This is a genomic window from Sphingomonas cavernae (assembly GCF_003590775.1).
Taxonomy (GTDB): Bacteria; Pseudomonadota; Alphaproteobacteria; order Sphingomonadales; family Sphingomonadaceae; genus Sphingobium_A; species Sphingobium_A cavernae.
On sequence record NZ_QYUM01000003.1, the window covers coordinates 1075580 to 1133250 of the forward strand.

Sequence of the window (57671 nt, forward strand, 5' to 3'; positions counted from 1 at the left end):
AGAAATACAATGGCAGTTTCCATTCGCCTTTCGCGCGGCGGTTCCAAGAAGCGCCCCTATTACCGCATCGTCGTTGCCGACGCGCGCAGCCCGCGCGATGGCAGCTTCATCGAGAAGATCGGCACCTATAACCCGCTTCTCGCCAAGGACGACGCCAACCGCGTGACGCTCAACGGCGAGCGTGCGAAGCACTGGCTTTCGGTTGGCGCGCAGCCCACCGATCGCGTTGCCCGCTTCCTCGACGTCGCCGGCCTCAGGGAGCGCGCTGCGCGCAACAACCCCAAGAAGGCCGAGCCCGGCGAGAAGGCCAAGGAGCGTCTTGAGGAGAAGGCCGAGAAGCTCGCTGCCGCTGAAGCCGCTGCTGCCGAAGCCGCCGCTGCGCCTGCGCCGGTCGAAGAGCCCGCCGTCGAGGAAGCTGCTGCTGAAGCAGAAACCGTCGAGGTAGTCGCCGAGGCCGTCGAGGCCGCGACCGAAGAGCCGACCCCCGAAGCCGAAGCAGTCGTCGAAGCGGCTGCTGAGGAAGTGCCTGCCGCCGAGGAAACTCCGGCTGCTGAAGAAGCGCCCGCCGAAGAGGCTGGCGAGGAAAAGGCCGAGGGCTGATCCTTGTCTGATCGTTCCGTCACGCTTGCCGTCATCATCGGCGCGCACGGCGTGACGGGCGAGGTGCGCCTGAAGCTGTTCACCGATGGCGTGGACAGCCTGAAGGCGCACAAGCGCTTCAACGATGGAGCGCTGACGCTGAAGAGCGTGCGCGATGGCCCCAATGGCGCCATCGCCCGCTTCGCAGAGATCGCCGATCGCACCGCCGCCGAGAGGGTGCGCGGCACCGAGCTTACGGTCCCGCGCGATGCGCTCCCGCCGCTGGCCGAGGGCGAATATTATCACGCAGACCTGATCGGTCTCCCTGCTGTCTCCACCGAGGGTGAGGCGCTCGGCAGCGTGGTCGCAGTCGAGAATTTCGGTGCGGGCGACGTGATCGAGATCGAACGCCCCACAGGCAAGCGCTTCATGGTGCCGATGTTCGCCGTCCCCGAATGGGGCGAACGTGTCGTGATTGACGCTGCATTCGTCGAATAGTATATACATTCCGTATATACGGAGTTCGCCATGAACCATCATCGTAGCGTCAAAGCCGCGCATCAGTTGATAGCGCGTACGTTCAAATCGGGCAATTCAATGGCGCTTCGCTTGCCCAAGGCGCTGGGGTTCAAGGTCGGCGAAGAGGTTATCATTACCGATAATGAGGATGGCACGTTCAGCATCCGACGCGCTGATGACGATCCATCGGCCTCGCTCGACGCGCTCTATGGTGCTTTCTCGAAGGATTTCATGGCAAAGGGCCGTGGCGACATCGAACAGGCGGAGCGTAACTGGAGCGAAGGTCGGAGCCGGGGCGGAGACGCCTGACCTTGTATCTCCTTGATACGAATGTCTGCATCGATTTCGCGCGCGGACGCAGTGAAGCCCTGCGCCAACGCATGCGCGCCGCCTTGTCCCATGGATTGGTCATGTCGGCGATCACCTACGGCGAACTGGCTGTCGGGAGCCGTGATTCCAGCGATCCCGAGTGTGATTGGCGGAAGCTGGAAAAGCTGGCCGAGATCGTTTCCGTAGTTCCATTCGATGAAACTGCGGGTGAGGCCTATGGACGATTGGGCCGTGCCGTCGGCGTCCGACGCAAAAGTTTCGACCGGCTGATTGCGGCGCATGCGCTTTCACTGGAATTGACGCTCGTCACCAATAACGAAGCCGACTTTGCCGATGTGCCCGGTCTGAATATCGAGAATTGGTCGGCGTGATGGATGCTGGTGGTCTTTTCGTCATAGCGCTTTTGGGCCTGCCTCCGATGATTGCGGGCGCTTTGGTCGGAGCATTTTCGTCAAGCTTCGCGTCGTGCTTTCGTCGTTCACTGTTAATAGCCCTCTCTTGGTCAATTTTTCCGATTACAGTGATGGGCCATCAAAACAATTCCGGAGAAAACTATTTGTCGAACTGGATTTTGATACTGTCGATATCAACGCTTTGCGCTTTTGTATCATCGCTATTCTTCTTGGCGTTAATGCGAGGTGTCGCAGCATTGTGGCGGACGTTGCGGGCAGGCGGAAGCTTATGACCTTCGCTGCCCAGATCCTCACACTCTACCCCGAGATGTTCCCCGGCCCCCTCGGCCAGTCGCTGGCCGGCCGCGCGCTTTCCGAGGGGCGCTGGTCGTGCGACACGGTCCAGATCCGCGATTTCGCGACCGACAAGCATCGCTCCGTCGACGACACGCCTGCAGGGGGCGGCGCGGGAATGGTGCTCAAGCCCGACGTCGTGGCAGCCGCGGTCGACCATGCACTGGCGCGCCAGCCCGATGCACCGATCCTTGCCATGACGCCGCGCGGTCGGCCGCTGACGCAGGAACGCGTCCGCGCACTCGCCGCGGGACCCGGTGTCACCATTCTCTGCGGCCGTTTCGAGGGATTTGATGAGCGTTTGTTCGAGGCGCGGCCGGTCGAGCCCGTCTCGATCGGCGATTATGTGCTGTCGGGCGGCGAGACCGCTGCGATCGTACTGTTAGATGCTTGCATTCGGCTGCTTCCCGGCGTAATGGGCGCGGCTTCGAGCGGAGACGAGGAAAGCTTCGAAAGCGGCCTCCTCGAATATCCGCATTATACCCGGCCCGTCGAATGGGAAGGGCGCACGATCCCCGAAGTGCTGCGATCGGGGGATCATGCGAAGATCGCCGCCTGGCGGAAACAAAGGGCGGAGGAAGATACACGGCTAAGGCGGCCGGACCTTTGGGAGCGCCACAGTGGCGCTCGGGACCAGTCGCCCTCTGGTGCGCAGCGCGAGAAGAAGAAGGACAGATGAGATGAACCTCATCCAGCAGATCGAAGCTGAACAGATCGCCAAGTTCAACGAGGCGAAGAAAATCCCCGAATTCCGTCCCGGCGACACGCTGAAGGTCGGCGTGAAGGTCGTCGAAGGCGAACGCACCCGCGTCCAGAACTATGAGGGCGTCTGCATCGCGCGCTCGAACAAGGGCATGGGCTCGTCGTTCACCGTCCGCAAGATTTCGTTCGGTGAAGGCGTCGAGCGCGTTTTCCCGCTCTATTCGCCCAACATCGAGTCGATTGACGTCGTTCGCAAGGGCGCCGTCCGTCGCGCGAAGCTCTATTATCTGCGCGGCCGCACCGGCAAGCGCGCGCGTATCGCGGAACGCCGCGAGGTTCGCGACACCGCTTCGGCTTGAGCCGCGGCGTAAGCACTTTCGAACGGGCGTCGGTAGCGATATGGCTGCCGGCGCCCGTTTCGTTTTGCGGGCATTTCGCGGGTAGGTTCCTCCAATCCGTTCGTCCTGAGTAGCCGTTGAGCTTGTCGAAGTGAACAAGTGAGGCTTGCCCCCGGCAATCCTCAGCCAAGCCGGGGGCTTGGCGGGCTTGTTCACCGTATCGAAGGATTGGCTGGGCACGTCCTTCGATACGAGCCCTCGCCAAGCTCGGTCTCTACTCAGGATGAACGGAACGGGGGGTAAAATGGTAAGGATTCAAGGATGCTGGGAAAATGGCTGCTGGCGGGCGTTGCGTTGATTTCGGTTCAGGTCTCTCCCGCCATGGCTGAAACCACCCAGCAGGAACTGACGCTAGAGCGCATCTTCGGCAGCCCTGACCTCAACGGCCCTCGGCCGCGCGCATTGAAGCTCTCGCCCGACGGTACGCTGGTGACGCTTCTGAAGAACCGCGCCGAGGATCGCGACCGCTACGATCTCTGGGCGATCGACACGAAGACCGCGCGCGCTTCGATGCTTGTCGATTCGGCGAAAATCGGCAGCGGCGCCGAGCTTTCCGAGGAAGAGAAGATGCAGCGCGAGCGCGCGCGCATCGGCGGCACGCGCGGGATCGTCGCCTATGACTGGGCGCCCGACAGCAAGAGCCTGCTCGTGCCGCTCGATGGCGATCTGTTCCTTGCGACGCGTGACGGCAAGGTCCGCCGCCTGACCGAGACAAAGGCGGGCGAACTTAACGCGACGATCAGCCCCAAGGGTGGCTTTGTCTCGTTCGTGCGCGACCAGAACCTGTTCGCGCTCGATCTTAAGAGCGGTCAGGAAAAGCAGCTTACCCGCGACGGCGGCGGCACGCTGAGCTGGGGCGTGTCCGAATTCGTCGCGCAGGAGGAAATGGACCGCACCAAAGGCTCGTGGTGGTCGCCCGACGATGCGCGCATCGCGGTCGCGCGCGTCGAGGAAAGCGGCGTAATGATCGTCAGCCGCGCGGCGATCGGCGCCGAAGGCACCAAAGTCTATGACCAGCGTTACCCGCGCGCGGGCACGCCCAATGCGAAGGTCGACCTCTACGTCATGCGGGCCGACGGGGCCGAGGCGGTGAAGGTCGATCTGGGCAATGACCCCGATTATTATCTCGCGCGGGTCGACTGGCTGCCCGATGGCAGCGCGCTCATCGTCCAGCGCGAGAACCGAGCGCAGACCGAGCTCGAGTTGCTCAAGGTCGATCCGGCGACGGGCAAGGCAACGCCGCTCCACACCGAAACGAGCAAGACCTGGATCAACCTATCCAACGATCTGCGCGCCCTCCGAGACGGCAGCCTGATCTGGACCTCGGAGCGGAGCGGCTTTTCGCATATCTATCACTGGAAAAACGGCCAGTGGACGCAGCTCACCAGCGGCGACTGGGCGGTCAGGGAAGTGGCGGGGGTCGATCAGGCCAAGGGGCGCGTCTATTTCCTCGGCAATCGCGAAACCCCCGTCGAGCAACATCTCTATTCGGTGGACATAGCGAAGCCCGGCGCGATCACGCGGCTGACCGAAGCGGGATGGTGGAATACCGCGGTGATGGACGCCGGCGCGACGCGTGCGATCATCACGCGATCGAACCCGAGCCAGCCCGAACAGGTCTATCTCGCCGACGCCAGCGGTAAGCGTCGCGCCTGGATCGAGGAAAATGCGCTCAAGGGTCAACATCCCTATGCGCCCTTCGCCGAGAGCCACGTTGCGCCGACCTTCGGCGCGATGAAAGCCGCCGATGGCAGCACGCTCCACTACAAGCTGCTCACCCCGAAGATCGAGCCGGGCAAGCGCTATCCCGTCTTCGTGCAGGTCTATGGCGGTCCGGGCGGCGGGCGTCAGGTGACGGCTGGCTGGGGAGGCGGGCTGCATCAATATCTTGTCGACCGGGACTGGGTAGTGTTCTCGGTCGACGGGCGCGGCACGCCCGATCGTGGCAAGGCGTTCGAGGATCAGATCCACAAGGCGATGGGCACTGTCGAGGTGCAGGATCAGTTGGCGGGTGTCGCATGGCTGAAGCAGCAGGCGTTCGTCGATCCGACGAAGATCGCGATCTATGGCTGGTCCTATGGCGGCTATATGACGCTAAAGCTGCTTGAGGCCGCACCGGGAGCCTATGCTGCCGGCATTTCGGGGGCACCGGTGACGCGCTGGGAGCTTTATGACACCCATTATACCGAGCGCTATATGGGCAATCCCGCAACCGAGCTCGCGCCCTACGCAAAATCAGGCGTGCTGGGCGACGCGACGAAGATCGCCGATCCGCTGCTCCTCATCCACGGCATGGCCGACGACAATGTCGTCTTCGAGAACTCGACCGCGCTGATGGCGACGCTCCAGCAGGCGGGCAAGCCGTTCGAGACGATGGTCTATCCGGGACAGACGCACCGCGTCGCTGGGGACGGCGTCAGCGTCCATCTCTGGCGCACGATCCAAAACTTCCTCGACCGCGAAGTGCTGGGGCAGAAAGACTGAACTATTTCCATGTCATTCCCGCGAAAGCGGGAATCCATGCAGTGCCCGGCAAGCGCGGGTGCGGCTGAAGCATCGTCTGCATCCCCGCTTTCGCGGGGATGACATTCAGTCCTCCATCCGCACAAACTGCACAAACCCGGCAACGAACTCGCGCAACCGCTCGCGCATCGCCTCGTCGATCAGATTGCCCTCGGCATCGAACGCCTGGCCCGCGCGCGAGACGAGCAGGCGCCCGCCGTACCAAGGCCGTGTGCCCAATGTGCGCAGGACGGGCAGCCAGTCATTCTGCGCCAGGATCGTCCCGAACCCGCCGGGCGAAGCGCCGAGCACGGCCACCGGCCTGCCGCCGAACACCTTGCCGATGTCAGCGGCGGGGCGTGACGCCCAGTCTATCGCGTTCTTGAACACGCCCGGAATGCCGTTGTTGTATTCGGGCGTCGCCAGCAACAGCCCGTCGGCGCCGATCATCGCCTGCTTGAGCGCCGTTACCGCCTGAGGAATACCGTCGGCCTCGACATCAGCATCGTAGAGCGGAACATCGGCGATCGAGGCAATCTCCAGCGTCGCGCCCTCGGGCATCAGCGCCTCGGCGGCGCGCAGCAGCCCGGCATTGTACGATGCCTTTCTCAGGCTTCCCGAAATCCCGACGATCCTGGTCATCCGCGCAATCTCCCTTCACCGGCAAACTGCCCCGCGTCTGCCGGAAAGGGAAGAGGTGCTCCAGGCTTTTAGCGTGAAGCTGCATCACAATCCGCTCATCCTGAGGAGCCGTTGAGCCTGTCGAAACGGCGTCTCGAAGGACGCACACAGCCGGTCCTTCGAGACGGGCCTTCGCCTGGCTCAGTCCCTCCTCAGGATGAGCGGATTGATGTCACCTATAATGCTCTAATGAATCGGCTGATTGGGCAACCCGCTGCGGTCCACGACGCGCGTGTAGAGATGCCACGTCGCATAGCCGAGGATCGGCAGGACGGCGGCGAGCCCGACGAACAGGGGGATCGCGCCGATCACCAGCAGCGCCGCCACCATCAGGCCCCAACGCATCATCACGCCGAAATTCTCGCGCACCGCACGGATCGAAGCGCGCATCGCTTCGCCGGCGTCGACATCCTTGTCGACAAGCAGCGGCAGCGCGATCACGCTGACTGCCATTGCGATCAGCGCGAAGCCGAGGCCGATCAGGTTGCCGATGATCATCATCGCCCACCCCTTGGGCGTAGTTAAGAGCTGGGTGAGGAAAGTCGTGATCGACGTCGAGGCCTCGGTTCCGAAGAACACGCCATAGATCAGCGCTGCGGTGAACACCCAGGCGATGAAGATGCCGATCAGGATCACGGCCACGCCCATGATACCGTCGAGCGCCTCGCTCTTGCGGACGTCGAAGAAATGCCGCCAACGCGATTCCAGTCCAGCCTCGCGCCGCCGCGCCAGCTCGTAGAAGCCAGTGCAGGTGAGCGGCCCCAGCAATGAAAGCCCGGCCGCGATCGGAAAGAGCAGCGGAAGCATGTCGTTGCCCAGTGCTCCGACCGCGGCCACGATTCCTACCAATGGATAGATGAGTCCCGCAAAGAAGAGGTCACCGCGCTTCGCCATGAAATCGGTATAGCCCTCGCGGAGCGAGGCCCGAAGGTCGTCCGTCCCGATCTTGCGGATGGGAATTTCGCGTGGCGTTGCTACTGGCTGTGTTACCGCGGGCGTGGCGACCATGTTCCATCTCCTTGGTTGTGCTTCGAAATCTTCCCTGATTTTGAGTCTTGTGCCGGCAACATAGCATAGCTTTTGGCGCGCGTTGATGTTCTTTCCTTGCGTACTCCCTATGCAGGGGTGGACAAATGCTGCCGGCGCGCTATTTCCGCCAACCTCACCGAATTGGAGTGTGTACGATGGGCTACCGGGTTGTGGTTGCCGGTGCGACCGGCAATGTCGGACGTGAAGTGCTGAATATTCTGGCGGAACGGCAGTTCCCGCTGGACGATATCGCGGTTCTGGCCTCCGCGCGGAGCCAGGGCGACGAGATCGATTTTGGCGAGACCGGACGAAAACTCAAGGTCCAGAACATCGACAACTTCGATCCCAAGGGCTGGGACATGGCGATCTTCGCCATTGGTTCGGACGCGACCAAGGTCCATGCGCCGCGCTTTGCCGCCGCCGGCTGCACGGTGATCGACAATTCGTCGCTCTACCGCATGGATCCCGACGTGCCGCTGATCGTGCCCGAGGTTAACCCCGAGGCGATCGACGGCTATCGTGCCAAGAACATCATCGCGAACCCCAACTGCTCAACGGCGCAGATGGTCGTGGCGCTCAAGCCCCTGCATGACGCCGCGAAGATCAAGCGCGTCGTCGTCGCGACCTATCAGTCGGTCTCGGGCGCGGGCAAGGCGGGGATGGACGAGCTGTTCGAACAGAGCCGCAACATCTTCGTCGGCGATTCCGCCGAAGCCAAGAAATTCACCAAGCAGATCGCGTTCAACGTGATCCCGCACATCGACAGCTTCCTCGACGATGGTTCGACCAAGGAAGAATGGAAGATGGTGGTCGAGACCAAGAAGATCCTCGATCCCAAGATCAAGGTCACCGCAACCTGCGTGCGCGTGCCCGTGTTCGTCGGCCATTCCGAAGCGATCAATATCGAGTTCGAGAACGAGATTTCGGCGAAGCAGGCGCAGTCGATCCTGCGCGAGGCGCCGGGCGTGATGCTCGTCGACAAGCGCGAGGACGGCGGATACGTCACCCCGGTCGAGTGCGTTGGTGACTATGCGACCTTCATCAGCCGCGTCCGCGAGGACTCGACGGTCGATAACGGCCTGTCGCTCTGGTGTGTTTCGGACAACCTCCGCAAGGGCGCAGCGCTCAACGCGGTCCAGATCGCCGAATTGCTCGGCCGGCGCCATCTAAAGAAAGCGGCCTGATATAGTTGCTCCCCGGTACGGGGAGGGGGACCATGCGAAGCATGGTGGAGGGGTTGGCTCGGACTTCAGAGCAGCCCCTCCATCAGCCCTTCGGGCTGAGTGCCGGGTCGATCGTCCCCCGGCATGATCTTGGATTGCTGGGGGCAATCCAACCCAGCGCTCTCCCCGTGCCTGGGAGGATTTTTCTATTCGGAATGCACGACCTCGAGCTTGCCCTTGGGCTTCCGCAGCAACAACACGAAGGGCATGATGGCCATCGTGATGATCGCCATCAGATAGAAGTCGTCGAGATAGGCGATCATCATCGCCTGCCGCGTGACTTCCGAATTTGCCATCGCCATCACCGTGTCGCCGAACGAACCGAACTGCCCCGCCGCGCCGAGGTTTAGCGAGGGAATGGTTGTGTCAGTGACGTGCTGCGCAATGTCCGCATGGGCGATCTGCGTGTTGCGCGCGAGCAGCGTCGTCACCATCGATATGCCCGCAGACTGGCCGATGCTGCGCGTGAGATTGAACAGGCTCGCGCCGTCGGTGCGATACTGATGGCTCAGCGTCGCAAATGCCAGCGCGTTGAGCGGCATGAAGACCAGCCCCATACCCAGTCCCTGGATGAATCCGCTGGTGATCACCGGCCAGAAGTCCATCTCCAGCGACCAGTGCGACATCCGCCACAGGGAGAAGCTGAAGATCGCGAAACCCGCCATGATGAGGATGCGCGTGTCGATCCTTCCGGTCAGTTGTCCGGCGATCACCATGGTGCAGAACACGCCAATGCCGCGCGGCGCCATCATCAGCCCGGTGTCGATCACGGGATAGCCGAAGAGTTGCTGGAGCAGGGGCGGTAACAGCGCCATCGGCGCCATGGTGGCCACGCCGACGACCATCATGAAGCCCATCCCCGTGACGAGATTGCGGTCGCGGAACAGATGCCGGTCGAACAGCGGCTTTTTGGCCGTCGCGTGATGCACGATCGCCATCCACAGCGCGGCGAGCGAGATGCACCCCTCGAGGATGATCTCCCAGCTATAAAACCAGTCTTCCTGCTGGCCGCGGTCGAGCATGAGCTGAAAGCTTGCAACGGCGATCGCGATCAGCGCAAAGCCCGTCACGTCGAATGCGCGCGCCTGCCTGGGGCGTGAGGGTAGGAGGAACCACAGGATAGCGAAGGTCAACGCGCCGACGGGCAGATTGACGTAGAACACCCAGCGCCAGTTGTAGCTTTCGGTCAGCCATCCGCCGATCACCGGGCCCATGATCGGGCCGATTACCACCCCCATGCCCCAGATCGACATCGCCTTGGCCTGCCGTTCGGGCGGGTTGATGTCGAGCATCGCGGTCTGCGAGAGCGGGTTTATAAAGGCTGCAGCGATGCCCTGGAGCACGCGGAAGATCACCATCTCTTCCAGGTTTACCGCGGTGCCGCAGAGCATCGACGCGACGATGAAACCGCCCACGGCGAACAGGAACAGGTTGCGCGATCCGAACCGGTCGGAAAGCCAGCCCGTCATCGGGATAGCGATCGCCGAGGCGACGATATAGCTCGTCAGCACCCAGGTGACGCTGTCGATCGTCGCACCAAGGCTCGTCTGCATGTGCGGCAGCGCGACATTGGCGATGGTTGTGTCCAGGATCTGGATCACCATTGCGCCCATCACGCCAACGGTCAGCAGCCCGCGATGCTTGACGGGCAGCAGTGCCTGCCCGGCCCTGGGTTCAGTCACGGCCTGCCCGGGTGTCGACGGCAACGTCGGCGCTCAGCCCGGCGATCATGGGACGGGACGGCGCGCCGTCGATCGCGATGCGCACGGGTACGCGCTGCGTCACCTTCACCCAGTTGCCATTGGCGTTCTGCGCCGGGAGCACCGAGAATTCGGAGCCCGTGCCCGCGCCGATGCTGGCGACATGGCCCCTGATCTTCACCTCGGGATAGGCGTCGAGCTCGATCTCGGCGGGCTGGCCGACCGCCATGTGGTCAAGGTCGGTTTCCTTGTAATTCGCCTCGACCCACGCCTGATGGCTGATGACGAGGCTCAGTGCGGGAACGCCGCTGGGCGAGATCGTGCCCACCTGCAGCCGGTTCGTCTGGCTGACGATGCCGTCGGCGGGCGCGCGCACCACCGTGCGGTCGAGATCGAGTGCAGCCTTGGCGCGCTGCGCCAGCGCAGCCTGGATCCCAGCGGGCGTGCCCGAAAGCGCCGATCCGCTGCCGATCTGGGCGCGCGCGCGGGCAGCGTCGGCCTGCGCAGTGCCGAGTTTGGCCTTCGCCGCGGCAACCTGCTGCTGCGCAGCGTCGAAGCTCGCACGCGTCGTGAAGCCGCGCTGCATCAATGCGGCCTGGCGGTCATAGCTGGCCTGGGCGAGCTGGATGTCGGCGCGCGCGCTTGCGATATCCGCGGCCGCGCCCCCCATGTCGGTCGACATTGTGCTCACCTGCACGCGGGCCGTCGCCAGCGCCGCCTCCGCCTGCTGGAGCGCGATGCGATAGGGCTCGGGGTCGATGCGAAACAGCACGTCGCCTGCCTTGACGCTCTGGTTCTCGCGGACGAGCACTTCGACGATGCGACCCGACACGTCGGGGCTGACCGACACCATGTCCTGCTGGACATAGGCGTTGTCGGTCGAGACGTAGCGGCCGCCGGTGATCCACATATAGCCTGCGCCCGCGGCGATCAGCAGCGGCACGGACAGCATGAGAACCGGGCGCAGCCAACGCCGCCGCGGCCTGCCGTCCTCAGGCGCGGCGACGGCGGCTGCGTTCTCGATCACAATAGGTTCGCCGGAATCAGCCATTGGCCCGGTCTCCGTCATTCTCGTTATTCTTGCGCGAAAGGTTGCTGCGGATGCGTTCGAGCATCGCGATGAACTGCGTCTTTTCGCCTTCCTCGAATCCTTCGAGCGCCTCGTCGATCAGTCCCGCCGCGCGCTCCTTCAACTGCACGAGCAGCGGATGCGCCTTGTCGGTCAGGAAGAGCTGCCATGCGCGGCGGTCATTGGGGTCGGCGCGCCGCTCGACAAGGCCCGCTTCCTGCAGCCGGTCCACCATGCGGCAGAGCGTGATCGGCTCGACCTCGAGAAAATCGGCGAGACCGCCCTGATTGATACCCGCATTGCGCGCAAGCGCAGTGAGCACGCGCCATTGCGGGCCGGTCACGCCGATCGAGCGCGCACGGACATCGAAATTGCGCCGCATGAGCCGCGACGCATCGGCGATCAGAAATCCCATAGAGTCGGTCATGTCGCGCACATAATAACGATGCTTATAATATGCAACACGATTGCCTTGATAATCGCCACGATGTGCGTGCATTTCGTGCAAGATGCTGTCTCGACTGGCGCATGTTGAGCACCGGTGCGCTTTGCGAGGTCCTCGAAGGCATGCTGACGCCGATGGCAGACCCCGCGATTGCGGACGATTATAACGGCCAGCAGGGCGATATGTGGGATGCGCAGAAGGACATGGCGCTCGCCTTTCTGGGCGCTATCCTCGCCGCATTGCTGACGCGGTTCAGCGAAAGGAGGCGCCATGCTTGAGGCCGATCTGTTCTGGTCGTTCCGCAGCCCCTACAGCTATCTGGCGACGCAGCGCTATGTCGCGCTGGTCCGGCGTTTCGATCTGACCGTCCGCTTTCGCCCGGTCTATCCACTCGCGATCCGCCAGCCCGATTTCTTCGAGCGCAACCATCCCAACTGGCTGCGCTATACGCTGACCGATGTACGCCGCCTCGCGGAACATCTGGGCATCCCGATCGCGCCGCCCGATCCCGATCCGATCGTGCAGGACATTGCGACGCGTCGCATCGCGCAGGAGCAGCCCTATATCTACCGGCTGACGCGGCTGGGGCAGGCGGCGGCGCGGCGGCACAAGGGGCTCGCCTTTGCCGACGCCGTCTCGCGGCTGATCTGGGGCGGTACGAAGAATTGGCACGAGGGCGATCACCTCGCCACCGCTGCCGAATGGGCGGGGCTCGACCTCGACGAACTCGAGGGCGAGGCGCTGGCCGAGCCCGATGCGCTCGACGCCGAGATCGGCGCCAATCAGGACGCGCTGGAGCGCGCGGGGCATTGGGGCGTTCCCGCGCTTGTCTTCAACGGAGAGCCCTTTTTCGGACAAGATCGCATCGAACTCGCCCTGTGGCGGATGAAGACGGCGGGATTGAGGGAGCGGGTGTGAGTGTGAGCCTGAGCCTGAGCCTGAGCCGCGGACTCGCAAGCGGCTATGTCCGCTTTGTCGTGGCTAGGCGACTGTCCGCTTTACGGCGGTGTAGCTGGTAAACCGGCCGTTGGGCTTTAAGTCAGTTCAACGGCGGGTCTATGGCCGTTATCCAAGCGACGAAATTTGGATTCTCCACCAGTTCGTCATCATCGGTAAGTTGATAACTTTCCGGACCGCTAGATTCGATGGCATCCAGAACGGGAGCCATGCTGTATATCTCGCCGTTAGTTTGAATGAGTTTTATACCAGCGGAAGCAGAAACGCTTTCCACAGTGCCGAATACCTGTTCTCGCTTTCGGAAATTTCCCTCATTGTCAACGAAGGTCAGGCCGACATACAGCGTGCAGCCGATAAGATCGCTTGCCAATTCGTGGTCCCATACTTCCTCTGGATCGAGCTTTTCGTATCGATTGTTTTCGTCATCGTCCGACCAGATATTCGCATTATCGTTCATCGCGTTGTTTCCCGAAGTACCACCGCAGTCGCATCTTTAGATGTACGGACGGCGGCTTTGAGGCAACTGGATTTGGCAACTGAGGGCCGAAAATGGGGCGAAACCCGCCGCACCTTCGTGAGTTCGGCCCCTTGATGCCAGTGACCGCGATCGGCGCGCGTCCATAGGCTGTCCTACAGTGCGCGCGCCTGCCATTGTCGCCGCGAACGCGACTCGCGCGCGAAAATCAGGGATCCGAATCAAGATGGCGTTTTGTGAGAAGTTTGCGAAGTTAAGCGAAGTTGGCGGCGATCGCGGTCGGCAGGTGCGCGCCCGTGACTGAACTGAAAACCCTGCATTTCAACAGTTTCGACGGCACCCAACTTGCTTGGCACGAAATGGGGCAAGGGCGGCCGATCGTTATGATTCACGGCTATTTCTCCAACGCGATGACCAACTGGGTGCGCTATGGCCATGCCGCGTTGATTGCTGCGGCTGGCTTTCGCGTGATCATGCCTGACCTGCGCGGGCACGGCGAAAGTGCCAAGCCCCACGATGCCTCGGCCTATCCCCCGGACGCTCTTGCACGCGACGGCTTTGCGCTGATCGCGCATCTCGGGCTCAGTGACTATGACCTGGCGGGCTATTCGCTCGGCGGGCGCACGAGTCTTCGCATGCTTGTTCAGGGCGCGACGCCGCGACGCGCGGTGCTCTGTGGCATGGGGCTTGACGGCATACTCGATACGCAGGGGCGCGGGCACTATTTCAAGCGCGTGCTGACCAATCTGGGCAGCTTTGAGCGCGGATCCTCCGAATGGATGACCGAGGCGTTTCTCAAGACGACCAAAGGCGATCCGCAAGCGCTGCTCCAGATCCTCGACACCTTTGTCGACACGACCCGCGCGGAACTCGCGGCGGTCGATCGGCCGGTGCACGTGGTGACGGGCGCCGAGGATGACGACAATGGATCGGGTGAGGCGCTGGCTGAAGCAATCCCCGGCGCCACCTTCCGCTCGATACCTGGAAACCATATGAGCGCGGTAACCCGACCCGAATTGGGGCAGGCGATTCTGGATTTCCTGAAGCCTTGACCATCCGAAATCCCCGGTTCAGTTTGCGCCACAGGGAAGTACGAAAGTCCAAAGGGATCACCACAACGATGAAATCGATGATTTCAGCGCTCGCGCTGGCCGCCATGCTCGCCAGTGCGACGCCTGCGCTTGCGCAGAAGAAGGATAGCAAGCCCGCCAGGGAATTGACCGCGGCCGATGCCGAGGCGTTCGTAAAGGCGGCCGAAATGGAGCTGTTCGACTATACGGTCGAGGCGAGCCGCATCCAGTGGATCAACAGCACCTATATCACCGAGGATACCGATGCGCTGGCCGCCCAGAGCGGCGCGGAGGGGACCGAGAAGGCGGTGCGCCTGGCGCTCGAGGCCGCAAGGTTCGAGAAGGTTGCGGGCCTTTCGCCCGACACGAAGCGTAAGCTCGACATCCTGCGCAGCGGGATCGTACTGCCCGCGCCGACGACGCCGGGAGCCGCGGCCGAACTCAGCCAGATCGCAACGCGCCTCAACTCGACCTATGGCAAGGGTCGCGGCACGCTCGACGGCAAGGAAATCAACGGGTCCGATATTGAAGCGGCCATGGGCGACGTACGCGACCCGGCCAAGCTCAAGGAGATGTGGGTAAGCTGGCACGACAATGTCGGCGCGCCCATGCGCCAGGACTATGCCCGCATGGTCACGATCGCCAACAAGGGCGCGGCCGAGCTCGGCTACAAGGATGTGGGTGCGATGTGGCGTTCGGCCTACGACATGCCCGCCGACGATTTCGCCAAGCTGACCGACAGGCTCTGGGGCCAGGTGAAGCCGCTTTACGACGAGCTTCATTGCTATACGCGCACCAAGCTCAACGAGAAATATGGTGACGCGGTCCAGTCCGAGACCGGACCGATCCGCGCCGATCTGCTCGGCAATATGTGGGCGCAGGAATGGGGCAATATCTACGATATCGTCGCACCCAAGGGCGTGGGCGACGTCGGCTACGACATTGGTGAATTGCTGAAGGCGCGCGGCGACGATCCCGTCAAGATGGTCAAGGTCGGGGAGGGATTCTACAGCTCGCTCGGCTTCTCGCCGCTGCCCGACACCTTCTGGAAACGCTCGCAGATCGTAAAGCCCGCTGACCGCGAGGTGGTCTGCCACGCTTCGGCGTGGGACGTCGACAACAAGGACGATCTGCGCATCAAGATGTGCACCAAGGTGAACTCGGACGACTTCGTGACGATCCATCACGAGCTCGGACACAATTACTACCAGCGCGCGTACAACAAGCAGTCCTTCCTGTACCTCAACGGCGCCAATGACGGGTTCCATGAGGCGATCGGTGATTTCGTCGCGCTCTCGATCACGCCCGATTATCTGGTGAATATCGGTCTGCTCGATCCGGCGAAGGTGCCTTCGGCCGACAAGGATCTCGGCCTGTTGTTGCGCCAGGCGATGGACAAGGTGGCGTTCCTGCCGTTCAGCCTGCTCGTCGACAAATGGCGCTGGGGCGTGTTCAACGGCACGATCCCCGCCAAATATTACAACAAGGCGTGGAGCGACCTGCGGCTTCAGTATCAGGGGATCACGCCTCCCGCAGAGCGCAGCGAGGCCAATTTCGATCCGGGCGCGAAATACCATATTCCCGGCAACACGCCTTACACGCGCTATTTTCTCGCGCGCATCCTGCAGTTCCAGTTTTACAAGGCTGCGTGCGAGCAGTCCGGCTGGACGGGGCCGCTGCACCGCTGTTCCTTCTATGGCAACAAGGAAGTCGGCGCGAAGCTGAACGCGATGCTTGAGATGGGAGCATCCAAGCCCTGGCCCGATGCGCTGCAAGCGTTCACGGGCAGCCGCGAGATCGACGGCTCCGCGATGCTGGCCTATTTCCAGCCGCTGATGGGCTGGCTTAAGGAACAGAACAAGGGCAAGCAATGCGGCTGGTAAATCGCTTCCGATGAAGGCGCCGGGGGGCAATCATCGGAATAGCGCGCCGGGAAGAATGTTGGCAATCGAGGGCAGGGGCCAATGAACCCGTTGCTGATCATCTTCTCGGTGCTGATTTTTTCGAGCATGGTTCTGTGCATCGCGATGACGCTGGCATGGATCCATTTCGGACGGCAGCGACATGCGTTGAGCTGGGCGCTCGCCTATGGCGGCGGCGTGCTGCAATGGACCGTCAACGCCGCCGGCCTGATGTTGTTTCCGGACCATCTGTGGCCGTTCGTCATCGCCAGCATGCTTGTGGTCGCAACGAGCTCGCTCGTGGCGATTGGATGCCGCCAGCGCGCGGGGCTTCCCGTTCATGTTCTGCGCTTCATTGCCGTGGGCGCCTTGGCGACGATCGCGATCGCCATCTGGTACACGCATATTCCCTTTGCCGGAATGCGAGGCGCGTTCACCGCCTTATATGCAGCCGCGATGATGCCGATAGCGATCGCCGCGGTTCGTCCGCGGAGGCGCAAGGCGCAGGCACCCGAGATCGCCTTCATCGTTATGCTCACGATCTTTGGCGTCTTCCAGTTGATCGTGGCTGGTGCGGGGCTTGCGGTCGGCCCGGAAGGCGATGTTGCCGCAATTGCGCGCTATCGCGAGATCGTCGGAATCGGCCTGCCCCCGGTCAATATCGGCCTGGGGATCGCCGCCCTTTTCCTGCTCGCGGGCGATCTTGCGGACAGTGTTCGCGCGCTGGTGACACGCGATCCGTTGACGGGCAATCTCAATCGTCGCGGGATCGAGCAGGCTGCGATTGGCGCGATCGCGAATGCGCGCCGCCATGGCCGACCGCTCGTCACGGTGATCGGCGATATCGACCGGTTCAAGACGATCAACGATCGCTACGGCCACGCTGCGGGAGATCAGGCGCTCATCGCCTTTGCCGACCATGTCCACGCTTCGGTCCGAGAGGAAGATCTGTTCGGGCGGATCGGTGGCGACGAATTCTGTCTGCTGCTGATCGACGCGGCGCCCGAGGATGCGGCCGAGGCGATCGAGCGCACGCGGCGGGAACTCGCGCAAATGGAGGTCGCCGGCATGCCAGGTTTTAGCATGAGTGCGAGCTTCGGCATGGCCGCGTTCGATCCGGACGATGTCTGCTTCGGCGATATGCTCCACCGCGCCGATCTCGCACTGCTGGAGGCAAAGCTGGCGGGGCGCGATCGGTTAGTCGTCGCGCCGCCGCCCAAACCTCGGGTCAGCGGAACGGCGGCTCGTTAAATGCCCTGAGCTTGCGGCTGTGAAGCTTGGCGCCTTCGCGGCGCAGTTCGTTGCATGCCTCGATACCGATCCGCATATGCTCGCTGATGGCGCGCTCGTAAAAGCGGTTGGCCTGTCCCGGCAGTTTCAGTTCGCCGTGCAGGGGTTTGTCGGACACGCACAGTAACGTGCCATAGGGGACGCGGAACCGGTAACCCTGACCCGCGATCGTCGCCGACTCCATGTCGATGCCCACCGCTCTGGACTGTGAGAAGCGCAGCGCGGATTTCGAATAGCGTAGCTCCCAGTTGCGGTCGTCGGTGGTCACGATCGTGCCCGTGCGCAGCCTGCGCTTGAGCGTGTCGGCGTCCTCGCCCGAGATCGTTTCGGCCGCGCGCGCCAGAGCCTGCTGGACCTCGGCGATGGGCGGGATCGGAATTTCCGGGGGCAGCATGTCGTCGAGCACATGATCGTCGCGCAGATAGGCGTGCGCGAGCACATAGTCGCCGATCCGCTGGCTCGGGCGAATCCCGCCGCAATGGCCGATCATCAGCCATGCTTCGGGTCGAACCACCGCGAGATGATCGGTGATCGTCTTGGCGTTGGAGGGGCCGACGCCGATGTTCACAACGCTGATCCCCATCCGGCCCGGCGCCATCAGGTGATAGGCGGGCATCTGGTGCTTGCGCCATGCGCTGTCCGCGACGACGCGCTCGGGATCGGCGGTCTCGGGCGTGACCATCACGCCGCCCGCGCCCGACAGCGCGGTATAGGGTGTGTCCGGGCCGAGTTGCGTGCACGCCCATTGTACGAATTCATCGACATATCGGTGATAGTTGGTGAACAGAATGAAGCGCTGAACGTGCTCTGCGGGCGTGCCCGTGTAGTGGCGCAGCCGGGCGAGCGAGAAGTCGGTCCTGAGCGCGTCAAACAGCGCGAGCGGGCGCGCCTCGTCGGGCACCCCGTTCCATACGCCATCTGCAATCTCGTCGCCGATATGGGCAAGCTCGGTTGCCGGGAACCAGCGTCCGAGGTCGATCGCGCTGATATCGTCGAGCGACAGGCCATGTCCCGCCTCGAGCACATAGGGGAAGGGGATTTCCTGACGGCCCGGAACCGCTTCGACTTCGACGTCATAATCCTCGATCAGCAGTTCGAGCTGCTCGACCAGATAGTCCGCGAAAAAAGCGGGACGCGTCACGCTGATCTTGTATTCGCCTGGCGTCACCAGTCGCCCGAACGAGCGCGACGGCACCGGACGGCCGGCCGCGCCGCGATAGCGCAGCCGAATTTCGGGATAGGCGAATGCGCCGTGGCTGCGCGTTCCCGGGTGCGGCCGCTCTCCCGAGCGGATAAATGCGGTAAGCGCGGTGCGAAGGCGTTCGACCGACGCGTTATAGAGCGCGTCGAGTTCGGCGACGATGGATTCTGCCTTGGTCATCCAAAGCAACTATCCGACGGTTTGTTACGCTGGCAAGCCCATTCGCCGATCCGACGTCAAAGCGCCGCTCATTCGAGCGGAAGCGCCTCCGGCAGAACATCGGGGTCGATCATCGCGTCCGACTCGACTTCGCCATTGCCACGACGCGCGGCGAGACGCGTTGCGCCATAGGCGGTCGCGGCCACGGTGGCGACAACGCCGGCGCCGATCGCTGCGGCAGCCCAGGGATGCTCCTGCGCGGCATGAATGGCGTTGTCGAGATAGGCGCGGCCCTTCTCGCGCGCCTGTTCGAGCGTCGGGCGCGATTGCGCGTCCTGCTCGAAGCTGACCACATGTTCGGGTGTGCTGATAACCATCATCCGTCTCCCGTTCCAAGGCTTCGATTGCCCAACGGGACAGCGCACTATTCGTTCCGGCAAGGTGCGGCGGGGTGGCCTGTGCGTACGCCGCCCCGCCAGAACCGTCAGAGCTGGCCCAGCATGTGCTCGGCCGAGCTGACCTTGTATTCGCCGGGCGCCTCGACGTTGAGTTCCTCGACGACCCCGTCGTTGACGATCATCGAAAAACGCTGGCCGCGCGTGCCCAGCCCGAATTTCGAGCCGTCCATTTCGAGTCCGACCGCCTTGGCGAAGCTGCCATTGCCGTCGGCAAGCATCGTCACCTTGCCGTCCGCGCCATTGGCCTTGCTCCAGGCGCCCATCACAAAGGCGTCGTTGACCGCGGTGCACGCGATCGCGTCCACACCCTTGGTCTTCAGTTCCTCGGCCTTGTCGACATAGCTCGGCAGGTGCTTGGCCGAGCAGGTCGGTGTGAAAGCACCCGGCACCGAGAAGAGCGCGATCTTGCGGCCCTTGAAGAAACTCGCGGTATCCGCCGATTCAAGTCCGTCAGGGCCAGGAACGGTGAAGGTCGCCTCGGGAAGCGTGTCGCCCTGCTTGATCGTCATGCATCATTCTCCTTGGGATAGATCGGTTGCGCCACGAAGCGCCGAACGCGCCGCATATAGGCGGACAGACCGCCGCCTGCCAGCGCTACAATGCCTCTAAGCGCTGTTTTATCGCGCGCACGACGCGCCTATATTGGAGGGCATGGACATGCCCGCTTATCTGACCGGCCAGCTTCTTCTGGCATTCCCCGGGATCGGGGATCCGCGCTTCGAGCATGCGGTGATCGCGATGTGCGCGCATGACGATGCAGGAGCGCTGGGCATCGGCGTCGGCGCAATCGCCGACGGTATCGGATTTCACGAACTGCTCCGCCAGTTCGACATCGATCCCGGTGTCGCGCCCGATTGCCCGATCCATCTGGGTGGCCCGGTCGAGCCGCAGCGCGGCTTCGTGCTTCACAGCCTCGACTGGGGCGGGCAGGACAGCATACAGGTCGCCGATCGCTGGGGGCTTTCGGGCACCATCGATGTCCTGCGTGCGATTGCGGAGGGCAAGGGGCCGTCGCAGTGGATCGCGGCGCTGGGCTATGCAGGCTGGGCGCCGGGCCAGCTAGAGGAAGAACTGACGCGGCACGGCTGGTTCGTGACGCCGGGCACGACGCGGCTGCTTTTCGACATTCCCCCCACGCGCCGCTGGGAACAGGCCTATGCCGATGCAGGGGTAGACAGCAGCCTGCTAGCACCGACGGCGGGCCAGGCCTGACCAAGTTTACCTTTCATTTACCACGTTGATTTACCTCATTGCAGGCGAGCCGTGACAGGCTTGTAATCCTGCCCGCGCTCGCAATGCCGCGACAATGCGCCGGGTCGCACGACGCATGGGGGACGGCATGGTTCGGAAAACCCTACGATCACTTTGTTTCGGATTAACGATGATTGTCTTTGCGGCACCCCTGCATGCGCAGGCGGCGGGGTGCTGGAGCGAGAGTTCGATCGCTGCGGCCAAGGTCCGTGATCTGGAAACCATGCTGATGGTCTCCGCGCTGCGCTGTCGTCTGAAAGGGCAGGATTTCCTGCCGCAATATAACGCGTTCGTTCGCGGCAGCCGGCCCGCGCTGATCGATGTGAATGATCGGCTGCGGGGGCATTTCGCGGGGGCGGTGGGTCAGTCAGGGGCGCTCAACGCCTATGACCGTTATGTGACCGCAATCGCCAACAGCTATGGCGCAGGCGTCGAAGGCCTCGACTGTACCGACATGGAATCGATCCTTGGGGCTGCGCAGGCTGCGGGGCATTCCATTGCGACCCTTGAAGCGCTGGCCGAGCGCGCCCAGTCCAATCCTGCGCTGCCCGGTGGGCGCTGCAACCTCGTTATCGCGCGGGCGCCCTGAACATATAAAGAGATCTTTATATTTGCTTTCGGGGGCGGCTGAGGGTATTTGCCCAGCAATCGGCCGCCTCCTTTCATGTCGTGCGGCCGCCATTGAATCAGCCGCCAGGAGACATTTTGTGGCCACCGCACCCGTTGCCGACACCAATGACTACGTCATTCGCGACATCACGCTCGCCGATTTCGGCCGCAAGGAAATCGACATCGCTGAAACCGAAATGCCCGGCCTGATGGCGCTGCGCAGCGAATATGGTGCGGCGCAGCCGCTCAAGGGTGCGCGCATCACCGGTTCGCTCCACATGACGATTCAGACCGCGGTGCTGATCGAGACGCTGACAGCGCTTGGCGCGGACGTCCGCTGGGCGACGTGCAACATTTTCTCGACGCAGGATCACGCCGCGGCCGCGATCGCGGCGTCGGGCGTTCCCGTGTTCGCGGTCAAGGGCGAGAGCCTCGCCGAATATTGGGATTATGTCGGCTCGATCTTCGATTGGGGCGATGAAACCTGCAACATGATCCTCGACGATGGCGGCGACGCGACGATGTTTGCGCTCTGGGGCGCCAAGCTCGAAGCCGGCCAGACGATGCCCGAGCCCGAGAACGACGAAGAAGTCGAGATGCAGCGCGCGCTGAAGGCGTTCATCGCCCGCAAGCCCGGCTACCTCACCGAGACCGTCAAGAACATCAAGGGCGTTTCGGAAGAAACCACGACCGGCGTTCACCGCCTTTACGCGATCGCCAAGAAGGGCGAGCTGCCTTTCCCCGCGATCAACGTGAATGACAGCGTGACCAAGTCGAAGTTCGACAATCTCTATGGCTGCAAGGAATCGCTGGTCGACGCGATCCGTCGCGGCACCGACGTCATGCTCGCGGGCAAGGTCGCCTGCGTCGCTGGCTTCGGCGATGTCGGCAAGGGCTCGGCGCAGTCGCTGCGCAATGGCGGTGCGCGCGTGCTCGTCACCGAGGTTGATCCGATCTGCGCGCTTCAGGCCGCGATGGAGGGCTTTGAAGTCGTGACGATGGAAGAGGCCGTCACGCGCGCCGACATCTTCTGCACCGCCACGGGCAATGCCGATGTCATCACCGCCGATCACATGAAGGCGATGAAGAACATGGCGATCGTCTGCAACATTGGCCATTTCGACAGCGAGATCCAGATTTCCGCGCTCTCGAACTACAAGTGGACCGAAGTGAAGCCGCAGGTCGACCTCGTCGAGTTTCCCGACGGCAAGCAGATCATCATCCTGTCCAAGGGCCGCCTCGTGAACCTCGGCAACGCGACGGGCCACCCGAGCTTCGTGATGTCGTCGAGCTTCACCAACCAGGTGCTCGCGCAGATCGAGCTGTGGGGCAATTCGGCAGCCTATCAGAACGATGTCTACGTCCTGCCCAAGCATCTCGACGAAAAGGTCGCGATGCTCCACCTCGAAAAGCTGGGCGTGAAGCTGACCACGCTGACGAAGAAGCAGGCCGACTATATCGGCGTGCCGGTCGAAGGTCCGTTCAAGCCCGATCATTACCGTTACTGATCGCGTTCACCGCGAAGCTGAAAAGGGCTCCCGGTATCCGGGGGCCCTTTTTTGTCGCCCCGGTCGCGGGTTGTAGGCGCCAGCCCAACAAAAAAAAGGGGGCCGGAGCAATGCTCCGACCCCAAAATGCGTTGGTGTTCCGCGTCAGAACTTGGCGGTGGCGCCAGCGTAGAAAAAGCGGCCGATATTGCTGTAAATCCCACTGCCGGCGCCGATCCCCGTCTGGCCGAGCGGGGGCAGGCGATTGGTGACGTTGTCGATGCCGAAGTAAAAGTTGAACTTGTCGGTGGCATCCAGCGCGACGCGAATGTCGTGATAGACCACCGTCGGATAGAACTTGCGGTCCGCCCAGTCGGCATTCTGCGGCGGACGGCCCTGCTTGGGGAAGAAGTCCTCATATTGCGCGGTGTTGAGGATCATCTTTCCGAGGTAGCGCATCTGGTAGCCGATCGACCACGGCCCCGTCTTCAGGTTGACGTTCCAGTTGAACGCATCCTTGGGATCGCCAAGTTCGAGCAGCAACTGGTTGGCGCGACCGGGATCGGTGGGGAACAGGAACTGGTCGTTCTGCAAGGCGCGCGTGTAGATGACGCGCGTGTTGAGATCGCCGATACCCTCGATATTGTGCTGATAGCTCGCCTGCACGTCGATGCCGCGCACCTTGAGGCTGGCGTAGTTCAGCAGCACCTGCTGCAGGCTTCCTTCGAGGATGCGGCCCGGAATTTCGCCACGCGGTCCGCCGCCGGCGCCTGCGCGCTGGAACAGGTCGCAGAACTGGTTGTTGAGATCAGCAGCATCATAACAGGCGTTGACGATCTGCTGCGCGGTCGGCGCGGTGATCACGTCCTTCACCTTGATATCGTAATAGTCGGCTGAGATGGCGAAGCCCGGCAGGAAGCGCGGCTGGAACACGCCACCGACTACGATCGAATCGGATGTCTCTTCCTTCAGATTTTCGTTGCCGCCGGAAACGAACTCGAGCGTCGCGGCATATTGATAGTTGAAGTTCGCGGGGACGCCGGCCGCTCGGCAGTTCGCCGCGCGGGTGGAAGAGCCGGTGCCGATCTGGTCGAGCGCACAGGGGTCCGCGAAAGCCCCGAAATTTTGCCCCAGAGGCGCATAGAGTTCGGTCAGGTTCGGTGCGCGCACCGATCGGGCATAGTTGGCGCGGAAGCGGATGTCGGGGATCGGGGCCCATTCGACGCCGCCATTGTAGGCGTAGACTGTCCCCGTGGAGCCCTTGTAGTCTGCAATGCGACCCGCTGCGTTGAAGGTCAGCTCGTGGAAGAAGGGAACGTCCTTCAGAACCGGAATTCTGAGTTCGCCATAGGCTTCCTTCACCTCGAAGGCGGGTGGGTCGAAGATTGGAAGCGCGTTGTAGAAGGTCAGCCCCGCCGCAACCAGCGGATCGACCGCTTGGTAGTTCGTTTCACGACGATACTCCAGGCCGGCCGCAAAGCCTACTGGCCCGCCCGGAAGCTCGAAGAGCTGGCTGAGATCGCCCGCGATCGAACCGCCCGCGACGAATTGGGTGATCTTGCCCTTCGAGACGGTGTCCTGAACCACATAGTTGCGGGCGGCATCGGTGACGTTGCCGCTACCGAACAGGTTAAGCGGCACGCACTGCGCTACGTCATTGGCCAGCGCGTTCCGGGCGTAGGCCGGGTCGGCGGCTTGCTCAAACGCGATCCTTGCTGCCGGATCGATTCTGGCGCGGCAAACGATGTTCCCCGAGGCCGGATCGCGCACCGCATCGATTGCGAGCAGGAAACGCTGGAGGTTCAGATTGCCCAGAACCTTGGTGTCTTCGTTGAATTCGCCGTAATTGATTGCGGCTTCGTACGACCAGTCGTCGTTGAAAGTGCCGCGAGCACCCGCGACGATGCGATAGGTCTCTCGCCTGGCCTCTTCCTGGCGGACGCCGAGATCGACCATGTTCTTGTTCAGGTAGAAGCCGGATTGATCGGCGTCGTTGATACCGTCCCCGGTAGCTTCGTCATCGTCGGTGCCGAGAACCCCGTCATCGCCAGGGAGGAAAGCGCCGAAGAAATCGCCATACGCATTCCGAATCACACCGCGCGCCTGATCGGTCAGAAAGGGATTGTCGGTGTAGAAGATCTCGCGGGGTGAGCCGTATGTGCCGCCGCGTGCCAGAAATGCCGGGCCGCTGGCGCTGCCAAGCGAATCGGTGCGGACATATTTGGCCTCAATGAATGGCTCGAACGCGTCGCTGACCGTGAAGTGTCCGAGCAGATTGACGCTGTAGCGATCAAGACGCGGATAGAGCCCCACTTCCTTGCCGCTGCGGAAGTTGTCGCCATTGCCGCCAACGAACGAACCATTGCCGGTGCCGATCCGCTGCCCAGTCTGGGCCACCAGCGTGCCGTTGGGCATGAAGAGATAAGGAGTCGGATAGCGTGGGGTGTAAAAATTCTCGATCGTACCGCCGTTCGAATAGACCGCATTTCGAATGTCGCGAACAAAGATGCGGTCGGGATTTCCATCGCTGCCATTCACTGCCCTGGCGGGATCGGTGTCGACGACGACGAACCCATCCACGTTCCGCAGATTGGGACGGCCCGGCGCATACCAGTCGTCATTGTGCGAATATTCGAAATTGACCGCGATGTTACCGCGGCCGTCGGCAAAATTGGTGCCGGCAACTGCGCTTAGAAATGAAGCCCCGGCATCGCCATATTTGCTGATTCCGCCCTGGCCGCGCAGTTGGACTCCCTCGAAGTCGCGCTTGAGCACGAAGTTGACCACGCCCGCGATCGCGTCCGAACCGTAGACCGCAGAGCTGCCGCCCGTGACGATATCGACGCGCTCGATCAGGTCGGTCGGGATCTGGTTGGTATCGACCGATGAGGCGTTGTTCAGGATGTCCGCGGAAACGTGGCGACGGCCATTCTGCAGCACCAGAGTGCGCTGCGTACCGAGACCGCGAAGGTCGAGCAGGTTGAGGCCTGCGGTGCCAAGATTTCGCGTCGAGTTCGACTGGCTGATAGTGGAGCGCAACTGGGGAAGCTCGTTGAGTACGTCGCCGATCGAGGTTTGGCCGGTCTGGAAGAACTCCTCGCCGCTGACCGTGGTCACGGGCACGGCTTCTTCCAGATCGGGCCTGCGGATGCGCGAGCCGGTGACGACGATGGCGTCGTCCGCCGCGCTTTCCGCCTCTGCCTCCGCTTCGGGCGCCAGCGGCGCATCTTGGGCATGCGACATCTGTGTGAGTGAAAGAACGGCGCCGAGAATTGCGGCAGAACGAATAGAAGTGGCGCCTAGAAAATGTGCCTTGCGCATGATCGCATCCCATCAACTGAACTTTGGATGAACGACCCTTGTGTGAATGATGACTTCAATCAACTTCTGTAGCTTCACAGTATCGTGTAAATACCATGTTTTGTTCAGTAATTGTTGCAACGGGGTCACAGTAAGGTACGCACCGGCCAGCGACAGTTTTCGACCAACGACGCTTTGCCTTCGGCGACTGTCGTCATAGAAGCTTCGCGCACGCGTCGCTGGGAGCGGTGACGCGACGGGAGGAGAAAAAAACCGTGAAGAACAATGCCATCATAACGCTGACGATGCTTCTTTCTGTGACGGGCATGGGGCATGCCAGCATCGCGATGGCCAATGTACCGGAGGCCGGAAAGACCGAGGACAAGGCGCCCAAATGGGATGTCAACGCGCCGCCGGGCGCCACCATCCGCCAGGTGCCGATCGACGTGACCGAGAGTACGTGGATGAACCTCGACATCAGCCCTGATGGCCGGACGATCGCGTTCGATCTGCTCGGCGACATCTACACCATGCCGATCGCGGGCGGGACGCCGACGCGGATCGCCGAGGGACTGGCCTATGAGGTGCACCCGCGCTTCTCGCCCGATGGCAGGCGCATCGCCTTCACCTCGGACCGCGGCGGCGGCGACAATATCTGGGTGATGAACGCTGATGGATCGGACAAGCGCCAGCTCACCAAGGAAGATTTTCGCCTCCTCAACCAGCCGAGCTGGAGCCCTGACGGCCGCTTCATCGTGGCCAAGAAGCATTTCACCACGGGGCGCTCGCTCGGGACGGGCGAGGTCTGGGTCTATCACGTCTCGGGCGGGAATGGCGTGGCGCTGGTCAAGAAGCCCAATGAACAACACCAAAAGGAACTGGGCGAGCCGATCTACGCGCCAGACGGCAAGCATATCTACTATGTTCGCAATACGACGCCCGGCGCGATCTTCGAATATGCGCAGGACTCCAACACCCAGCTTTTCGCGATCGAGCGCTATGATATGGAGACGGGTGAGATCGAGACGATCGCCGCCGGACCCGGTGGTGCAGTCCGCCCCGCGCCGTCACCCGACGGCAAGCTGCTCGCCTTCGTCCGCCGCGAGCGCGCCAAATCCAAGCTCTATGTGAAGGATCTCGTGACCGGCGAGGAGCGCAAGATTCATGACGCGCTCGATCAGGACGTACAGGAAACCTGGGCGGTGCACGGCGTCTATCCCAATATGGCGTGGACGCCCGATTCCAGGACGCTCGTCTTCTGGGCGGGCGGCAAGATCAATCGCATCGATCTGGCATCGGGCCAGACGCGCGAAATCCCGTTCCACGTCGCGGACAGCCGTGGCGTGATCGATCCGCCGCGTCCACCCGTCGAGATCGCGCCCGACAGCTTCCAGACGAAGATGCCGCGCCATGCCGCGGTCTCGCCCGATGGCCGGCAGGTGGTGTTCGAAACGCTCGGCAAGCTCTGGATCAAGGACATGGCGGGAGGAACGCCGCGCCGCCTGACGAAGAACGAGGCCGAGCGCGAGGTCTATCCCTCCTGGTCGCGTGACGGCAGGACGATCGCCTTTGTCGGCTGGACCGATACGGGGCTGGGTCAGATCCGCACGACAACGCCTTCGGGGGGCAGCGCGCGCACGGTGACGACGCGCCCCGGCCATTATGCCCGGCCACGCTTCTCGCCTGATGGCAGGACGATCGCCTTCGAGGTTCGCGATGGCGGCGGACTGGTTTCCCCGCTCTATGCGCTCGACGCGGGCGTGTACCGCGTCGCGGCGGCGGGCGGGGCGCCGGTGCGCGTCGCCAAGGGGCTTTCGGGGCCGCAGTTCGGCGCCGGGAATGACCGCCTGTTCATGACCGAGAGCGGCGACAACAAGCGCATGCTCGTCAGCAGCGATCTCAACGGCGAGGCGAAGCGCGTCCACGCGTCAGGCGAACTCGTGACCGGCTATGACGTCTCACCCGACGGTCAATATTTCGCCTTCCGCGAAAATTACGAGGCCTTCGTCACGCCGCTGCTTCCCGGCAAGCAGGAAGTAGGCACCGATGCCAAGGGAGGCGCGCTGCCGGTAGCCCGCGTGAGCGCTGAAGGCGCCGATTTTATTCACTGGAGCAACAATGGCGCGCAGCTCCACTGGAGCCTCGGTCCAACGCTCTATACGGCGCGGAGCGACGCGATGTTCGCGATTGCTCCGCCTGCGGGTGAAGCGAAATCGCCCAAATTCGAGCCGCCAAAGACCGGCGTTTCATTGTCGATGACGGTCGCCGCCGACAAGCCCAGGGGCAGTGTTGCCCTGACAGGCGCGCGCATTGTCACGATGCGCGACGCGGCCGGCGGGATCATCGACGATGGTGTGGTCGTGATCGAAGGTGACCGGATCGTCGCAGTCGGCCCGCGTGCCGAAGTCCGCATCCCTGCGGGCGCGAAGACGGTCGATGTCACCGGCAAGACGATCATTCCGGGGCTGGTCGACGCACACGCGCATGGTCCCTATGGCCTCGACGAATTCACGCCTGAGCAAAATTGGGCGACGACGGTCAATCTCGCGCTCGGTGTCACCACGACGCACGACCCGTCGAGCAGCGCGGCGACGGTGTTCCCCGCTTCGGAAATGCAACGCGCAGGCAAGTTGCTCGCACCGCGCACCTTCTCGACGGGCGAGATCGTCTATGGCGCCAAGGCGGCCGACGTCTATGCGCAGATCAACAGCCTCGAGGACGCGCGCGCGCACATCCGCCGGCTGAAGGCGCAGGGCGCGCACAGCGTCAAGAACTACAACCAGCCGCGCCGCGAGCAGCGTCAGCAGGTCGTGGCCGCGGCGCGCGAGGAGAACATGCGCTCGGTGGCCGAGGGCGGATCGCTGTTCGGCATGGACATGTCGATCATCGCCGACGGCAACACCACGCTCGAACACAATATTCCGCAAAATGTGCTCTACAAGGACGTGATCGATTTCTTCGCGGGCACGAAGGTTGGCTACACCCCCACGCTGGTCGTCACCTATGGCGGTCCCGCGGGCGATCCCTATTGGCGGCAGGCGACCGACGTCTGGAAGCATCCGCTGCTTCAGCGCCATGAGCCGCCCGAAGCGCTCGCTGCCGCCAATGCGCGCCGTACCAAGGCGCCCGAGGAGGATTATGTCGACGACGACAATGCGCGCGAGGCCAAGAAGCTCGCCGACCGCGGCGTTCCCGTCTCGATCGGCGCGCATGGGCAGGAACCGGGCATCGCAGCACATTGGGAGCTCTGGTCTTTCGTGCGCGGCGGGATGAGCCCGGTCGATGCTTTGCGCGCGGGCACGATCGTCTCCGCGCAGTCGCTCGGCTATGACCGCGATATCGGGTCGCTGGAGCCGGGCAAGCTCGCTGATCTGGTGGTACTCGACGCAGATCCGACGCGGGACATCCGCAATTCGGACAAGGTGGCGAAGGTCATGCTCGGCGGGCGTCTCTATGATGCGGCAACGCTGAATGAGGAGGTGACAGGCACTTTCCGGCGCAAGCCCTATTATTGGGAGTGATTTCCCAAGTGCCCCGGCGAAGGCCGGGGCACTTGGTGTTTCCAAATCGGCGAAACAAATTCCAGACCTTGATCGCTTCAGGTTGAATCAACCTGAAGCGTGAATCACGGTCTTAACCGTTAGAATAGAGCCTGATTTACGGTATCTGCGGAAGCACGAAGTGCTTCCACCTCAACCGATCAGGCTCTAATGACATCGATGATGTTTACGCCTGACCGGGACCGCCGCAATTGATCAACGATTCGCCGTTCGTTTCGATCGCGATCGGCGTCGCGCTTGCGCTGTGGCTGGGACTCTCCGCCTGGGCGCTCTACACGGGGCTCAGGATGCGTGGCCGCGCAGCGCGTGCAGAGCGAGAGGCCGGCCGTCTCGCCGAACTGCTCGAATCCGCGCCGGCCTTGCCGATGATCGTGCGTCCCGACGGACGGATTGAGGCTTCGGAGCGGCTGGGCGACTGGCTGGGGCTGGCGCGGGTTCCCAATTTCCTCGCCGATCTGACCGCCGAGGATGTGGGGCTGTCCGAAGAGGATTCGGCGGCGCTGGTGCGCGACGTCGCTGCGGCGCAGAAATCAGGCAAGAGCTTCACGCGCGCCGCGCGCGCAAAGGGCTCCGCGCGCACGCTGCTGATCCGGGGCGCGGTCGCGGGGCCGCGGCTCGCTGAACCGGGAAGCGTCATCCTCTGGGTTTTCGACGCGACCGAGAGCCAGACCGAAATCGGCCGGCTCGGCACCGAGGTGACCCGGCTCGCGCGCGCCTTCGAGGCGCTGGCCGGGCTTATCGAGGCATCGCCCTTTCCAATGTGGCATCGCGGGTCGGATCTGCGGCTGACGCTCGTCAACAGTGCCTATGTGAAGGCTGTCGAGGGGGCGGGCGCCACCGATGTCATAGAACGCGGGCTTGAGCTGGTCGAATCGAGCGGCGGGCGCTCGCCCTTCGCGATGGCCGCGGCCGCGCGCGAGGCCAATCAGGTGATGACGCGCACTGTCCCCGCCACCATCGGTGGTGAGCGCCGGATGATGCGCGTCGTCGACGTCCCCATCGGTGACGCGGGCGTCGCGGGCTTCGCGATCGATATCGAGGAAACCGAACAGGTCCGCAGCGCCTTTCGGCGCTTCGCAGCCGCACAGCGCAACATGCTCGACCGTCTGTCGGCGGGCGTTGCGCAGTTCGGGCCCGACCGCGCGCTCGCCTTCAGCAATCAGCCGTTCCAGCGCATCTTCGCGATGAAGCCCGAATGGCTCGCCGACCGGCCCGAATTCGATCGCGTGCTCGAACGCATGCGTGAAGCCGATCGTATCCCCGAAAGCCGTGATTTTCCGGGCTGGAAAGCGGAGCGCCGCGGCTGGTTCACATCGATCGAGGGCGCGGTCGAGGAAAGCTGGCTGCTACCCGGCGGAACGCATCTGCGCGTCGTGGCGCAGCCCTTGCCCGATGGCGGACTGTTGCTGATCTTCGAGGACCGGACCGAACAGGTTCAGCTCGAAAGCGCGCGCGATACGCTGCTGCGCGTGCGCACGGCCACCTTCAACAACCTGTTCGAAGCGATCGGCGTGTTCGCGGCCGACGGCCGCCTCAACATGTGGAACGATCGTTTCCGTGAGATCTGGGGCTTCGAGGAGGCGTTCCTCTCAACGCATCCGCGCGTCGACCTGCTGACGAGCGCGGCGGCTGAGCAGCTCGCAAATCCTGCGCGCGCCAAGCTGATCCGCGAGCTGGTCCGTGTCGCGACGGTCGACCGGCGTCAGCGCAATGGTCGCGTCGCGCTGAAGGATGGGCGGCATTTCGAGTTCGCCGCAGTGCCATTGCCCGACGGCAATGCGCTCTTCACCATGCTCGACATTTCCGACAGCCGCCGCATCGAGCAGGCGCTTCGCGATCGCAACGAAGCGCTCGAGGAAGCCGACCGCGTCAAGACCGCTTTTGTCGCCAACATGAGCTACGAGTTGCGCACCCCGCTTACTTCGATCGGCGGTTTCGCCGAGATGATGAAGGAAGGCTATGCTGGCGAGCTGGGCGATCAGGCCAGGGACTATGTCGGCGCTATCCTCGACTCGGTGGCGCGGCTCGGCGTGCTGATCGACGGCGTTCTCGATCTGACGCAGAGCGACGCGGGCGGTTTTCCGATGGACCTGGCCCCCGTCGATCTGCGCGCGCTCGCCGAAGCTGTCGCGGACGACCATCTCGGAGCAATGACGGCCGGGGCGCTCGATTTCGCGGTCGAGATCGATCCTTCGCTTGGCCAGATATCGGGCGATGCGAAGCGGCTGGGGCAGGCGATGGGCCATATGCTCAAGAACGCGATCGCGCTGACACCTGAGGGCGGCCGCGTCCTGCTCCATGGCAGCGGCGATGAAAAGGCCGCGCGGATCATCGTTTCCGATAACGGCCAGGGCATCGCCGAAAAGGAGCAGGCGCGCGTCTTCGATCGCTTCAGCCGCGCCGCCGAGCGGAGTCCCGATGGCGACGATGCCTTTGGCCTCGGCCTCCCGCTCGCACGCCAATATGCCCAGGCGCATGGCGGAACGCTCATGCTCTATTCCGAGCCGGGCGAGGGGACGGTGCTGACACTTGAGCTGCCGCGATGATCCGCCTCGACGACGAGGCTGCAACGCTGGCGCTGGGCGCCGCGATGGCAAAGCGCGTGCGTGCGGGTGACGTCATCGCGCTTTCGGGCGACCTCGGCACCGGCAAGACGACGCTGGCGCGTGGCCTGCTCGCCGCACTTGGCCTTGACGAAGAAGCGCCAAGCCCCAGCTTCGCGATCGTCCAGCCCTATGAACCGCCCGAAGTCAGCATACCGGTGGCGCATGTCGACCTCTATCGGCTCGACGATCCCGAGGATGCGCTCGAACTCGGACTCGACGACATGCGCGGCGACAGCGTGCTGCTGATCGAATGGCCCGAACGGCTGGGCGATGCGCTCTGGCCCGACGCGCTGCGACTCGCCTTTGAGCGGACCGCGGACGGCGCACGCGTCTTGACAGCGACGGTGCCGTCGTCATGGGAAGGGCGATGGCCACCGACATGATTCCGCCCGCCGCTGCCCCCGCATTCCTCGCCGCGCACGGCTGGGACGGCGCAGAGATCCTGCCGCTCGCGGGTGACGCATCCTTCCGCCGTTATTTCCGCGTGATCGAGCCCGGCCGACAGGCTGTGCTGATGGATGCGCCGCCGCCGCACGAGGATCCGCGTCCCTTCATCCATATCGCCGAGCATTTGATCGAGCTTGGCTTTGCTGCGCCGCGAATTCTGGCGACCGACCTTGATAATGGCCTCGTGCTTCTCGAGGATTTCGGCGATGCGCGCATGCGCGAGGTCGTCGACGCCGCGCCGGAGAGCGAGCAGCGCATCTATGCCGACGCGGTCACGCTGCTGGCGCTGCTTCATCGTCATGACGCCGCCAACATCGCCCCCTATGACCGCGCGCAATATTTGCGCGAGGCCAATCTGCTCGTCGAATGGTATTGCCCCGCCGTGGGCCTTGACGTTGATGCGGCGGGCTATGAGGCGGCGTGGGACGAGGCCATGGCCGAGCTTTACGATCCCGATGTGCGCAGCGTGACGGTGCTGCGCGACTATCACGCCGAAAACATCATGCTGATCGATGGCCGCGATGGCGTCGACGGGCTCGGCCTGCTCGATTTCCAGGATGCGCTGGCGGGGCATCCCGCCTATGACCTCGTCTCGTTGCTCCAGGACGCGCGTCGTGACGTTTCGCCCGAGCTCGAGGCGGAGATGATCGCGCATTATCATGCCGAAACCGGGAATAACGGCCAGTTCGATGCCGCCTATGCACTGCTCGGTGCGCAGCGAAACGCCAAGATCATCGGCATCTTCACGCGCTTGTGGAAGCGCGACGGCAAGGCGCGCTATCTCTCCTTCCTGCCGCGCGTCTGGGACTATCTGGAGCGCGACCTCGCGCATCCCGCGCTCGCGCCGGTTGCGCGCTGGTTCGACGCCAATATCCCCGCCGACAAGCGCGCGCCTGCCTGGAAGACGATGGCCGACGCATGACCAGCCCCCGCAAGCAGCTCTCCATTCGGCCTGATCCGGGCGGGCCGCCGCTCAAGACCGCGATGGTCATGGCGGCGGGCCTCGGCAAGCGCATGCGCCCGCTGACCGCGACGCGGCCCAAGCCACTTGTCGAGGTCGCGGGCAAGGCGCTGCTCGATCACACGCTCGATCGGCTGCGCGCCGCCGGTATCGAGCGCGCGGTGGTCAATGTTCATTATCTTGCCGACGCGCTCGAAGCGCATTTGAACAACAAGGTCAAAGATCTTGAAATTATTGTCTCTGATGAGCGCGACCTGCTGCTCGAAACTGGCGGCGGGCTGGTCAAGGCGCAGGCGCTGATCCCCGACGACCCCTTTCTCTGCGTCAACAGCGACAATCTCTGGATCGATGGCCCCAGCGACGCGATCCGGATGCTTGCCGCGCGCTGGGACGGCGCGCAGATGGATGCACTGCTGCTGCTCGTCCCGCAGGCGCGTGCCAATTGCCATAGTGGCGCCGGCGATTTTCACCTCGACGCCGTGGGCCGGGTCAGCCGTCGCAAGCCGGGCCGCGTGGCACCCTTCGTCTATACCGGCGTCCAGTTGCTGTCGCACCGTCTGCTGCGCGACGCGCCTTCGGGGCCCTTCTCGACAAACATCCTTTGGAACCGCGCGATCGAGGAAGGACGCTGCTTCGGTCTCGTCCATCACGGTCTCTGGTTCGACGTCGGCACGCCGCAGGCGGTGAAGAAGACCGAGGCGCTGCTCGCTTATGGGTGAGCGGGGCGCGCCCTCCGTCCACACAATTCCCCCCCACCGGGCCTTTGCCGATGCGCTCGCCGAAGGACTGATTGCCACATGGGGCAAGGATCCGATGGCGCTCGCGCGCGGGATCGTGCTCGTGCCGAACAACCGCGCAGCGGGCGCGATCACCAACGCATTTGTGCGACGGGCCGAAGGCGGACTGCTGTTGCCGAGGCTGATCCCGATCGGCGATCCCGAGCTCGACGAGCGGCTGGGCAGTGCGCTCGATCCGATCGGCAGCGGCGATCCAATCGCGCCCGCGATCGACCCGATCCGACGCCGCATGATGCTTGCGCGGTTGGTGCAGGAAGAACGCGCCCGGTCGGGCGAGCCCGTCGATGCCGCCGAAGCGGTGCGGCTGGCGGCAGAACTTGCACGCACGCTCGATCAGCTTCTCGTCGAATGCGTCGAGCCGCGCCGGCTCAGGACGCTTGAGGTCGCTGCCGAGCTTTCCGAACACTGGCAAAAATCGCTGAGACTGATGTCGATCATCCTCGATCGCTGGCCCGACGAGCTCGCGCGGATCGACCGGATCGACATGGCCGAGCGCCGCAACCGGCTGCTCGAACGCGTCGCGCGGCGCTGGCGCGAGGCGCCCCCCCCAGGTTTCGTCGTGGCGGCGGGCGTCACCACCAGCGCGCCCATGGTCGCGCGCGTGCTGCGGACGGTGTCGCGGATGGAACGGGGCATGGTCGTACTCCCCGCGCTCGACGACGAGATGCCGCAGGACGAATGGGATGCACTCGGCCCCTTCGACCGTGACCCGGTGACGGGTTTCCGCAAGGTTTCGATAGAATCGCACCCCCAGTTTCACCTGAAACTGCTGCTCGACCGGATGGACGTGGGTCGGGGCGAGGTGCGGCGCTGGCGCTGGGGCGGCGGGCATGACGCCAGTGCTGCGCGCAGCCGCGCGATCTCCAATGCTATGAAGCCCGCGGTTTTTACGGGACGTTGGAGCGACCCCGATCTGGAGACGCGGCTGACGGGCGTCAGGGCGCTGGAAGTCGCGACGCCCGCCGAGGAAGCGCAGGCGATCGCGATCGCCCTGCGCGAGGCGCTCGAAACGCCTGCGCGCACTGCGGCGCTCATAACCCCCGACCGCGCGCTCGCGACGCGCGTGTCGGCGCACCTGAAGCGTTGGGGCATCGAGGCCGATGACTCCGCGGGGCGACCGCTCTCGGGAGAACCGGCGGGCACCCTGCTGCTCGCGCTGGCCGAGGCCGCGGCGGAGGATTTCGCGCCGATCGCGCTTCTCGCGCTGCTCAAGCATCCGCTCGTCCAGGCCGGTGAAGGGCGGCTTGACTGGCTCGACAAGGTTCGCGTGCTCGATCTTGCGCTGAGGGGGCCGCGCCCACCCGCCGGGCTCGAAGGCATCACCCGGTTTCTGGCGGGAGGCAATGAACGCGAGCGCAGGGCGCGCAGCCGCGCGGAGGAAGGCTGGCGGACGATGCGGACGCTGCTCGATCCCTATGCAGCCGCTGTGGCCAATGCGCGTTCATTTGCCGCGCTGCTGGCGGCGCTTCGCGATGCTGCCACCGCGCTTTCGGGCGACGCGCTATGGTCGGGCGCCGCGGGGCGCGCTGCCGCAGAACTGATCGCAGAGCTTGAAGTTCATGCCGCCGACGGCCCCGCCGACGCGCGGCCTGAGACTCTGTCGCCGCTGCTGAAGGGGCTGATGGACGAAGTGGCGGTGCGTCCGCCGCAGGGCGGGCACCCGCGCATCTCGATCTGGGGATTGCTAGAGGCGCGGCTGCAACAGGCCGATCTGGTGGTTCTGGCGGGGCTCAACGAGGGGAGCTGGCCGGCGCTTCCCGCACAGGATCCATGGCTTGCGCCGCGCATCCGCGCCGAACTCGGTCTGGCGAGCCTCGAACGCCGCATCGGTCTGTCGGCACATGACTTCGCAAGCGCGCTTGGCGCGCCGCAGGTCGTGGTCACGCGCGCGCGCCGCGATGCGCGCGCGCCCGCGATCGCGTCGCGCTTCTGGCTGCGCATGGAGGCGATGGATCCCGGCTTCCGGGCCGAGCGCAACGTGCCAGCCTTCGGCGCATGGGCGGGGATGATCGACCGCCCCAACGATTTCGCCCCCGCCGAACAGCCCGCGCCGACGCCGCCCGTCGCCGATCGTCCCAAGGCGCTCAGCGTCACGCAGGTCGACCGACTGAAGGCCGATCCTTACGCGTTCTACGCCTTGAAGATGCTCCGCCTTCGCGCACTCGACCCGATTGACGCCGAGGCGAGCGCGGCATGGCGCGGCACCGCAATTCACGATGTGCTTGAACGCTGGGCCGGTGAGGGCTGGCGCGCCGATCGGCTGCTGCCGCTCGCGCGCGAATTCTTCACGCGGCCCGAAGTGCATCCGCTTCAGCGCGCCTTCTGGCAACCGCGTGTCGAGGAGGCGCTCAGGTGGATCGCCGAGCAGATCGAGAAGGACAGGGCGGCAGATCGCACGCCCTGGAAGGCGGAGGTCTCGGGCAGCGCACAGATCGCGGGAGTCGAACTCGATGGCCGCGTCGACCGGATCGACCGGTTCGAAGGCGGCGGCATCGCGATCGTCGACTACAAGACGGGCAAGGCGCCTTCCGACATCGCGGTGCGCGAAGGCTTCGCCATGCAGCTTGGGCTGCTCGGGCTGATCGCCGAGCGCGGCGGGTTCGACGGCGTTGGGGGCACCGCAGAGGCATTCGAATACTGGTCGCTTGCAAAGAATGGCGGCCAGTTCGGCAGCCGCCGCTCCCCCGTTCACGCCGATGGAAAGGGTGGCAAGATCGAAGCGCATAGCTTTACCGCACACGCCGAGGCCATGTTTCGCGCGGCGGCCGAATTGTGGCTGACCGGAAGCGCGCCCTTCACGGCCAAGCTCCATCCCGAATATGCACCCTATGCCGATTACGACCAGTTGATGCGGCTCGACGAATGGTATGGGCGCGGGGACGCGGGCCATGACTAGCCAGCATCGCCCGATCCAGCTTCAGGGCAACCAGAAAGCCGCGTCCGAACCGCGCGAAAGCGTTTGGCTCTCCGCCTCCGCAGGTACGGGCAAGACGCAGGTGCTGACCGCGCGCGTGCTGCGCCTGTTGCTCAACGGCGCCGATCCCGCGGCTATCCTCTGTCTGACCTTCACCAAGGCGGGTGCCGCCGAAATGGCCGATCGCATCCACGCCAAGCTCGCTTCCTGGGTGCGGATGAAGGGGCCTGAGCTCGCGCTCGAACTGCGCGCGCTGGGCGAGTCCGCGACGCCCGAAAGCATCGACGCCGCGCGCCAGCTTTTCGCACGCGTGCTCGACGCGAGCGGCGCGGGGTTGCGGATCCAGACCATCCACAGCTTCTGTCAAACATTGCTCGCCGGATTTCCGCTCGAGGCCGGGCTGGTACCGGGCTTCCGCGCGCTTGAAGGACGCGAGGAATCGACGCTCCAGCGGCAGGTGATGGCCGACATGCTTGTGGCGGCCGAAGCCAATACCGACGACAGGCTCGTCGCTGCGCTTCAGGCGTTGAGCTTGAGGCTGGGCGAGGGCGGGGCGGAGGCCTTCCTCACCAATTGCGCGCGCGCGCCGCAGGCGATGGAGGCACTGGGCGATGACATTGCGGCAATTGTCCGCCGCGCGCTCGATGTGCCCGAAGGCGATGTCGAATCCGCGGTTGTGGATGCGTGCTGCGACGATGTTTTCGATATCGAGAGCCTGAGGCTGATTGCGGCCGCCAATGCCACGTGGGGCAGCAAGACCGGGCTGGATCGCGCGGACATCATCGCCGCGTGGCGCGCCGCTGGTGCCGTCGTGCGCGCCGAAATGCTGCCCGATCTGCTTTCGGTCGTGGTCACGCAGAAGGGCGAACTTAAGGCGGTCTCACCGAAACTGCTCGATGCCGAACCCGGTTATGCAGGCTATGCGCAAAGGGTGGCCGATTGCGTTCAGGCGCTGGTCGGCCTGCGCAGCCGCGCGGCGCTTGCGGCGTTGTTCGCGCAGGGACTGGAGGCAGGCCGCACCTATGCGCGCGCCTATGCCGAGGCCAAGCGGCTCGCAGGCGTTGTCGATTTCGACGATCTCATCCGCAGCGCCGTCACCTTGCTCGGCCAGTCGCACATGGCCGAATGGATCCGCTTCAAGCTCGATCAGGCGACCGATCACATCCTGGTCGACGAAGCGCAGGATACCAACGCCAGCCAATGGGCGATCATCAAGACGCTCGCCGAGGATTTCTTCGCCGAGGAACTGCTGTTGGATGACCGCGAGCGTGCGCGCACACCCGTGCGCACGATCTTCTCGGTCGGCGATTTCAAGCAGGCGATCTTTGGTTTTCAGGGCACCGACCCGATCAATTTCCGCGCGGCGCAGCTCCATTTCGAGCGTCAGGCGGCGGCGGCGGAACGCCGTGTTCACGATCTTTCGTTGACCGAATCCTTCCGCTCGACCGCGCCGATCCTCGAATTCGTCGATACGGTGGTGGCCGGGCTGGGTGACGGTGCGCTCAGCCAGATGATCGACCCCGAACCCCATCGCAGTGCTGTCGCTGGTCCCGGCGTCGTCACGCTGTGGAGCCCGGTTTCCGCGGAGGGCGATGACGGCGACGAAATCGAGGGCGAGGAAAGCTGGCTCGGCGATTCGACGCGGCGTTTCGCGACGCGGCTGGCAAAACAGATCAGGCGCTGGCTCGACGCGCCGACATGGATCAACAATCGCGGCAGACCGAAACGGCTCGAACCGCAGGATATATTGATCCTTGTGCGTCGCCGCAGCGAACTCGCTTCGCTGATCGTAGCGCGCCTCCATGCCGAGAAGGTGCCCGTGGCGGGTGTAGACCGGCTGCGGCTCAATGCGCCGCTGGCGGTGCGCGATCTTCTCGCCGCGATCCGCTTCGTGCTCCAGCCCGAGGATGATCTGAACCTCGCGGCGCTGCTCGTCTCGCCGCTGCTCGGCTGGAGTCAGACCGAACTCTACGCGGCCGCATTTGGTCGAAAGGGCGGTCTCTGGCGCCATCTGCGCGCAACGCAGGATGTCGAGCGGCTGTCGCCACTTCACGCTATGCTGGGCAGGGCGGACCTGTCCTCGCCCTATCGTTTTCTCGAGGAGCTACTTTCCGGTCCCCTTGATGGGCGGCGCAAGCTGCTGCGCCGACTGGGCGAAGAAGCGCGCGATCCCATCGAGGAATTGCTCAACGCCGCGCTCCAGTTCGAGGGCGACAAGACGCCAACGCTGCAGGCCTTTCTCGACCGCTTCGAACGCGAAACGGAGGACATCAAACGCGATCCCTCTGCACCGATGGACGCGGTCCGTGTGATGACCGCGCATGGCGCCAAGGGGCTCCAGGCGCCGCTGGTGATCCTTGCCGACGCAACCGTTGATCCCGAACGCGCCGGCGGCGGATACAGCAAGCTCGACTGGCCGATCGGCGAAGAGGGCGAACTCGTTCCGGTATTCCGGCCGCGCGCGGCAGAGACCGTGGGAAGCCTCAAGCAAGCCGCAGAGTTTTCCAAGAAGCGCGACATGGAGGAGCATTGGCGCCTGCTCTATGTCGCGCTGACCCGTGCCGAGGAATGGCTGGTGGTGGGCGGCGCGCTTGGTCCTCAGGCCAAGGGGCAGGCGCCCGACAAAAGCTGGCACGCCGCGATGCGGACGGCCTTTCAGCATCTCGAGATAGACGGCGAGGGTGATCCCGACTGGGGCGGCGCGTGGCATTTTCGCGGGCGGGCGCCGACGGCGTCGATCGAGGACAGGGCGCAGGAGCACACGCGACCAGGCGACCTGGTGGCCTTGCCGGATTGGATTCATGCCACGGCTCCCGCCGAAGCGCGTCCTCCGCGCCCGCTCGCACCGTCCTCGCTCGGCCCCGATGACGTCGCTGATCCGCCGCCGGGCCCCGAAATGCGCCGGGCGGCCGAGCGTGGGCGGCGGCTGCACGCGCTGTTCGAACGGCTGCCCGATGTTCGCGCCGCAGAACGGCGCGACTCAGCGCAGCGCTGGCTCGAACAGGGTGCCGGTATAACGGATCCCGCCGAGCGCTCGGCGATCACGGACGCCGCGCTCGCTATCATCGACGATCCCGAACATGCGGCGCTGTTCGGCCCCGACGCACTGGCGGAAGCGCCGATCGCGGCGGTTGTGGATGGCGACGTTGTAGCGGGCACGGTTGACCGGCTGCTTGTCGGCGAGCGCGTGGTCCGCGTCGTCGACTTCAAGACCGGCCGGCGAGTGCCCGCCTCGGCCGAGCGCGTTCCCGAGCACCATTTGCGCCAGATGTCGGCCTATGCGGAGGCGCTCAAGGTCATCTTTCCTGACCGTCGCGTCGAGGCGCAGTTGCTCTACACCTCGGGACCCACGCTGATCGATCTGTCCGATGCGTTGCTCGCGCGTCACAAGCCCGGCTTGAATGCCAAAGAGTAATGCTTGGGCGAAAGCGGTTGAGAGAGACGCCCGGCCTGCCTAGATATCGAGCCAACACGAAGGAGATTTGGCCATGGCCACCAAGCAGATCAGTGACGCGAGCTTTCATCAGGACGTGATCGCGGCCGAGGGGCCCGTTCTCGTCGACTTCTGGGCCGAATGGTGCGGCCCGTGCAAGATGATCGGCCCGTCGCTCGAGGAGATCGCCGAGGAACTTGGCGACAAGGTGACTATCGCCAAGCTCAACATCGAGGAAAATCCCGACGCGCCTGCGAAATATGGCGTGCGCAGCATTCCGACGATGATCCTGTTCAAGAACGGTGCTCCTGCGGCCACCAAGATCGGCGCGGCACCCAAGGGGCAGCTCAAGGGCTGGCTCGAAGGCGAGCTTTAATTCTCCAACATTGACGGGGTTCCGGCCGCAAGCCGGCGCCAGATCTGTACCATATTAGCGCTCCGGGCTTGACCCGGAGCCCATGTCCAAAGCGGCGGAGCGTCGGCCGATATGGGCTCCTGCTTTCGCAGGAGCACTGATGCGGGTTTATCGCACGGTGCTCTATACAGCGTCCATCGCGCGCGCGAGACTAACGAAATCCTCTATCGTCAGCGTTTCGGCGCGACGGGTCGGATCTATCCCTACCGCTTCCATCGCTGCCGGCGCGCCCGGAACAGCTTTCAGGCTCTGGCGCAGCATCTTGCGCCGCTGGCCGAATGCGGCTGCGGTCAGTCGTTCGATCGTGCCGATCGCTACGCCCGCGGGCGCCTCGCCGGGTTCGATATGGACTACCGCCGACATTACCTTGGGGGGCGGGGTGAAGGCCGAACGATGGACGTTCATCGCGAGCCGTGCGGACGATCGCCACTGGCTCAGCACCGCGAGCCTGCCATAGGCCGAGGTATCGGGCCGCGCCACGACGCGCTCGGCCACCTCTTTCTGGAACATCAGCGTCAGCGATTTCCACCAAGGCCGCCAGTCCGTCGTCGCCAGCCAGCGCACGAGAAGAGCGGTGCCGACATTGTAGGGCAGGTTGGCGACGACGTGCGCGCCGGGTACTTCGCGCGCCTCATCTATCTTGAGAGCATCGTCCTCTATCACTCTCAATTGTCCGGGTTGCCATGCGTCGAGCTCGGCCAGCGCCGGGATGCAGCGTCGGTCACGCTCGACCGCGACGACGTTAGCTCCCGCGCGCAGCAGTGCGCGCGTCAGCCCGCCGGGACCGGGACCGACCTCATAGGCTGTCTCGCCCGTCAGATCGCCGGGAATCCGCGCAATCCGGTCGAGCAACTGTTCGTCGAGCAGGAAATTCTGGCCAAGCGCCTTGCTGGCGGCAAGGCCGTGGCGCGCGATCACGTCACGCAACGGTGGAAGCGCGCTCACAAGGTGCAGGCGGCGCGGTGCGCGGCGGCGGCGGCGGCCATGCGGATCGCGGCCACCATCGCGCCCGGTTCTGCAACCCCGGTGCCCGCAATGCCGAACGCGGTTCCATGATCGGGGGAAGTACGGACGAAGGGGAGTCCAAGCGTCATGTTGACCCCCTCGTCAAAATGCAGCGTCTTGAGCGGGATCAGCGCCTGATCGTGATACATGCACATTGCGACATCGTAACTGGCGCGCGCGCGCGGGTGGAACATCGTGTCGGCGGCGAGCGGGCCAACGGCGTCGACGCCGCGCTCGCGCAAGATCTCGATCGCGGGAATGATAAAGTCGATCTCCTCGCTGCCCAGCGCGCCGTTTTCGCCGGCATGCGGGTTGAACCCGGCAAAGGCCAGCCGCGGCGACTTGATGCCGAAATTGCGCGTGATGCCCTTGGCGGTGACGAGGCTCTTGGCCACGATCATCTCGATCGAAAGCGCGTCCGATACGTCTTTCAGCGGCATGTGCGTGGTCAGCGGGACGACCTTCAGGCTTGGCCCCGCAAGCAGCATGATCGCGTTTTCGCGCGCTATTCCGCAGCGTTCCGCCACGAATTCGGTCTGGCCGGGGTGACGAAAACCAACGTCGTAGAGCTGCGATTTGGAGACCGGGCCGGTCACCAGCGCACCGGCCGCGCCTGAACGCGCGAGCCCTGCCGCCATTTCGAGCGAATCGAGCGAACAGCGCGCGCCCTCGGCGTCGGGCTTGCCCGGAATGATCGGGCCGCCATCCTCGAGCTGAATCAGCGGCAGGCCGCCAGCAAACGCGTCGGGTGCTTCGGCCGGGTCGGAAATGCGTGTGACCGGCCCGTCCCACACCGCCGAGATGGAACGCCCGTCACCGACCGCGAAGAACGGCGCAAGTCCGTCCTCGACGCGCCGTTCCCAGGCTTTTGCAGTGATCTCCGGACCGATACCCGCCGGATCCCCCAGCGATACGGCAATGGGGTTCACGCGCGGCCCTCCCTGTTATTGATAATCGACCACCGCATCGCGTCGCAGGTCGCGCAGATAGCGCTGGGCGCGCCGGTTGATCCGCTCGTCCTCGAGTTGCGCCATGATCCGGTCGAACGACGGGCCGTTGGCCGATTCGGGATCGTCGCGGCCGCACAGGACGAGCACGCGCACGCCCTCTTCGAGCGATCCGAATGGCTGCGTCGTCTGGCCGACCTGCAGGTTGAGCAGGATGTCCTGAAGCTGCGGGGGCAGGTCACGCACGCGGACCTGGTCATTGTCGACAATCTCGGCGCTCAGCGAATCGGCGATCGGCTTGGCGGTGCCGCATCCCGTGATCTTCCTGGTTTCCTCGGCAAACTTCGCGACCTGCGGCCCCGCCTGCGTCTGGGTCATGCCCTTGGGGAAGCTGATCGCGAGCTGCTTCAGGCTGAGCACTGCGTCACGCGGATCGGCGGTGAGCACCTGGCGCTCGTCGATCAGCAACAGGATCGAAACGCCGCCGGGAACCGGGATCGGGCCGGCGACCTGGCCGACGCGCATCGTCGGCGCGACCTCGGCAAGGGCATCGGGCAACTGACCCGCACGGATCCAGCCCAGATCGCCGCCGACTGCGGCGGTCGAAGCCTCGGAGAACTGGCGCGCATAGGCCTGGAAGGAACCGCCCTGCTGGAGCTGCTGCAGGATGCGCTGCCCGTTCTGCATCGTTTCCTGCATCGTCTCGGGCGTGCCCGACAGGAAGATCTCACCCAGGCGAAATTCCTTCGCGCCCTTGGATGCGTTGAGCCGGTCTATGATCGACTGCACCTCTTCCTGGCCGACATTGACGAATGGCGTGATCTTGCGGCCGAGCACGCGCTGCCAGGCAAGTTCACCTTCGATCTGGCGCTTGATCGAGCGCGCCGACGAGCCCTGATCGCGCAGATAGGCGTCCATCTGCTGCGGGGTGCGCTTGAAGTTTTGCGCCACCGCGGCATAGCGCTGGTTGACCTCTTCGGGCTTCACCTCGACCTCGGCCGCCTTGGCTTCCTGGATCTGGAGCGTTTCGTCGATCAGGTTGCGCAGCACCTGCAGCCGCAGCCGCTGGCGTTCCTCGTCGCTGACGCGACCCTGATTGGCCAGCAGGACGAGCGCCAGGCGATGATCAACATCGGTTGAGGTGATGATCTCGCCGTTGACGATCGCGGTCGCCTTGTAGACGTTGGGATCGCTCTTGCCGAAAACCGTCATATTTTGAGGCAGGTTCAGCTTGGTTGCAGGAGCGTCCGCAGCATCCCCCACGGTCTGCTGCGCTACGGCGGCGCCGGCGATCAACGCCCCCGCCAGAAACAGGCCGGCACGCATCTTTTTGCCGGAAATTCGTGCCATCATCCTGTGGCTCACTCCAATATCTGATCTTGCGCCGTATATGCTACGCCGCGACTGAACGAAGGCTTACAGGCCCAGTTGCTTGAAAGCTACCCGGAACAGATAGGTGTTCCCTCGTCGCACGTCACCCGTCGACTCATAGTCACGCCGCCAGGTCACGCCAAGCTCGAGGCATTCGTCCTCATAGGCCAGCCCGAGCCGGTGGCGCACGGGTTCATAGCCATCGGCCAGCGACAGCGGATCCTCCTGCTTGTTCGTCAGGTCGATCGTCGCCGACCCGAAAACCGACCAATAGCGTGCGAACGCCACGCGGCCGCCGAGGCGGATTTCCTCGCGGTCGCGCAGATCTTCCAGCGTGTCGTCGACGTCGCGGTTGAGCCGCAGATAGCCGATCATCGCATAGGTCTTGTCGCTGCCGACCGTCGCGTCGATCTCGTTGCGGCGCACCGCCAGGCTGTCCTTGTCGAGGCGGAAACGGTGGGTGAAGCTGACAAATCGCTCGAACTTCACGGTCGTGCGTCCGACAATGTCCGAGGTCCGGTTGGTCAGCCCCGTCCCGTCGGGGAACAGGCTGGGCTTGGCGGTCAGGCGATAGCTTTGGCCGACGATGGTGCTGATGCTGAGCCCCGGGCGCTCAAGCGCCCATTCGAGGCCATAGGTGATGCGCGTTCCGTCCTCATAACGGTCGTAGCCGGGGAAGCGGTTGAGCGCGAAGAGGTTGCTGTCTTCCAGGTCGACTGCGCGCGCATCCTCATTGGGGACGTCGAGATTGCCTGTGACGGGCGAGGCGACGATCTGGACGCGCGGGGTCAGGCGCTGCGTGCCGCCGAAAGCCTCACCGACAAAGGGCCAGCGGACGTCGACGGCGAAAGATGCGATCGAGCGGAAGTTCCAGCCCGGGTCGCCGCGATAGGCAGGCGTTACCGTGCTCAGGATTTCGTCGGTGTGATAGGCGTCGCTGCGCGCATAGGCGGTGAAAGTCACCTCCTGACCAAGCGGGGTCAGCTTGCGCAGGTCCCAGCGCACGCCGGCGAAGGCGCGTTGCGTGTCCTGACCCGAGGTCCGCGTCAGCGCCAGCGTGTTCCCCTGGACCTCGATGGTGCCGCCGAGCAGCGGTTCGCGCGTGCGCTGGCGATAATCGAAAACGGGAAGCGCGATCGGCTGGAGCCCCTGCGGCACGCCCATGCGCAGCGTTTGCACTGCCCAGCCCGCAAGCGACAGATAGCTGTCGCTGTCGATCCGCTCGACATTGACCACCGAGCGCAGCCGGTCGTCGCGTGAAATGTCGTAGCGGCGCAGGAAGGTGTCATCGCTGGTCAGGCGCAGCGATCCGGTGACGCTCCAATAGGGATCGAACTGCAGCTTGCCACTGGCGTCGAGATAGCCGCGAAAATCCTTCTCGCCTGACGTCGTCTCGCCGATCAGGGGCTGGCGGCGGCCATAGGTGCCATAGCCGGTGATCTGGAATGCACCCAGATCGGTCAGCGCACGAAACTGGCCCTGCAGCAGTGGTAGCGCGTCGGTGAAGACGTGCGGCGTGATCGTCATGTCGCGATCGGGCGCGATACGGAAATAATAGGGAACCGCGACCTCGAAGCCATTTTCGCGGTCGTAGCGGATGTCGGGAACGAGCAGCCCGGACCCTGCCTCACTACCCGTCGGATGCGCCAGTCCCGGCAGCGGGATCAGCGGCAGGCCGAACAGCTCCATCCGGGCACCGGTATAGTACACACGCTTGCGGCCTGCATCATAGACGACGCGCTCGGCGGTGATTTTCCAGCTCGGCGCCTTGGGACAGCCATTGTCGTCGACCACCCGGCACGGCGAATAGGCCGCGCGTTCGAGCTGGAAGATGTCTCCGCTCCGCGTGCCCTTCGCCGCAGCCATGCGGCCGCCTTCCTCAAGCACGACGAGAAGATCCTGCACCACGCCGTCGCGCAGCGTGTCGGTGAGCTGCACCGAATCGCCATAGGCGGTGTCGCCGCCCGGATTGACGACCGCGACATTGCCCTCGGCGCGGACCTCGCCGGTCTTGCGGTTCCAGATCACCTTGTCGGCGCGCAGGCGGTTGCCTTCGCGGAACATGCGGACGTCGCCCGATGCGGTCACCATATCGGCGTCGCTGTCATATTCGAGATTGGCGGCGCTGAAGGTGATCTCTTCGTCATGCGCGGGGGCCTGTGCGGCCTCTGGGGGCGGGGGAGGGGGCGACGCGGGTTGCTGCAGATTTTGCGCCAGCGCCGGCCCGCCCGAAAGCAATGCAAGGGGGAGCGTCGCCGAAAGGAAAAGGTGTAAACGCGTCAAACTGAGCCCCACGAAACGGCATCGCCCTGATAGCGCCCGCATATCGCACCGTAATCGCGCCGCTGCAACGGCTGGAGAGTCCGGCTCCCATTCCGGTTTTGCCACGGGCGCTGCTCTGGCCTAGTAAGCCTTCAAACTAGTCCGCTTGCCGAATTGAAAGGTCAGGTTCCCCGATGCGTATCCTCTTTGCCGATGTTCAGCCCCAGGGTGAATTCGCGCTGGCCCTGCCGGTCCGCAAAGGCGTCGAATTCCCCGCAACGCTTCCAGGCCTCGACGCGGGCGCAGTCGCGCTCACCAGGGGTGCGGCGGCGGCAGCGCGGTTCGACGGCGAGATCGCCGCGACGGTCGAGCTGGTTGTTGCGCACGGCGCGCGCACGCGTCGCGTCATACTGTTCGGCGCGGGCGACAAGGCCGATGAGGCGGCCTGGGAACGTGCGGGGGGTGCGCTTGCGGCACGCTTGCTGACCTCGGGCGAAAAGCGCCTGGTCGTCGACCTCTCCTCGGGCGCACCCGGCGCGGAAAAGGTCGCTCGTTTGGCGTTCGGTGCGGTCCTGCGGGGCTGGCGTCATGACGTCTACCGCACGCGTTTGCCCGAAAAGCAGCGTCCGACGCTGGAAGAGATCGTGATCGTCGGCGCCGGCGCGGATGCTGCAAAGGCGTGGGAGCGCTGGTCCGCTCTTGCCGAAGGCGTGATGTTCACGCGTACGCTCGTCACCGAGCCCGCCAACATCATCTACCCCGAGAGCTTCGTCGAACGCTGCCAGCATCTGAAGCAACTGGGCATCGAGATCGAGGTGCTCGACTGGGATGCGATGGAGGAGCTGGGCATGGGTTCGCTGCTCGGCGTTTCGCTGGGCTCTGCGCGTCCGCCGCGTCTGCTGGCGCTGCGCTGGGACGGTACGGGCGGGTCCGAGAAGACGCCCGTCGCCTTTGTCGGCAAGGGCGTCACCTTCGATACCGGCGGCATCTCGATCAAGCCCGCCGCGGGCATGGAAGACATGAAATGGGACATGGGCGGCGCGGCCGCCGTCGCCGGCGCGATGAAGTCGCTCGCGCTGCGCAAGGCGAAGGCGCATGTCATCGGCATTTGCGGGCTCGTCGAGAATATGCCCGGCGGAAAGGCGCAGCGACCGGGCGATGTCGTCACTTCGATGTCGGGCCAGACGATCGAGGTGATCAATACCGATGCCGAAGGGCGACTGGTGCTGTGCGATGCGATGACCTGGGTCCAGCGCAAGTACGCGCCCAAGGTCATGATTGACCTTGCGACGCTGACCGGCGCGATGATCATCTCGCTCGGCAACGAGCATGGCGGCATGTTCTCGAACGACGACGGCCTTGCTGACCAGCTCCTCGCGGCGGGCAAGGGCTCAGGCGACCCGCTTTGGCGCTTCCCGCTGTCCGACGCTTATAACAAGCTGATCGACTCGCCGATTGCCGACATGAAGAATGTCGGCCCCCGCGGCGCCGGCTCGATCACTGCGGCGCAGTTCCTCCAGCGCTTCGTCGACGACGGCGTCAAATGGGCGCATCTCGACATCGCGGGCATGGTGTGGGCCGACAAGGCCGGGCCGGTGTGGGACAAGGGCGCGACCGGATACGGCGTCCGCTTGCTCGACCGCTTCATCGCCGAGAATTTCGAGAAGTAGGCGCGCGATTCTTTATTTTGCGTCACCCCAGCGAAAGCTGGGGTCCAGACGATGTTTACGCCAGTGCGAGTGACGGGATCGCTTGGATGCCAGCCTTCGCTGGCATGACGGCTAAGGGCGGATGATGCAGGTCGATTTCTACCAGCTTGAGGCGCGCCCGGTGGAGCAGGTGCTGCCGCGTATCGCGGAACGCCTGTTCGAATCGGGCGCGCGTCTGCTCGTCGTCGCCGATGAGGAGAACGTGCTCGAACGGCTCGACGCAGCGCTATGGGCGTATCGCGACGACGCTTTCCTGCCGCACGCCATCGCCGGGCGCGATGCCGACGCCGCGCAGCCGGTGCTGCTGTCGAAGCTGACCGATGCCACTAACGGCGCGCGCAATATTGCTCTGGCGGACGGGCTCTGGCGTGACGAGGCGCTTGAGTTCGATCGCACCTTCTTTCTGTTCGACGGTGAAACCGTCGACGGCGCGCGCGCCGCATGGCGTGCGTTGGGCGGCCGGGAAGGGCTCGAACGCCGTTTCTGGAAGCAGGACGAGCGCGGCAAATGGAGCCAGGTCGCCTGAAGCCCACGCGCAACAATCTTGCGGCGCAGCAAAAGCACAGCTAAGGCGCGCGGGAATTTTCCCGACACTCAATCCAATGGAGATGAACGGCTATGGCCGCCAATCGCACTTTCTCGATCATCAAGCCCGATGCCACCCGCCGCAACCTGACCGGCGCGGTCACCAGGATGCTTGAAGAGGCCGGCCTGCGCGTCGTCGCCTCGAAGCGCATCCAGATGACCAAAGAGCAGGCCGAGGGCTTCTACGCGGTCCACAGCGAGCGTCCCTTCTTCAACGATCTGGTCAGCTTCATGATCTCGGGCCCCGTCGTCGTGCAGGTGCTCGAGGGCGAGAACGCCGTGCAGCGCAACCGCGACATCATGGGCGCCACCAACCCCGAAAACGCCGATGCGGGCACGATCCGCAAGGAACTCGCCGAATCGATCGAGGCGAACTCGGTCCACGGTTCGGACAGCGACGAGAACGCGGCGATCGAGATCGCCTATTTCTTCAAGCCCGAAGAGATCGTCGGCTAACGCAGAGCGCGTTAAATCTGACGCACATCAGTGCTCCGGGCTTGACCCGGAGCCCATGTCGAAAGCGCTTGTGCGCCCGGACAAATGGACTCCTGCTTTCGCAGGAGTACGGGTGCGGATTTAGGGCAGTCGGCTGATCGACTTCAGAACGGCCCGGCAGCAATGCCGGGCCGTTCTTCCATGCGCCGCCCGATGCGGATAAGGGCTGCGCCATGTCCGACACCATTTCCATCCGCCTCTGCGGTGCCGAAGACGCCGCTGCGCTGTCGCTCATCGGCAGCGCCACCTTTCTCGAGACCTTCGCCGATTCAATCGAAGGTCCCGACATCATCGCCCATTGCCGCGGGCCGCATGGCGCCGCGACCTATGCGAAATATCTCGCCGATCCCGAGAGCCGCTGCTGGCTCGCGGAAGTCGCGGATACCGGCTCCCCAATCGGCTATCAGTTGCTCACCGCGCCCGACCTGCCGATTGAGATTCGGCCCGGCGATATCGAGCTCAAGCGCATCTACATCTTCTCCAACTATCACGGCGGCGGGCTTGCCCGGCGGCTGATGGAAACCGCGATCAAGGAAGCGCGGGCGATGGGCCGCAAGCGGCTGCTGCTCGGCGTCTATGCCGAAAACCCGCGCGCGATCGCCTTCTACACCAAGATGGGCTTCGAGGTCGTGGGTGACCGCTGGTTCACCGTCGGCAGCCGCGACTTCTACGACAAGGTCATGGCGCGGGCGCTTTAGGCTGGGGGCGTAAATTTCGGCGTCCGCTCGCGACGACATTGCGAACATTCCATATCCATGGTCAAACTCGATTCATGGACCAATTGGCACGTCGATTTGGAACGATCTTCCCTTGGCTCCTTGTATATTTATGGTCCATCCCGTTGGCGTTGCTCCTGAGCGATGTGCTGAACTGGCAATATGACGGCGATCTTGGTTGGTGGGTGGTGATAGCCTACACCGCACCGGTCCTTTTTCTAGCCGAACCATTCGGCAACACCATCCCACTAAACGTCTTGGCTATCGGATACTTGCTGGCACTGTGCGTAGTGTCTTGGTTGTTCGTGCGTTCTAGAGTTTAACGATCGCATAAGGCGAACGACCGCTTTCTTCGACAAATTGGTCAGTGGAGCGGCGGGCAGTTGATTCCGGACCGTCCGGACACGCCCGCAAAGGAGATGCTTCCTTTGTCGTCACCCCGGGCTTGACCCGGGGTCCCGCTTTTTGGGTCAGACCAGTAAGGCGAACATATCCTGCCAGTCGGGATTGCCGCGTTCGATCAGGTCGAACTTCCATTGGCGATGCCAACGCTTGAGACGTTTTTCGTGCGCGATGCAATCGGCGATATCGTTGCCGCGTTCGGCCCAGACGAGCCGGCTCAGCCCATAGCGTGCGCAAAAGTCCGAACCATCGCCGCTCCGATGCTGGTAAATACGCGCCGCGAGATGCGCCGTGACGCCGACATACATCGTGCCGCGATAGCGATCGGCCATGATATAGACCCAGCCGCCTTGTCTCGCGCGCTCCATCACCGATGGATGTGAAAAGCGGGACCCCGGGTCAAGCCCGGGGTGACGAGGTCGCGAAACGTCCGCTTCCGTCGCGTGTCAGAACAACATAGCCAGCTTCTTCGGCGCCACCATCCGCCAGCTTGCGGCCAGCTTTTCCTCGACGCGCTCCCAGTCGACGTCGTCGCCGTCGAGGCGGATGCCGATCCAGCCCGAGGGGCCGAGATAGGGCGGCTTGTAATAGATATCGGGATCGGCCTCGATCAGCATCATCTGCTCCTCGGGGCCGCCGGTTTTCACGAGCACCGAGGTGATGCCGTCGCCATGATGGTCATGGCTGAAATAGGCGAAGAACTTGCCGCCCTCGATCAGGAAGCCCGGCGAACCGTGAGAGCTTTTCTCGGTGGTTTTGGGCAGCGCCAGCGCGCGTTCGCGCACTTGATCGAGGAGCCAGTCGGGGCTGGTCTCGCGGCTCACCAGCTCGGCGAGCACGCGGGGATAGAGCTGATGCTCGGCGATCAGGATACGCGCTGCGAGCGTCTCGGGCGTGTCGCCGGGCAGGATCGCGACCTCGGTCTGGCCCAGCACGGGGCCGTCGTCGAGCTCGGCGGTGACGATATGGACCGAGCAGCCGCCGACCGTGTCGCCGGCGTCGAGCGCGCGCTCGTGCGTGTCGAGACCCTTGTATTTGGGGAGCAGGGAAGGGTGGATATTGACCATCCGCCCCGCCCAGCCATCGACAAACCCGGGCGAGAGCAGGCGCATATAACCCGCGAGCGCGACATAGTGCGCGCCAGCCTTCCGTAGCTCGGCGTCGATGATCGCGTCGAATTCCTCGCGCTTCAGCCCCTTGTGGCTCTGCCCGAAAGTCGCGACGCCCTCGGCCGCGGCAAGCTTGAGCCCCGCCGCATCGGGGTCGTTGGCCGCGACGAGCACGATCTCATAGGGGCAGTCGGACCGCTTCGACGCATAGAGCAGCGCCGCCATGTTCGACCCGCGTCCGGAAATCAGGACGCCGACCTTCGCCTTGGTCATGACCGTTGCTCCAAGTACCCCGGCGAAAGCCGGGGTCCAGCATGACGAGCCCGATGCGTGCGACTCCTGGACCCCGGCCTTTGCCGGGGTACTTGATGGATGTCAGCCATTATGCGTTGCCGACCATGCGTCGCGCGCGCTCCAGGTTTCGGCATCGCCCGTCACGGTGCAGCCCTTTTCGCCGGCCTCGATGCGGCCGATGCGGAACACCGTCTCGCCCGCGGCTTCGAGCGCCTGCGTCACCCCGGCCGCATCGCCTTCGTCGACCACCAGCGCCATGCCGATGCCGCAGTTGAAGGTGCGCGCCATTTCCTCGGGTTCGATATTGCCCTGCGCCTGCAGGAACGCCATCAGCCGCGGCTGCGGCCAGAGGCTGGCGTCGACATTTGCGTGGAGGCCGTCGGGAAGCACGCGCGGGATATTCTCGAGCAGCCCGCCGCCCGTGATGTGTGCCAGCGCCTTGATCTTCCCCGACCGGATCTCGGGGAGCAGCGACTTCACATAAATTCGCGTCGGCGCCATCAGCGCGTCGATCAGCTTCACTTCCTGATCGAACAGCGCGGGGCGATCGAGCTTCCAGCCCTTGTCCGCGGCGAGGCGGCGGACGAGCGAGAAGCCGTTCGAATGCACGCCCGAGGAGGCGAGGCCGAGAATCACCTGTCCTGCCGCGACGCGATTTCCGGTGAGCGCCTGTTCGCGCTCGACCGCGCCGACGCAGAAGCCCGCCAGATCATAGTCGCCATCGGCATACATGCCCGGCATTTCAGCGGTTTCGCCGCCGATCAGCGCACAGCCCGCCTGACGGCAACCCTCGGCAATCGAGGCGATGACGCGCTCGGCCACGCCCGATTCGAGCTTCCCCGTTGCGTAATAGTCGAGGAAGAACAGCGGTTCGGCGCCCTGCACGATCAGATCGTTGGCGCACATCGCGACGAGGTCGATTCCCACGCCGTCATGATGGTCATGGTCGATCGCGAGCTTGAGCTTGGTGCCGACGCCGTCATTGGCGGCGACCAGCAGCGGATCGTTGTAACCAGCGGCCTTCAGGTCGAAAAATCCGCCAAAGCCGCCGAGTTCGGCGTCGGCGCCCGGCCGGCGCGTGGCCTTGGCGAGCGGCGCGATGGCCTTGACGAGCGCGTTGCCCGCGGCGATCGAGACGCCAGCCTTGGCATAGCTGTAGGATTCGGTTTGACTGTCTTTTGAGCTCATATGACGCGCCTACTCATATCGGGCTTGGATTTCCACGCCCAACTCGCCAAAAGAGCGCCGTGACCCTCGCCAAACGTCTTTTCCGTCCGCTTCCCGTCCTGTCCGCGCTCCTTTTGGTGGGTGGCGCGAGCGTCGCCGTGCTTGCGCAGATCGAGGGCAGCGACCGCGGCGTGGTCCCGATCGACACCTCGGGAAGCCTCGAGGTGACAGGGGTCAAGGTCGACGTCTACGGCAAAACCGCCGACGCTGCACGCTATGGCGGATGGCGGCTTGCGCAGCGCAAGGCGTGGAAGGCGCTGTGGACCAAGCATCACCCGGGTAGTAGCGCTCCGGGCCTGCCGGACAGCACGCTCGATTCGATCGTCGGCGGCATCGTCGTCGAGGACGAGCAGATCGGCCCCAACCGCTACGTAGCGCGCCTCGGCGTGCTTTTCGACCGCGCGCGCGCCGGCCAGATCCTCGGCGTCGGCGGCGTGGCGACGCGTTCTGCGCCCTATCTCATCATTCCCGTCCAGTGGTCGGGCGGACGACCCGAGAGCTTCGAGCACCGCACCGAATGGCAGCAGGCCTGGGCGCGCTTCCGCACGGGATCGAGCCCGATCGACTATGTCCGTCCCAGCGGCACGGGCTCCGACCCGCTGCTCCTCAACGCAGCCCAGGCCGAACGGCGCAACCGCGTCTGGTGGCGCGTGATTCTCGACCAGTTCGGCGCCGCCGACGTCCTCATCCCCAAGGTCCGGCTTGAGCGGCTTTATCCCGGCGGTCCCGTGACCGGTCATTTCACCGCGGGCTACGGCCCCGACAGCAAAATCCTGACGCAGTTCTCCTTGCGCGTGCGCAATGCCGGCGCGCTCGGCCAGATGCTCGACGAAGGCGTGCGCCGGATCGACGCCGCCTATTCACTCGCGTTGAACGATGGCCGTCTCCGGCCCGATCCGTCGTTGATCATCGAGGAGCCGGTCGATCCCGACGCGCTCGAAGACGTGCTCGAAATTCCGCTGGAGAGCGCGGACGCGCTCAGCAATGCCACGGCGGCGGCGAGCAGCACCATCACGATCCAGTTCGACACGCCCGATGCGGGCGCGCTCTCGCGCGGCGAATCGGCAATCCGGTCGGTGCCGGGGATCAGCGGGGCAACCACCACCAGCCTCGCGATCGGCGGCGTCTCGGTGATGCGCGTCAGCTATGCCGGCGACATTGCGACGCTGCGCGCATCGCTCGCAGCGCGTGGCTGGCAGGTGCAGGAAGGGGCGGGCGTGCTGCGCATCCGTCGCGGCGGCGCACAGCCGACGCCGCCCCCCGCGCAACCCGCCAATGGCAACGTCTCAGGCGGCTGATCCGCGCATGAGTCAGATCGCGCTGCCACTCGACTGGCCCGCGGACGAAACCGATGCGGACTTCATCGTCAGCCCGTGCAACGCGGTGGCGGTGCGCCATCTGGAGCATGTCGGCACCTGGCCCGTCTGGGCGACATTGCTCGTGGGCCCGCGCAAGTCGGGACGCAGCCTGCTCGGCCGCATCTTCGCGCTCAAATCGCACGGAACGCTGATCGACAATGCCGAAGAGCAGGGCGAAGACCGCATCTTCCACGCGTGGAACATGGCGCAGGAGGCGCGCCGCCCGCTGCTGATCATCGCCGATCGCGCGCCGCCCGAATGGAAGCCGCGGCTGGCCGACCTTCGCTCGCGCCTTGCGGCCACACCGCTGGTTCGCATCGATCAGCCCGACGACGCATTGATCGACGCGCTCATCGAAAGGCTCCTGGCCCAGCGCGGCATCCTGACTCGCCCCGATTTCCGTGCCTATGCCACCGCGCGGATTGAGCGCAGCTATATCGCGGTAATGCGCTTCGTGGACATGGTCGATCATCTCGCGCTCGAAAAACGCGGCACGAAGATCGCGATTCCGCTGGCAAAACGGGTTCTTGCCGAGATGGGTGTAATCGACGAGTCACCAGTTTTGTTCTAAAAGAGTGGGATGAGTAGCAAGCCAGCACCCATTGCTTTCGGCAATGACGACGACGCCGAAAGCGTCACCATCGCCAGAACACGCTATTTCAACCGGGAACTGAGCTGGCTCGCCTTCAACCGCCGCGTGCTCGAAGAAGCCAGCAACCGCGCGCATCCGCTGCTCGAACGGCTGCGCTTTCTCTCGATCTCGGGGAACAATCTCGACGAATTCTTCATGGTCCGTGTCGCAGGCCTCAAGGGCCAGCAGCTTCAGGATGTCGAGCAGCGATCGGCCGATGGGATGACGGTGAGCCAGCAGCTCGCTGCGATCGCGGATCAGGCGGACCGGCTGATGGGCGACCAGCAGCGCATCTGGATCGAGATCAGGCGTGAACTCCACGTTGCTGGCATCCACGTGCTCGGGGTCGGCGATATCGAAGGCACTACGGCCGAATGGGCCGAAACGCATTTCCGCGAGCAGATCTTCCCGATTCTGACCCCGCAGGCGCTTGATCCCGCGCACCCGTTCCCCTTCATTCCGAACAAGGGGCTGAGCGTCGTCTTCGACCTCAAGCGGCAGTCCGATGGCGAGCCGATTCGCGAATTGCTGATGGTTCCCTCCACCCTTCCGCGCTTTGTGCGCATTCCGGGCAAGGAAGCCGCTTGCTACATCTCGATGGAAACGATGCTGCGGCGGTTTTCGGGACTGCTCTTTCCCGGCTATGACGTCATCGGATCGGGCGCATTCAGGATCATCCGCGACAGCGATATCGAAATCGAGGAAGAGGCCGAGGATCTGGTCCGATACTTCCGCAGCGCGATCAAGCGCCGTCGCCGAGGCCGCGTTATCCGGCTCAAGCTCGAAAACGGAATGACGCTCGATGTCGAGAATCTGGTCAAGGACGAACTTGGCGGCGAGGATGCGCTGATCACCGAAACCGTCGGATTCCTCGGCATTGGCGAGCTCGAGCAGCTTGTCGACGAGGATCGTCCCGATCTGAAGTTCACGCCCTATTCGCCGCGCTTTCCCGAGCGCATCCGCGAGCATGGCGGCGATTGCTTCGCTGCGATCCGGACCAAGGACATAGTCGTCCATCACCCCTATGAGACCTTCGACGTCGTGCTCGCATTCCTCAATCAGGCCGCGGCGGATCCCGATGTCGTCGCGATCAAGCAGACGCTTTACCGTGCGGGCAAGCAGTCGGCGGTCATCCGTGCGCTGATCGATGCTGCGGAGGCGGGCAAGTCGGTCACAGCGGTGGTCGAACTCAAGGCGCGTTTCGACGAGGAGCAGAACCTGCTCTGGGCCTCCGCGCTTGAACGTGCGGGCGTTCAGGTCGTCTACGGCTTCATCGACTGGAAGACGCACGCCAAGATCTCGATGGTCGTGCGCCGCGAAGGCAGCGCCTTTCGCACCTATTGCCACTTCGGCACGGGCAATTACCACCCGATCACAGCGCGCATCTATACCGATCTCAGCTTCTTCACCGCCGATCCGCGCCTCGGCCGCGATGCCGCGCAGATCTTCAATTACATCACCGGCTATGTCGATCCGAGCCTTGAGGTGGTGACGATGAGCCCCAAGAATCTCCGTCCGCGGCTCTGCGAACTGATCGACGGTGAAATCGCCAATGCCCGCAGTGGAAAGCCGGGCGCGATCTGGGCGAAGATGAACTCGCTCGTCGATCCCGACATCATCGAAAAGCTCTATGAGGCGAGCGGCGCGGGCGTGGAGATCGACCTGATCATCCGCGGCATCTGCTGCCTGCGCCCCGGCGTTCCCGGCATGTCGGACAATATCCGCGTGAAGTCGGTCGTCGGCCGCTTCCTCGAGCACAGCCGGATCTGGGCGTTCGGCAACGGCAAGGAACTGCCCAATGACGGCGCGCTGGTCTTCATCTCGTCGGCCGACTGGATGCCGCGCAACTTCGATCGCCGCGTCGAATATATGCTGAAGATCGAGAACAAGACCGTCCACGATCAGGTGCTTGATCAGGTGATGCTCGCCAATCTGCTCGACAATGAGCAGAGCTGGGAACTCGATGCCGACGGCGAATATCATCGCGTGGAGCCGGGCGAGCGGCCTTTCAACCTGCACCGCTATTTCATGACCAACCCCTCGCTGTCGGGGCGCGGAGCTTCGCTGCGCAACAGCGATGCCGTGCCCAAATTGAGCCTCAGGCGACGGACCTGACAAATAGTCCGCTCATCCTGAGGAGCCGTTGAGCCCTTCGACGCCGCTGGCGGAGTCGCTCAGGATAAACTTCGCCCATGGCGAAGTCGAAACGGCATCTCGAAGGACGGAAGAATTTGGTCCTTCGAGACAAGGCTTCGCCAAGCTCAGCCTTTCCTCAGGATGAGCGGTTCCATGTGAGACTATACTGGACTAGGGAAGGGCGCATGGCCTCCGTCTCGCCAATCGCGC

The 57671-nt window shown here is 64.1% G+C and carries 49 protein-coding genes (1 of these 49 cut by a window edge); 32 read left to right on the forward strand and 17 right to left on the reverse strand.

Annotation, left to right across the window (positions count from 1 at the left end):
- Positions 1-9: 9 nt before the first annotated feature.
- The 7 genes from rpsP to D3876_RS12870 all read left to right on the forward strand — a co-directional run bounded on the left by rpsP (position 10) and on the right by D3876_RS12870 (position 5758).
- Complete coding sequence (gene rpsP / locus D3876_RS12840) at positions 10-600, forward strand: 30S ribosomal protein S16 (protein WP_119762742.1); 591 nt, start codon at positions 10-12, stop codon at positions 598-600.
- A 3-nt stretch (positions 601-603) separates the two neighbouring features.
- A complete protein-coding gene (gene rimM, locus D3876_RS12845; RefSeq protein WP_119762744.1) occupies positions 604-1077 on the forward strand; it encodes a ribosome maturation factor RimM in 474 nt (157 codons plus the stop codon).
- Positions 1078-1107: 30 nt separating this feature from the next.
- Positions 1108-1407, forward strand: a complete 300-nt coding sequence (locus tag D3876_RS12850; RefSeq protein WP_119762746.1) for an AbrB/MazE/SpoVT family DNA-binding domain-containing protein — start codon at positions 1108-1110, stop codon at positions 1405-1407.
- Between the two features lie 2 nt (positions 1408-1409).
- Entirely contained in the window at positions 1410-1799 is a 390-nt protein-coding gene (locus D3876_RS12855) for a type II toxin-antitoxin system VapC family toxin (RefSeq protein WP_238475352.1), read from the forward strand.
- 310 nt (positions 1800-2109) lie between these two features.
- Complete coding sequence (gene trmD / locus D3876_RS12860) at positions 2110-2853, forward strand: tRNA (guanosine(37)-N1)-methyltransferase TrmD (RefSeq protein WP_119762750.1); 744 nt, start codon at positions 2110-2112, stop codon at positions 2851-2853.
- Between the two features lies 1 nt (position 2854).
- Positions 2855-3235, forward strand: coding sequence for a 50S ribosomal protein L19 (rplS, locus tag D3876_RS12865; protein ID WP_119762752.1), 381 nt, complete (start codon positions 2855-2857; stop codon positions 3233-3235).
- A 300-nt stretch (positions 3236-3535) separates the two neighbouring features.
- Positions 3536-5758, forward strand: a complete 2223-nt coding sequence (locus D3876_RS12870) for a S9 family peptidase (protein ID WP_119762754.1) — start codon at positions 3536-3538, stop codon at positions 5756-5758.
- A 105-nt stretch (positions 5759-5863) separates the two neighbouring features.
- Here D3876_RS12870 and D3876_RS12875 read toward each other — a convergent pair whose 3' ends face one another.
- Both D3876_RS12875 and D3876_RS12880 read right to left on the reverse strand, forming a co-directional pair.
- Complete coding sequence (locus D3876_RS12875; RefSeq protein WP_119762756.1) at positions 5864-6418, reverse strand: NADPH-dependent FMN reductase; 555 nt, start codon at positions 6416-6418, stop codon at positions 5864-5866.
- Between the two features lie 225 nt (positions 6419-6643).
- Complete coding sequence (locus D3876_RS12880; RefSeq protein ID WP_119762758.1) at positions 6644-7465, reverse strand: DUF2189 domain-containing protein; 822 nt, start codon at positions 7463-7465, stop codon at positions 6644-6646.
- A 176-nt stretch (positions 7466-7641) separates the two neighbouring features.
- On the opposite strand from D3876_RS12880, the gene D3876_RS12885 reads away from it, so the two are divergent.
- Positions 7642-8670, forward strand: coding sequence for an aspartate-semialdehyde dehydrogenase (locus D3876_RS12885; protein WP_119762760.1), 1029 nt, complete (start codon positions 7642-7644; stop codon positions 8668-8670).
- A 185-nt stretch (positions 8671-8855) separates the two neighbouring features.
- Here D3876_RS12885 and D3876_RS12890 read toward each other — a convergent pair whose 3' ends face one another.
- From D3876_RS12890 to D3876_RS12900, 3 genes are read right to left on the reverse strand one after another with little or no spacing between them, the layout of a single operon-like run.
- Positions 8856-10391: a DHA2 family efflux MFS transporter permease subunit gene (locus D3876_RS12890; protein WP_274378984.1), complete on the reverse strand. Its 1536-nt coding sequence runs from the start codon at positions 10389-10391 to the stop codon at positions 8856-8858.
- Positions 10384-11460 carry an HlyD family secretion protein gene (locus tag D3876_RS12895; protein WP_119762762.1) on the reverse strand — a complete coding sequence of 359 codons (1077 nt, stop codon included), beginning with the start codon at positions 11458-11460 and terminating at the stop codon, positions 10384-10386. Before D3876_RS12895 ends, D3876_RS12890 begins: the two co-directional genes overlap by 8 nt.
- Complete coding sequence (locus D3876_RS12900) at positions 11453-11905, reverse strand: MarR family winged helix-turn-helix transcriptional regulator (RefSeq protein WP_119763836.1); 453 nt, start codon at positions 11903-11905, stop codon at positions 11453-11455. The genes D3876_RS12895 and D3876_RS12900 overlap by 8 nt, the downstream gene beginning before the upstream one ends.
- Before the next feature lie 101 nt (positions 11906-12006).
- On the opposite strand from D3876_RS12900, the gene D3876_RS12905 reads away from it, so the two are divergent.
- Positions 12007-12201: a DUF2238 domain-containing protein gene (locus tag D3876_RS12905; protein WP_338014325.1), complete on the forward strand. Its 195-nt coding sequence runs from the start codon at positions 12007-12009 to the stop codon at positions 12199-12201.
- Positions 12194-12841, forward strand: a complete 648-nt coding sequence (locus D3876_RS12910; RefSeq protein WP_119762766.1) for a 2-hydroxychromene-2-carboxylate isomerase — start codon at positions 12194-12196, stop codon at positions 12839-12841. Before D3876_RS12905 ends, D3876_RS12910 begins: the two co-directional genes overlap by 8 nt.
- Before the next feature lie 121 nt (positions 12842-12962).
- Here the strand turns inward: D3876_RS12910 and D3876_RS12915 are convergent, their stop codons facing one another.
- Complete coding sequence (locus tag D3876_RS12915; RefSeq protein WP_119762768.1) at positions 12963-13337, reverse strand: hypothetical protein; 375 nt, start codon at positions 13335-13337, stop codon at positions 12963-12965.
- A 377-nt stretch (positions 13338-13714) separates the two neighbouring features.
- On the opposite strand from D3876_RS12915, the gene D3876_RS12920 reads away from it, so the two are divergent.
- From D3876_RS12920 to D3876_RS12930, 3 genes are all read left to right on the forward strand, one after another.
- Positions 13715-14407 (forward strand): alpha/beta fold hydrolase, encoded by a 693-nt coding sequence (locus D3876_RS12920; RefSeq protein ID WP_119763838.1) that lies wholly within the window; start codon positions 13715-13717, stop codon positions 14405-14407.
- A gap of 68 nt (positions 14408-14475) precedes the next feature.
- The gene (locus tag D3876_RS12925) at positions 14476-16308 is read left to right on the forward strand and encodes a M2 family metallopeptidase (protein ID WP_119762770.1); all 1833 of its coding nucleotides are present in this window, start codon (positions 14476-14478) and stop codon (positions 16306-16308) included.
- An 81-nt stretch (positions 16309-16389) separates the two neighbouring features.
- Positions 16390-17577, forward strand: a complete 1188-nt coding sequence (locus tag D3876_RS12930; protein WP_119762772.1) for a GGDEF domain-containing protein — start codon at positions 16390-16392, stop codon at positions 17575-17577.
- Here the strand turns inward: D3876_RS12930 and D3876_RS12935 are convergent.
- From D3876_RS12935 to D3876_RS12945, 3 genes are all read right to left on the reverse strand, one after another.
- Positions 17555-18997 carry an AMP nucleosidase gene (locus D3876_RS12935; RefSeq protein WP_119762774.1) on the reverse strand — a complete coding sequence of 481 codons (1443 nt, stop codon included), beginning with the start codon at positions 18995-18997 and terminating at the stop codon, positions 17555-17557. The genes D3876_RS12930 and D3876_RS12935 overlap by 23 nt on opposite strands.
- Positions 18998-19065: 68 nt before the next feature.
- Positions 19066-19353, reverse strand: a complete 288-nt coding sequence (locus D3876_RS12940; protein ID WP_147417658.1) for a hypothetical protein — start codon at positions 19351-19353, stop codon at positions 19066-19068.
- A gap of 107 nt (positions 19354-19460) precedes the next feature.
- Positions 19461-19943 (reverse strand): peroxiredoxin, encoded by a 483-nt coding sequence (locus D3876_RS12945; RefSeq protein ID WP_119762778.1) that lies wholly within the window; start codon positions 19941-19943, stop codon positions 19461-19463.
- A 142-nt stretch (positions 19944-20085) separates the two neighbouring features.
- Between D3876_RS12945 and D3876_RS12950 the strand changes: the two genes are divergently transcribed.
- From D3876_RS12950 to ahcY, 3 genes are all read left to right on the forward strand, one after another.
- On the forward strand, positions 20086-20646 hold the full coding sequence (locus D3876_RS12950) for a YqgE/AlgH family protein (protein ID WP_119762780.1): 561 nt from the start codon (positions 20086-20088) through the stop codon (positions 20644-20646).
- A 169-nt stretch (positions 20647-20815) separates the two neighbouring features.
- A complete protein-coding gene (locus D3876_RS12955; protein ID WP_119762782.1) occupies positions 20816-21274 on the forward strand; it encodes a hypothetical protein in 459 nt (152 codons plus the stop codon).
- Positions 21275-21392: 118 nt separating this feature from the next.
- Positions 21393-22802: an adenosylhomocysteinase gene (ahcY, locus tag D3876_RS12960; protein ID WP_119762784.1), complete on the forward strand. Its 1410-nt coding sequence runs from the start codon at positions 21393-21395 to the stop codon at positions 22800-22802.
- A 144-nt stretch (positions 22803-22946) separates the two neighbouring features.
- Here the strand turns inward: ahcY and D3876_RS12965 are convergent, their stop codons facing one another.
- Positions 22947-26024 (reverse strand): TonB-dependent receptor domain-containing protein, encoded by a 3078-nt coding sequence (locus D3876_RS12965; protein WP_238475353.1) that lies wholly within the window; start codon positions 26022-26024, stop codon positions 22947-22949.
- A 404-nt stretch (positions 26025-26428) separates the two neighbouring features.
- Between D3876_RS12965 and D3876_RS12970 the strand changes: the two genes are divergently transcribed.
- The 8 genes from D3876_RS12970 to trxA all read left to right on the forward strand — a co-directional run bounded on the left by D3876_RS12970 (position 26429) and on the right by trxA (position 41175).
- Positions 26429-29602: an amidohydrolase family protein gene (locus D3876_RS12970; protein ID WP_238475410.1), complete on the forward strand. Its 3174-nt coding sequence runs from the start codon at positions 26429-26431 to the stop codon at positions 29600-29602.
- Between the two features lie 233 nt (positions 29603-29835).
- A complete protein-coding gene (locus D3876_RS12975; protein WP_119763842.1) occupies positions 29836-32187 on the forward strand; it encodes a PAS domain-containing sensor histidine kinase in 2352 nt (783 codons plus the stop codon).
- Entirely contained in the window at positions 32184-32630 is a 447-nt protein-coding gene (tsaE, locus tag D3876_RS12980; protein WP_119762788.1) for a tRNA (adenosine(37)-N6)-threonylcarbamoyltransferase complex ATPase subunit type 1 TsaE, read from the forward strand. Before D3876_RS12975 ends, tsaE begins: the two co-directional genes overlap by 4 nt.
- On the forward strand, positions 32627-33616 hold the full coding sequence (locus D3876_RS12985; RefSeq protein WP_119763844.1) for an aminoglycoside phosphotransferase family protein: 990 nt from the start codon (positions 32627-32629) through the stop codon (positions 33614-33616). Before tsaE ends, D3876_RS12985 begins: the two co-directional genes overlap by 4 nt.
- On the forward strand, positions 33613-34374 hold the full coding sequence (locus D3876_RS12990; protein ID WP_119762790.1) for a nucleotidyltransferase family protein: 762 nt from the start codon (positions 33613-33615) through the stop codon (positions 34372-34374). Before D3876_RS12985 ends, D3876_RS12990 begins: the two co-directional genes overlap by 4 nt.
- Positions 34367-37348, forward strand: a complete 2982-nt coding sequence (addB, locus tag D3876_RS12995; RefSeq protein ID WP_119762792.1) for a double-strand break repair protein AddB — start codon at positions 34367-34369, stop codon at positions 37346-37348. The genes D3876_RS12990 and addB overlap by 8 nt, the downstream gene beginning before the upstream one ends.
- A complete protein-coding gene (gene addA / locus D3876_RS13000) occupies positions 37341-40781 on the forward strand; it encodes a double-strand break repair helicase AddA (RefSeq protein ID WP_119762794.1) in 3441 nt (1146 codons plus the stop codon). Before addB ends, addA begins: the two co-directional genes overlap by 8 nt.
- A 73-nt stretch (positions 40782-40854) precedes the next feature.
- On the forward strand, positions 40855-41175 hold the full coding sequence (trxA, locus tag D3876_RS13005) for a thioredoxin TrxA (protein ID WP_119762796.1): 321 nt from the start codon (positions 40855-40857) through the stop codon (positions 41173-41175).
- 162 nt (positions 41176-41337) lie between these two features.
- Here the strand turns inward: trxA and rsmA are convergent, their stop codons facing one another.
- From rsmA to D3876_RS13025, 4 genes are all read right to left on the reverse strand, one after another.
- Positions 41338-42141, reverse strand: coding sequence for a 16S rRNA (adenine(1518)-N(6)/adenine(1519)-N(6))-dimethyltransferase RsmA (rsmA, locus tag D3876_RS13010; protein WP_238475354.1), 804 nt, complete (start codon positions 42139-42141; stop codon positions 41338-41340).
- Positions 42142-42155: 14 nt separating this feature from the next.
- Positions 42156-43148 (reverse strand): 4-hydroxythreonine-4-phosphate dehydrogenase PdxA, encoded by a 993-nt coding sequence (gene pdxA, locus D3876_RS13015; protein WP_119762800.1) that lies wholly within the window; start codon positions 43146-43148, stop codon positions 42156-42158.
- Between the two features lie 15 nt (positions 43149-43163).
- A complete protein-coding gene (locus tag D3876_RS13020) occupies positions 43164-44516 on the reverse strand; it encodes a peptidylprolyl isomerase (RefSeq protein WP_238475355.1) in 1353 nt (450 codons plus the stop codon).
- Between the two features lie 66 nt (positions 44517-44582).
- Positions 44583-46862 carry an LPS-assembly protein LptD gene (locus D3876_RS13025; protein ID WP_119762804.1) on the reverse strand — a complete coding sequence of 760 codons (2280 nt, stop codon included), beginning with the start codon at positions 46860-46862 and terminating at the stop codon, positions 44583-44585.
- A 131-nt stretch (positions 46863-46993) separates the two neighbouring features.
- On the opposite strand from D3876_RS13025, the gene D3876_RS13030 reads away from it, so the two are divergent.
- From D3876_RS13030 to D3876_RS13045, 4 genes are all read left to right on the forward strand, one after another.
- Positions 46994-48469, forward strand: a complete 1476-nt coding sequence (locus D3876_RS13030) for a leucyl aminopeptidase (RefSeq protein WP_119762806.1) — start codon at positions 46994-46996, stop codon at positions 48467-48469.
- A gap of 124 nt (positions 48470-48593) precedes the next feature.
- Positions 48594-49034, forward strand: coding sequence for a DNA polymerase III subunit chi (locus D3876_RS13035; RefSeq protein ID WP_119763846.1), 441 nt, complete (start codon positions 48594-48596; stop codon positions 49032-49034).
- 92 nt (positions 49035-49126) lie between these two features.
- Positions 49127-49549 (forward strand): nucleoside-diphosphate kinase, encoded by a 423-nt coding sequence (ndk, locus tag D3876_RS13040; RefSeq protein ID WP_119762808.1) that lies wholly within the window; start codon positions 49127-49129, stop codon positions 49547-49549.
- A 212-nt stretch (positions 49550-49761) separates the two neighbouring features.
- A complete protein-coding gene (locus D3876_RS13045; RefSeq protein WP_119762810.1) occupies positions 49762-50286 on the forward strand; it encodes a GNAT family N-acetyltransferase in 525 nt (174 codons plus the stop codon).
- Positions 50287-50774: 488 nt separating this feature from the next.
- On the opposite strand, the gene D3876_RS13055 is transcribed toward D3876_RS13045, so the two are convergent.
- From D3876_RS13055 to purM, 3 genes are all read right to left on the reverse strand, one after another.
- On the reverse strand, positions 50775-51074 hold the full coding sequence (locus D3876_RS13055) for a GIY-YIG nuclease family protein (RefSeq protein WP_119762814.1): 300 nt from the start codon (positions 51072-51074) through the stop codon (positions 50775-50777).
- A gap of 78 nt (positions 51075-51152) precedes the next feature.
- A complete protein-coding gene (purN, locus tag D3876_RS13060) occupies positions 51153-52088 on the reverse strand; it encodes a phosphoribosylglycinamide formyltransferase (protein ID WP_119762816.1) in 936 nt (311 codons plus the stop codon).
- A 102-nt stretch (positions 52089-52190) separates the two neighbouring features.
- Complete coding sequence (gene purM, locus D3876_RS13065; RefSeq protein WP_119762818.1) at positions 52191-53297, reverse strand: phosphoribosylformylglycinamidine cyclo-ligase; 1107 nt, start codon at positions 53295-53297, stop codon at positions 52191-52193.
- Between the two features lie 59 nt (positions 53298-53356).
- Between purM and D3876_RS13070 the strand changes: the two genes are divergently transcribed.
- From D3876_RS13070 to D3876_RS13085, 4 genes are all read left to right on the forward strand, one after another.
- Complete coding sequence (locus D3876_RS13070) at positions 53357-54634, forward strand: heavy-metal-associated domain-containing protein (protein ID WP_182912006.1); 1278 nt, start codon at positions 53357-53359, stop codon at positions 54632-54634.
- Positions 54612-55265 (forward strand): P-loop NTPase family protein, encoded by a 654-nt coding sequence (locus tag D3876_RS13075; protein ID WP_238475357.1) that lies wholly within the window; start codon positions 54612-54614, stop codon positions 55263-55265. The genes D3876_RS13070 and D3876_RS13075 overlap by 23 nt, the downstream gene beginning before the upstream one ends.
- Positions 55266-55274: 9 nt before the next feature.
- On the forward strand, positions 55275-57440 hold the full coding sequence (locus tag D3876_RS13080; protein ID WP_119762822.1) for an RNA degradosome polyphosphate kinase: 2166 nt from the start codon (positions 55275-55277) through the stop codon (positions 57438-57440).
- 206 nt (positions 57441-57646) lie between these two features.
- Positions 57647-57671 carry the 5' end (the start) of a Ppx/GppA family phosphatase gene (locus D3876_RS13085; protein ID WP_119762824.1) on the forward strand. 1487 nt of this gene lie beyond the right edge of the window, so 25 of the gene's 1512 nt are visible here — the first part of the coding sequence; its start codon is at positions 57647-57649; its stop codon lies beyond the right edge, outside the window.

Coding starts and splice junctions, on each gene's coding strand:
- D3876_RS12905 (WP_338014325.1), top strand. CDS start 12,007: ATGTTGAGCACCGGTGCGCTTTGCGAGGTCCTCGAAGGCATGCTGACG.
- trmD (WP_119762750.1), top strand. CDS start 2,110: ATGACCTTCGCTGCCCAGATCCTCACACTCTACCCCGAGATGTTCCCC.
- D3876_RS12965 (WP_238475353.1), bottom strand. CDS start 26,024: ATGTCGCATGCCCAAGATGCGCCGCTGGCGCCCGAAGCGGAGGCAGAG.
- D3876_RS12880 (WP_119762758.1), bottom strand. CDS start 7,465: ATGGTCGCCACGCCCGCGGTAACACAGCCAGTAGCAACGCCACGCGAA.
- trxA (WP_119762796.1), top strand. CDS start 40,855: ATGGCCACCAAGCAGATCAGTGACGCGAGCTTTCATCAGGACGTGATC.
- addA (WP_119762794.1), top strand. CDS start 37,341: ATGACTAGCCAGCATCGCCCGATCCAGCTTCAGGGCAACCAGAAAGCC.
- D3876_RS13055 (WP_119762814.1), bottom strand. CDS start 51,074: ATGGAGCGCGCGAGACAAGGCGGCTGGGTCTATATCATGGCCGATCGC.
- addB (WP_119762792.1), top strand. CDS start 34,367: ATGGGTGAGCGGGGCGCGCCCTCCGTCCACACAATTCCCCCCCACCGG.
- D3876_RS12910 (WP_119762766.1), top strand. CDS start 12,194: ATGCTTGAGGCCGATCTGTTCTGGTCGTTCCGCAGCCCCTACAGCTAT.
- D3876_RS12945 (WP_119762778.1), bottom strand. CDS start 19,943: ATGACGATCAAGCAGGGCGACACGCTTCCCGAGGCGACCTTCACCGTT.
- D3876_RS13030 (WP_119762806.1), top strand. CDS start 46,994: ATGCGTATCCTCTTTGCCGATGTTCAGCCCCAGGGTGAATTCGCGCTG.
- purN (WP_119762816.1), bottom strand. CDS start 52,088: ATGACCAAGGCGAAGGTCGGCGTCCTGATTTCCGGACGCGGGTCGAAC.
- D3876_RS12955 (WP_119762782.1), top strand. CDS start 20,816: ATGATTGTCTTTGCGGCACCCCTGCATGCGCAGGCGGCGGGGTGCTGG.
- D3876_RS12850 (WP_119762746.1), top strand. CDS start 1,108: ATGAACCATCATCGTAGCGTCAAAGCCGCGCATCAGTTGATAGCGCGT.
- D3876_RS12920 (WP_119763838.1), top strand. CDS start 13,715: ATGGGGCAAGGGCGGCCGATCGTTATGATTCACGGCTATTTCTCCAAC.
- D3876_RS13075 (WP_238475357.1), top strand. CDS start 54,612: ATGGCAACGTCTCAGGCGGCTGATCCGCGCATGAGTCAGATCGCGCTG.
- D3876_RS13020 (WP_238475355.1), bottom strand. CDS start 44,516: ATGGCACGAATTTCCGGCAAAAAGATGCGTGCCGGCCTGTTTCTGGCG.
- D3876_RS12930 (WP_119762772.1), top strand. CDS start 16,390: ATGAACCCGTTGCTGATCATCTTCTCGGTGCTGATTTTTTCGAGCATG.
- D3876_RS13080 (WP_119762822.1), top strand. CDS start 55,275: ATGAGTAGCAAGCCAGCACCCATTGCTTTCGGCAATGACGACGACGCC.
- tsaE (WP_119762788.1), top strand. CDS start 32,184: ATGATCCGCCTCGACGACGAGGCTGCAACGCTGGCGCTGGGCGCCGCG.
- D3876_RS13025 (WP_119762804.1), bottom strand. CDS start 46,862: ATGCGGGCGCTATCAGGGCGATGCCGTTTCGTGGGGCTCAGTTTGACG.
- D3876_RS12925 (WP_119762770.1), top strand. CDS start 14,476: ATGAAATCGATGATTTCAGCGCTCGCGCTGGCCGCCATGCTCGCCAGT.
- D3876_RS12915 (WP_119762768.1), bottom strand. CDS start 13,337: ATGAACGATAATGCGAATATCTGGTCGGACGATGACGAAAACAATCGA.
- D3876_RS12990 (WP_119762790.1), top strand. CDS start 33,613: ATGACCAGCCCCCGCAAGCAGCTCTCCATTCGGCCTGATCCGGGCGGG.
- D3876_RS12895 (WP_119762762.1), bottom strand. CDS start 11,460: ATGGCTGATTCCGGCGAACCTATTGTGATCGAGAACGCAGCCGCCGTC.
- D3876_RS12985 (WP_119763844.1), top strand. CDS start 32,627: ATGATTCCGCCCGCCGCTGCCCCCGCATTCCTCGCCGCGCACGGCTGG.
- D3876_RS12935 (WP_119762774.1), bottom strand. CDS start 18,997: ATGACCAAGGCAGAATCCATCGTCGCCGAACTCGACGCGCTCTATAAC.
- D3876_RS12870 (WP_119762754.1), top strand. CDS start 3,536: ATGCTGGGAAAATGGCTGCTGGCGGGCGTTGCGTTGATTTCGGTTCAG.
- D3876_RS12950 (WP_119762780.1), top strand. CDS start 20,086: ATGGACATGCCCGCTTATCTGACCGGCCAGCTTCTTCTGGCATTCCCC.
- D3876_RS12885 (WP_119762760.1), top strand. CDS start 7,642: ATGGGCTACCGGGTTGTGGTTGCCGGTGCGACCGGCAATGTCGGACGT.
- D3876_RS13045 (WP_119762810.1), top strand. CDS start 49,762: ATGTCCGACACCATTTCCATCCGCCTCTGCGGTGCCGAAGACGCCGCT.
- D3876_RS12970 (WP_238475410.1), top strand. CDS start 26,429: ATGGCCAATGTACCGGAGGCCGGAAAGACCGAGGACAAGGCGCCCAAA.
- D3876_RS12940 (WP_147417658.1), bottom strand. CDS start 19,353: ATGGTTATCAGCACACCCGAACATGTGGTCAGCTTCGAGCAGGACGCG.
- ndk (WP_119762808.1), top strand. CDS start 49,127: ATGGCCGCCAATCGCACTTTCTCGATCATCAAGCCCGATGCCACCCGC.
- D3876_RS12900 (WP_119763836.1), bottom strand. CDS start 11,905: ATGACCGACTCTATGGGATTTCTGATCGCCGATGCGTCGCGGCTCATG.
- purM (WP_119762818.1), bottom strand. CDS start 53,297: ATGAGCTCAAAAGACAGTCAAACCGAATCCTACAGCTATGCCAAGGCT.
- rplS (WP_119762752.1), top strand. CDS start 2,855: ATGAACCTCATCCAGCAGATCGAAGCTGAACAGATCGCCAAGTTCAAC.
- D3876_RS12875 (WP_119762756.1), bottom strand. CDS start 6,418: ATGACCAGGATCGTCGGGATTTCGGGAAGCCTGAGAAAGGCATCGTAC.
- rpsP (WP_119762742.1), top strand. CDS start 10: ATGGCAGTTTCCATTCGCCTTTCGCGCGGCGGTTCCAAGAAGCGCCCC.
- D3876_RS13035 (WP_119763846.1), top strand. CDS start 48,594: ATGCAGGTCGATTTCTACCAGCTTGAGGCGCGCCCGGTGGAGCAGGTG.